This window comes from Nocardia sputorum (genome assembly GCF_027924405.1).
GTDB classification, from domain to species: Bacteria; Actinomycetota; Actinomycetes; order Mycobacteriales; family Mycobacteriaceae; genus Nocardia; species Nocardia sputorum.
On the sequence record NZ_AP026978.1, the window covers coordinates 2221712 to 2278648 of the forward strand.

Genomic DNA, 56937 nt, shown 5'->3' on the forward strand with positions numbered 1-56937 from the left:
ACGAGGGCGTACAGCACCGGATTTCCGTTGGCGTCCACAGCATCATGGTGTCACGCCTCCGCTTCGTGTCCAGGCGACTCGGCCCGCTCGGCGTTGGTCCGGGCCGGCGAGAGTGGCCGTGACGACTACGTCGCGCTGCCTCGACTACGAGTGCTCAGGTGGGGATCGCGCCGATGCGTTTGGCGAGGCGGCCGAGGTCGCCGGTGGTGAGGTTGCGGTGGGCGGTGCGCATCATGTGGGTGACGAGTTCGCGGACATGGGTCATGCCTCGGATTTGTTGGGGGGCGATGTGTTCAGCGTGCAGGAGGGCGTGCAGGCAGTTGCGGTGGTCGCGGCGGAGGGCGTGGGCGCGGCCGATTTCGACGAAGTATTGGGCTCGGCGGCCTTGGGCGGGGATGGTTCGGGGGTTGAGGGTGGAGGCGAGTTGGAGGACTTGGCCTGGTTCGCGTTGTTCCATCGCTGCGGACATGCGCCACAGGATCACGTTCGTGGCATCGAATGTCGGATTGCGTAGAGTCGCGGTTTCCGGAGGCACGTGATCGAGCCGAGTCACTTGCTGGCTCGCTTCGTTCAAGTGGTCGGCGGGGTCGCCGCCGAGTGCGGCGGTGACGAGCGCGGCTTGTAGATGCAGCATGCCGTGGGTTTCGATCTCGCCGCGACTTCGCACATCCGGGCCGAGGTGCTCGGCCGCGTTGGCAGCTCCGTCGAGCGCGGCAGTCAGAGAGCCTGGACGCGACAGAAGGATCTGGCTTCGAGTGAAGGCTGCGGTAGCCGGACCTGACGTGCCACCGATGTTCTCGGTGGCGCGTTCGATTTCCTGCGCCGCTGTCCATGCCAACGCCGAGTATCCCCGTGCCTTCAACGACGCGGCCGTCGTATATGCCGCAGCCGCAAGCACGTCCCACGCTGTATCTCGATCGGCTCCGGTCGACTCACGGGTGAGCCGATAACAGTCGGTGAGCAAGGAAGGCAACAGCGGTCCGAGCGCCGCATAGTCGCACGCACGCCGCAGATGGGCGGCATGACGTGCTGTCGCCGCGAGGTCCCCGAGGCTGCGGGGTGGCGCAGTCGGTGTGGTGTCGCCCCGGGTCCAGAGCGCGGTTTCGATGTCGGGCACCGCGGCGTGGAATCCGGCCGACGACGGGTCGAACCGGTCGTCTTGATCGCCGGTCAGATCACCGACCATGACGCCGAGTGCCTGGGCGAGGGTGTGCAGGGTCCGGCGGGAATCGATGGGCCGCTCGCCGTTCTCGTATTTGGCGATCGCGCCCCGGCTGACGCCGACCCGGTCGGCCAGCACCTGCTGGGAGATGCCACGGCGCGCGCGAATGGCGCGCACCTGCCGGCCGATGTACCGGCCCTCGTCTTTCCCCGGATCCTCGCTCATCGGCTCTCCCTCGCCGGATGCTGATCGAAACCTCATGCTAGACCTGTCGCCAGGTGTCCCGCAGCGGGACAGCGCCGGTCCGGCGGCCCGCCAAGCTGTTGCGAGCACTCGCCGTCGGGACGGGGCGCGACCATGCGTGCGACAGCCGGTCGTGCCCACCCCTCGGGTGCTCAGAATGCGATGAGCAGGGGAAGGCAAACATGATGCGGGGAAAGGCAATTGGTTTCGCGCGCCCAGATGCGGCCGGGACGCGCCGCGGTGCGGCGATCGCGGTGCGGGCGACTGGTGACCGATCTGCGTTCGGCGCGGTCCGCGTGCCGATAGTGCTCGGAATCGGTCAGCTGCTACCCCTGGCGAATCGATTGGCTCGCTACGGTTTTCGCGCGGAAATCGTGCGGTGTCCCGCTCGGCTCGGCGCGCTGGCGGAGCTACTGCCGTGCGGACGTAACTCGCGCAGACCGGCTTCGCGCCGGCATCCCGGCGCGGCAGCGGGGGAGACCACGCGGTGAGCGAACCATGCCTTCCGGCGGCCGACACCCCGGCGAGCCTGTGCCTCTTCTACCGGCAGTGCGGGCTCGCGGCGGCCGTGCAACCGGAACTCGGGCGCATCGTCGTGCCCGCCGGACGGGTGGGTGCGATCACCATGCCCGCTCGGCTGGGGCAGGAGGTGAAGGCGCTGATGCAGGTCCGGCGCCGCGCGCTCGGGCCGATCCTCTCGCATCCGCGCTCGGGACGCTGGACCTATCTGGTGCGGCCGGACCTGCCCGATGAAGTCGGCTTGTTCGCCGAACTGTTCCGCTTGAACGTGTCGGTGGCCCGCTACGGTGCGCAGATCGCGCTGCCGTCGCCCGCCGACCGGTCGCCGTGCTTCCGGGTGTGGGTAGAACCGCCCCGCGATACGTTCCGTCCGTCGGCTTCGGTCGTGGTCGCGGCGATTCGTCTCCGCGCGGGACACCGAGGGTGACCGGGCCGGAGCACCGGTCGCCGCGACCGGACGAGCGAGATGTGCATCTGTCCGTCCAATTCCACGATGTGCGATTGGATTTCGCGGCCTGCGCGACCGCCGCGAAATTGTTCGTCCAGGAGTGGCGCGCCCGTCACTACGAAGACGCGGTCACCGTGCTGCCGGACGATCCGACCGGACTACCCCGCCTGCCGAACGAGCGGTTGTTCCTCGACCCGTGAGCGGCGGTGGGGCGGATGCCCATGGCGTCCGCGCGCCGCGACTGGGCTCGCGGGAAGTCCGCCGGGTACGGCGCGTCGCCCGCCCGCGCTGCGAGCCTTGGTAGCGCTGTACTTCGGCGATCTGTTCGCCGCGATGGTCGCGTCATGGTGTGCGCGGCACTGCCGAAGTTCGACCTTGCGCGGACACCAGCGATCCTTCCTCGCGCACCGGCCCGGTGGCGGTAAGCGGTCGGCAGACGTGCACGGGCGATCGGACATCGCTGGAGCACGAGTCGGGTATCGGCCTGATATGACGAGATCAGCGAACTGGCGAACTGGCCGCAAAGCAACTGTCCTCTGCGTCTCGCGCCGATGCAGCACCGCGGGCTCCGAGGGCGATACCCTTGAACTGGGTAATTCGACGTCGAGGAGCTGATGTGGAAGACCTGCGAGACACGGTCGCATCGTGGGTAGCCGCCGTATGACCGGCCCGGGCTGATTCCGAGCTACCGATGCGTGAACCGATCGATCTTGCCGATTCCGCTGAACGAACCCGCGCGGCGCTCGCCGCCGCCGTGGCGCGATTCTCGGAGGCTTGGGCGTCCGGGTCCCCGCCCGATCTGGCCGCCTTCCTGCCCCGTGAGCAAGCCGAGCGGCGTACGACACTGATCGAATTGATCAAGGTCGATCTGGAATTCCGCTGGCTGCGCTTCGACTTCCCCAAGCGGCTGATCGACTACCGTGCGGAATTCCCCGAGCTACGCGACGGTCCGTTTCCGGCCGATCTCGTCTACGAGGAATTCCACGCCATGCGCCGCAGCGATCGCGGCAGCGACGCCACCGATATGGCCGGGACCGCCACCGCCACGGCGGCCGGTTCCGCGCCCGACCGGGTCACCAGCGACTACCGCAGCACGATGATCGCTCGCCCGAGCGCCCAAGTCGCGCTCGACGCCATCGATGTCGGCGATCGGGTCGATGATTTCGACCTGCTGATGCGGATCGGCGTCGGCGCCTTCGCCCAGGTGTACCTCGCGCGGCAGCAGTCGATGCAGCGATTGGTCGCGGTCAAGATCTCGCACAACCACGGCAACGAGCCGCAGACGCTGGCCCAGCTGGACCACGACTACATCGTGCGCATCTTCGATCAGCGGCTCATCGCCGACGGCGAGCTGAAACTGCTCTATATGCAGTACCTGCCCGGTGGGACACTGCTCGACGTGCTGCGCTTGTCGCGCCTGACGCCGCAGGAGCGGCGCGGTGGGCAACTGCTGCTCGACGCCATCGACCAGGTACTCGCCGACAAAGGAGAGGTCCGGCCGACGGAATCCGCCGTCCGGCTCCGGATCGCCGGACTGACCTGGCCGGAGACCGTCGTCTGGCTCGGGCGCCGGCTCGCGGAGGCGCTGCAGCACGCGTCCGAACGCGGGGTGCTGCACCGCGACATCAAACCCGCGAACGTGTTGCTGAGCGCCGAGGGGATTCCGAAACTGGCCGACTTCAACGTCAGCTTCAGCAACCGGGTGCGGGGCACCAGCCCGCTGGCGTACTTCGGCGGATCGCTGGCGTATATGTCGCCCGAGCAGCTCGAAGCCTGCCACCCCGACCTACCCGGGACCGCCGCGGAACTGGATACGCGAAGCGACATCTTCGCGCTTGCCGTCATGCTGTGGGAGCTGCTCACCGGGCGTCGTCCCTTCGCGGACGAGACATCCGCGGGCGATTCGCAGACGTCGCTGGCCCGGATGATCGAACTGCGGCGCAGACCCATCCATCCGGCGTTCCTGTCGGATCTCCCGCCGGACTGCCCCATGGCACTACGCCGGGTCCTGCTCGAGTGCCTGTCGCCCGACCGGGCCGACCGCTACTCCTCCGGTTCGGAATTGGCGCAGCAACTCGACCTGTGCCTGGAGCAGCGGGCCCGCGATCTCGTCTATCCGCCGCCGCGCAGCTGGCGCGCACGTCTCGCGCGCAGGCCCACGCCCATCCTGTGGTTGTCCTCGCTGGTCGGCGTCGGCCTGGCGACCATCTATATGGCCGTGCACGTCCAGGAACTGATCAGGGAACGCCTGTCCGATCACACGAATTGGCAGCTCAACATGGGGGTGTTCGTCTTCATCCTCATCGCCGGTCCGTTGTCGATCGTCATCTACGCATCCATGTCGCGTGAATTGCTCGCGGTTCCCCGCGGCTTGCGCGCGGGCAGACACTACGACGAGGCGCTGCTCGCGCGGGTGCGATCGCGCACCTTGTTCTGGGGCGACATGTGCGCGCTGAACACCTTTCAGACCGGTGTTTCGGCGACCGTGGTCGGGGTGATGCTGCTGCTCTGGCTCACCGACCTACCGGCGCGCCTGGTGGTCCACGCGGCGACGACCGTTTTGATGGCGGCCGTCATCTCCGTCGCGTACACGTTCTTCCTGTCGACGTTCTACATCGTCCGCTGCGTCTATCCGCTCTACTTCCGTTACAGCCGTACGACGGCGCACGACTCCGGCGTCATCCGCACGCTGCGCCGGAGAACCACGATCTACCTCGCGATCACCGCGTCCGTGCCGCTGGTCGGGGTGCTCGCCGGATTCAGCCTGCTCGAACCCGAGGAACTTCCGCTGGTGCGCGATTCGGTGCTGGGCTTGTGCGCCGTCGGCGGACTGGCGTTCGTCGCCGTGTACTGGCTGTACCGGACGCTCGACGCGGACCTGCGCGCGCTCCAGCGGGTGGTCCGGAGACCGGTGGAAACCACGCGCTGACGCACGACTCAGCTGTCGCGGATGGCGCCGATGCTCGCCTCCCCAGCACACCGGCCCAGGCGGGCGCCGCGTCCGGTGTCCTACCGCTCACGGCAGATGACCAGCGGGCACGGCGCGTGGTGCAGCAGACTCTGGCTCGTCGATCCGACGAGGAGGCCGGTGAGGCGGTTGTGTCCGCGACTGCCGGTCACCATCAGCTGTGCCTTCTCGCCGTGTTCGAGCAGCGCCTGTGCGGGCGTGGCCTTCTCGACCACTTTCGTGACCGTGATGTCCGGGTATTTCTCGCACCATCCGGCCATGCGTTCGGAGAGCAGTTCCTCCTCCTGCTGGGCAAGCGTGTCCCACGCGTCGGGCACCGGCGTCCATTGCAACAGGTCGGGGTCGTTCCACGCGTGCAGGGCGGTCACTTCGACACCCAGCGTGGACGCCAGCTCGAGCGCCGCGCCCACCGCGGCGGAACCGCCGGGGCTGCCGTCGACGCCGACCAGCACGGGCCGTTCGTCCGGCAGCGGCCGGTCGAGCCTGCCCCGCCAGACAGTCACCGGACATGTCGCCCTGTTCGCGACCGTGAGCGCGGTGGACCCCAGCAGCAGCGTGGAGAGCCGGTCCTGGGATTTCGCCGCGACGACGACCATGCGCGCGGCCGCGCTGTGCCGGATCAACTCCCGCGCGGGCGAGCCGTCCTCCACGACCCGCCGGATCTCCAAGTCCGGCTGTTCGGCGTGTAGGGCTTCGAACGCCTCCTGGACTTTTTGCTTCGCCGCCGCTCGTAGTTCGGGTAATAGGTTGGTCTCGGCCAAGGCCGAGGAGGTAATCGGGTGGTCGAGCGCGGGAACGACGCCGAGCAGCATCAGCGGGGCATGCTGCCGATTCGCGACGGCTCCGGCCCAGCGCGCTGCGGCCACAGCGGTCGGGCTGCCGTCGATTCCGACGATGATCGACCGACGATCTGCTGATGCGCTCATGTCGTCTCCGATGCGGCTGTGACAGGGTCGACTTCCACATTCGCAGCGACCGCGCCCTCCGCGCCGGGGGCGGTTGACCCCTGATGGTGGGGACCTAAGACCTTCACCGGGCGAGCTTCCCGGAACGAGTACGGAGCGGGCTACCGAGCGAACCGGGCGACCGCCCGCCGGACGGCGGCGCCCATGGCCGGGTTTCCGGTATGCCCGGCATCATCGATGACCTGCAACTCCGCTTCGGGCCATGCCTGGGCCAGCTGCCAGGCGGTGTACAGCGGGGCGCTCAGGTCGAGTCTGCCGTGGATCAGCACGCCGGGAATGCCCGTCAGCCGGTGCACGTCGCGCAGCAGCTGCCCGTCCTCCAGCCAGGCGGCGTTGGCGAAGTAATGCGTGCAGATCCGCACGAAGGCCAGCAGGGCGGCGTCCGGCTTCGCGCTGTACTGACCGGGGCTGCCCTGGTTCTCGTGCGCGATCACGGCGTCCTCCCACGCGCACCACCGCCGCGCCGCCGCCTCGCGGGTCGGCGCGTCGGGGCTTTCCATCAGCCTCCGGTAGGCGTCGACCAGATCGCCGTGGCGGTCGGCCAGCGGGACGCCGGTGCGGAAGGTCTCCCACTGCTCGGGCAGCAGCCGGGCGACGTCGCGGTAGAGCCAGTCGATCTCCTCCGGCCGGGTCATGGTCACCCCGGCCAGCACGATCTCGCTGACCCGCAACGGATAGCGCTGCGCGTAGGCGAGGATCAGCGTCGAGCCCCAGGAACCGCCGAAGAGCAACCAGCGGTCGATGCCGAGGTGTTCGCGCAGTCGTTCCATGTCCGCGATGAGGTGCTGGGTGGTGTTGTGCGCGAGGTCGACCGCCGGATCGGAGGCGTGCGGCAGACTCTCGCCGCACCCGCGCTGGTCGAACAGGACGATCAGGTAGGCCGCCGGATCGAAGGTTCGGCGCGATCGGCGGGTTCCGCCGCCGCCGGGCCCGCCGTGCACGACCAGCGCCGGTTTGCCGTACGGATTACCGCTGGTCTCCCAATAGATCCGCTGACCGTCGCCGACGTCGAGCAGCCCGTGGGCGTATGGCTCGATATCGGGAAAGGGCTGCGGCGCATCGGATTGCGAGTCGGGCGTGGACACGATCGACCAGGCTACCGTCGAGCGCGGCGCACCGCCCGGCTGGTCGGCGAGCGGGGCGCGTGCGTAGTTCAGGCGGCCTGCGCGGCGGGGTCCGGCTTCGGGGCGGCGACCCGTTCCCGGGTGCGCAGGGAAGCCCACAGCGCGGCGGTGGCGGCGGTGCACGCCGCGGCCCCGCCCACGTGCACGACGACCAGCGCCGCGGGGACGTCGGTGAAGTACTGCACGACGCCGACCAGCGCCTGGGCGCAGACCAGCCCCAGCAGCACGAAGAGGCGGGTGCGCACGGCGGGCGTGATGCCGACCGCGAACAGGCCGAACGCCAAGCCGATCAACAGCGCGAGGTAGCCGACCAGCAGCTGCGAGTGCAGATGCACCAGGGTGACGATCTCGACCTGCAAGCGCTCGACCGGACGTTCGATGCTCTTGTCGCCGGCGTGCGGACCGGCGGCGGTCACCAAGGTGCCCGCGACCAGGACCGCGGCCAGTGCGATCCCGACCAGCACGGTGAGCCAGCGCAGCGGCGCGGGAGCCTGCACGGCGTCGATGCCGTCGTCGGGTTCGCCGATCTTCGCGTACAGCACCACCGCGAGCCACACCATCACCATCGACGCGAGCAGGTGTGTCGAGACGGTCCACCACAGCAGCCCGGTGCGCACCGTGATGCCGCCGATGATCGCCTGCACGACGGTGCCGCCGGGCATCAGCCACGCGTACACCAGCACTTCGCGGCGGCGGCGCGCCTTGGTCACCGCCAGCACGATCGCCGCCGCGCACAGCGTGACCACGAAGGTGAGCAGCCGGTTGGAGAACTCGACCGCCTGATGAAGGGCGGGCACCTCCGACACCGCCACGGGGGTGAAGCTGCCGGGGAAGCACTGCGGCCAGGTGGGGCAGCCGAGCCCGGACGCCGTGACGCGCACGACCGCGCCGGTCACCGAGATCCCGGCTTGGGACAGGATGACCGCGAGCGCGATCAGGCGCTGCGCTCGCAGTGAGGGCAGCGGCAGCTTGTCGACGAGTCGCAAGAACGCGCGATACAGCACGTCGAAAATGGTAGCCGGGCCGGATCCGGCGACTTCACCCGGTCTACTACATTTCGTCGTTGTGCTTCAGTGGAAGCGGAACAGGCGGGTGGCCGCGACCCCCGACACCGCGCCCCATACCGCGAGTACGGCGATCCCGAACCAGTCGACGCCGGTGTGCATCGCGCTCTCCAGCGCTTCGGCCAGCGCCCCCGACGGCACCAGGCGGGCGAGCACGCTCACCACCGTGGGCAGGTCGTCGGCGGCGAACACGATGCTGGCGACGCCGAGCATGACGAACCACAGGATGTTCGCCAGCGCGAGCACCACCTCGGCCTTCAGGGTGCCGCCCAGCAGCAGGCCCATCGCCGCGAACGTGGCGGTGCCGAGCGCGATCACCGCCGCGCCCAGCAGCAGTCCGACGGGTTCCGGCCGCCAGCCCAGCGCGAAGCCGATCAGGCCGAGCAGGACGGCTTGCAGCACGACCACGATCAGCACGGCCGCGCTCTTGCCCGCGATGACGCCCCACCGCGGCAGCGCCGTCGCGCCGAGCCGCTTGAGCGCGCCGTAGCGCCGGTCGAAGCCGACCGCGATGGCCTGACCGGTGAAGGCGGTGGACATGACGGCCACCATCATCACCGCGGGCACGATCTTGTCCACCCGGTGCGTGCCGAGATCACCGAACGGCAGCAGGCTCAGGCCGACCAGCAGGGTGATCGGGATGAACATGGTCAGCAGCAGTTGTTCGCCGTTGCGCAGCAACAGGATCAGCTCGAGCCTGGTCTGCGCGAGCAGCATCGCGGCGCGGGTGCTCGGGCGCGGGCCGGGAGTGAAGGTGCCCGGCGCGAACCGGTTGGCGGTCCGGTCGTGCTCGCTCATCCGCGCAGGTCCCGTCCGGTCAGTTCGAGGAAGACGTCTTCGAGGCGGCGCTGGTCGATCCGGATGTCGGTGGCCAGCACGTTCATACGCGCGCACCACGCCGTGACGGTCGCGAGCACTTGCGGATTGATCTCGCCCTCCACCAGATACGTGCCCGGGGTGGTCTCCCGGGGTGCGAACCCCTCGGGCAGGGCGTTGGCCAGTAATTCCAGATTCAGTTTGGGCGGCGCGCAGAACCGCAGCTGCCCCGCCGCCCCGTGCGCGGTGACCTCGGCCGGGGTGCCGGAGGCGACGATGCGGCCGTGATCGATGATCACCAACTGGTCGGCGAGTTGCTCGGCCTCGTCCATCATGTGCGTGGTCAGCACGACGGTCACCCCGTCGCGGCGCAGGGCATCGATCAGCTCCCAGACGATCAACCTGGCCTGGGCGTCCAGTCCCGCGGTCGGTTCGTCGAGGAACACGATTTCCGGCCTGCCCACCAGCGCGCAGGCCAGCGCGAGGCGCTGCTGCTGGCCGCCGGAGAGGCGGCGATAGGGCGTGCGGCGGTTGTCCTGAAGACCCAGGGTGCGCAGCAACCAGTCGGGGTCGAGCGGATCCGCGGAGTAGGCGGCCACCAGGTCGAGCATCTCGCCCGCCCGCGCACCGGGATACGCGCCGCCGCCCTGGAGCATGACGCCGATGCGGGGGCGCAGCCGTTCGGAATCGGCGACCGGGTCCAAGCCGAGCACGCGCACAGAGCCCGCGTCCGGCGTCGCGAATCCCTCGCACATCTCGACCGTCGTGGTCTTGCCCGCGCCGTTCGGGCCGAGGAGCGCGAGCACCCGCGCCGGCTCCACCTCGAAGGTCAGGCCGTCCACCGCCGTGGTCTCGCCGTAACGCTTGACGACGCCGGCGACGCTGACGGCGGGTCCGGAGGGTGCGCTCACGATGTCACACCGTAGGAGGTGGGCGCCTGTGACGGAGCCGACACCCCCGTCTGCCCGCGCCAGGGCAGCGAATTGCGCGTGATCACGATGAACAGCACGCCGACGATCACGGTGGCGATCGCGGCGCCCACGATCTGGAACACTTCGAGATCGGCGCCGCGCGGCATCAGGATCACGCTGACGATCCCCGAGAACGCCACCGCGGGCACCCGGAACACCGGCCGGGTCGCCCAGGCCGCCATCGGCACGATCGCCCACAGCAGATACCAGGGCTGCACCACCGGGAACAGCAGCACGATCGCGCCGAGCGCCACGCCGAGCGCGCCGACCGGATGCAGCCGCCCGGTGCCGGTGGCGACCAGCATGCGCACGGTGAAGAAGGCCGCGACCACCGCCGCGATCGGGCGGGTGATGCTCAGCAGCGCGGTGGTGTGATCGCCGAGTCCGAGCAGCACACCGCCGAACCCGGTGATGATGCCGAGCGCGGTCGGCAGCGACATCCAGCTGCGCACCGCGTTCGCGGTGTTCAGCGTGTAGATCCAGCCGAATCCGAGTCCGCTCACCGAACTGATGAACAGCGTTGTGCCGATGGCGATCGCGCCGAGCATGGCGGCCGCGATGGCGACCGTGCGCAGCGAAGCGCCCCAGCGCCGCGCCAGCGCCATCCCGACGAACCCGAGCACGATGATCGAGGTGAACTTGATCGACGACGACAGCGTGATGATGATCGACCCGCCGATCAGCCACGCGTAGGCGCGGCCGTCGAACGGGTGGGTGTCCTCGATGGCGCGCAGGCAGAACTCCAGTCCGGCCAGCATCAGGCCGAGCATGAGCGCGTCGTTGTGCACGCCGCCCACCAGATGGAACAGCACCAGCGGGTTCGCCGCGCCGAGCCACAGCGCGCTCACCGCCGCGACGCCACAGCGCGCCGACAGCCGGGGCAGCGCCCAGACGATCAGCGCGACGCCACCCAGCGCGAGGATCCGGTGCACCCAGACGCCCGCGATGATGTTGTCCCCGGTCAGCTCGGCGATGCCCCGGCCGATCCAGAGAAACAGCGGACCGTAGGGCGCGGGGGTGTCACGCCAGATGGTCGGGACGTTGTTGGTGAGCACGTTGTCGATCCCCAGTCCCGCGACCGGCCCTTCTTCGTAGGGATCGATGCCGCGCGCGGCGATCTCGCTCTGCGCCAGATACGAGTAGACGTCGTTGCTGAACAGCGGGGGAGCGACGCTGAGCGGGATGAGCCACAGCAGCAGCGTGCGATCCATTTGCGAGCGGGTCAGCCGGTGGACGGGGGAGCCGCCGATCCCGCCGACCGCGAACCGGCCCAGCAGCAGCCAGGCCAGCACGACCACGACGGTGCCGGTCATGCACATCGCCAGCGAGCCGGTGTGGGCGCGGGCGAAGATGCCGAGCACGCGGACGCCGGAGGTGGGGTTCTGGTGCACCGGCTGCGCGCCGATGCCCAGTGCGCTGATCGCCATCAGCACCGTGCCGGTCGCGCCCATCAGGCGGATCCGGTCGAGCTGCGCCAGCTCCTTGCGATCGAGACCGGGCACCTCGGACTCGTCGCGGTGCAGCACCGCGATCGTGTGATCGGCCGCGGGCACGTCGAGTCCGAGTGCCCGGCGCCCGAAAGCCAGTGTCCTGCGCCGCGCGCCCTCCAGTACCGCCACGCAACGCAGCCTAGTGGGTGCGCGCATCCCGGTCTGTCGTGTCGATGTCAGCGGGGATGACGCGGGTCGGCGGTGCTGATGGAGTCCTCCTCGGGGCGTCGCAGCCATTCCGCTAGCAAGGCGCGTTCGGCGTCGGTGAGCATCGGCAATTCGGGTGCGCCGCACAGCGCGGCCGCGGTGGTGTCGCGCGTGGCGGGGGAGGGGTCTTCGGTCAGTATTACGTGGGTCACCGCCTCGTACATCGCCTCGGCAAGCCCCAGGTCACGCTCTTGTGGCGGGACGGATAACAGGGCCAGCGCGGCGCCGGTCCCGGCGGCGTGGACGAGCTCGACGGCGCGGCGTTCGCCGACCCGGAGCCGACCGGCCGCCGCCACGCGGCGCACGCGATCGCGGAGCACCCGCAGCCCGGCGGCCGCCGCCGGTGAGGCGCTCCCGCGTTGCGGGTCGGCGAGCATCGCGAAGACCGCCGGGTTGGTCAGGGCGAAGTCGATGTGCATGTCCCATCCGGCGCGAAGATCGACCACCGGGTCGTCCTCCTGCTCGACGAGCGTCTTGCCGGCCACGTATGTGGCGAAAACGTGTTCGGCGACGGCATCGAGCAAGGCGTCCTTGTCCTCGAAGAACCGGTAGATGGTCGGCGCCTGCATGCCGGCCGCGTGGGCGACCGCGCGGGTGGTGACAGCGTGCGGACCCTGTTCCCGCAACAGCCGCGCCGCCACCTCCACGATGCGTTCCCGCGTCTCCTGCCTGCTCGCGCCGCTCGATCTCGACTCCGCCATGCGGCAAGTCTAACCGCTGCTACTATCGGTGTTGCTAACAACGATAATAACGTTGATAAGGAGAAGTGATGATCATCGTTACCGGAGCCACCGGACTCCTCGGCTCCCAGATCGTCGAGCGGCTGCTGGAACGGGTACCGGCCGATCGAGTGGGCGTCAGCGTCCGCGACACCGACCGGGCCGGTGACCTGGCCGCCCGCGGAGTGCGGGTGCGGCGCGGCGACTTCACCGACCCGCGATCCCTGGCCGAGGCATTCGAAGGCGCGACCCGAGTGCTGATCGTCTCGGCCGACCTCACCGGGGAGGCGGCCGTCGCAGCGCACGTCGCGGCGATCGACGCCGCATGCGCCGCGGGCGCCCGGCGCATCCTGTACACCAGCCACCAGGCCGCCGCCGCCGATTCGCTGTTCGCCCCCATGCCGGACCACGCCGCGACCGAGCGGTATCTGGCAACGACCGGCACACCGTTCACCGCGCTGCGCAACGGGTTCTACGCCGCCACCGTCCCGCTCCTGCTGGGCACCGCGCTGGACACCGGTGAACTCCGTGCCCCGGCCGATGGCCCCGTCTCCTGGACCACCCATGCCGACCTCGCCGAAGCGGCGGCGATCATCCTCGCCGACGAGAGCCGCTTCGACGGGCCGACTCCGCCCCTGACCGCCCCGGACGCCCTCGACCTCGACGACATCGCCGCCCTCCTCGGCGAACGGACCGGACGAACGATCCGCCGCGTCGTCGTCGAGGACGCCGAATGGGCCGCCTCCCTGGTCGCTCACGGTGTCCCCGAGGACCGGGCGGCCATGCTGCTCGGCATGTTCCGAGCCGCGCGCCGCGGGGAATTCGCCGCTACCGCAAGCGAGCTGGAAACCCTGCTCCAGCGCCCCGCCGAACCAGTTGCTTCGGTCCTGCAGGCATCCGCCGCCCACTGAGCGCGACCTCGTCGACAGCGCGTAAACGGCTGCGCGGCAGGCAATATTCAGGTCTCGTCGGATTACCCGAACGGAGATGCCATCCACCTGGCGACTCATGCCATGGGTCTGCGGTTGTTCGCCGACAGTGAGAACGGCACCGGGCTGACGTTGTGCGATCCGCAAGGGCGGCCGCGAATACGGTTGCGCGTAGCTATGGACGGCACACCATCCATCGCCATCCTCGACGAACAAGGCGCCGTCGTAAAGCAGTTGTAGGCGGCTCGGCTCTTCCACCGCGAACGGACCCCGCTCGTTCCGCCCGGACCCGTCCCGCGCACGCGGCACAATCGACGCATGGTTTCGGAGTCCAGGCGGCGGATCGAGGTGGCCGCGTCCGGGCTGCTGGCGCGGCACGGGTATCACGGGTTCGGTTTGAAGGCGTTGAGCGAGGCGGCCGAACTGCCGTACGGCTCGATCTACCACCACTTCCCGGGTGGCAAGGAGGAGATCGCGGTCGCGGCGATCACCGGGACGGGCGTGCTCACCGGCCGGATGATCCGGCAGGCGCCGACCGACGTGTTCGCCACGTTGGCCACGCTGTTCGAATTCATGGCGGGCAAGCTCGCGGACTCGGAATGGACCGACGGGTGCCCGATCGGGACGCCCGCGCTGGACGGCGGCAGTGACGTGGAAGCGGTGCGCTCGGCGTGCGTGCGCGCCTTCGACACCATGGAGCAGGCGTTCGCCGGACTGCTCGCCGAACTCGGACTCCGCGGGGAGGAGGCGGCGGAGCTGGCCGCCACGGTGGTCGCCGCCTACGAGGGCGCGACGATCCTGGCTCGCATCCGGCAGTCGGACGCTCCGCTGCGCACGGTGGCGAAGTCGATGGAGCGGCTCATCAGGTCGACGTTCGCGGCGGCGGGGATCGGCGGCGCCGTCGCGGCGGGGGATGGTTCGGTCGAAAGTGAGCCCGGCAGGGCGACCTCATCCGGAAATTTTCCGGAAATGGCCGCACAGCGGGGCGATGCGGGTGAAACCGTTGACTAGAAAGAACGTTCTAGCGACACTCGGACGATGAAGCGTCTGATGCTGACCGGTCCCGGCGCGATGCGCTGGGAAGAACATCCGGAACCTGTGCTGAGCGGACCCGGCCAGGCGCTGGTGCGGCCGGTCGCGCTGGCCACCTGTGACCTGGACCCGGCCGTCCTGCGCGGCGCGTTCCCGCTGCCCGGGCCGTATCCGTTCGGGCACGAAGGGGTGGCCGAAGTGGTCGAGGCCGGGCCGGAAGTCCGCGGCGTCGCGGTGGGCGACCTGGTGGTGGTGCCGTTCCAGATCTCCTGCGGCGCGTGCCGGTCCTGTGCGCGCGGGCGGACCGGGAACTGCGCGAGCCATCCGCGCCTGTCCAGTTTCGGTCTCGGCCCCATGGGCGGGCTGGACTGGGGCGGGCTGTGGGCGGACCTGGCGCTGGTGCCGCACGCCGACGCCATGCTGGTGCGGCTGCCTTCCGGCGTCGACCCGGCCGCGGTGGCGAGTGCCAGCGACAACATTCCCGACGCCTACCGCTCGGTCGGACCGCAATTGGCGGCGGATCCCGCCGCCGAAGTGCTGGTGATCGGCGGCCCAGCCGCGCCGTCCATCGGTCTGTACGCCGCCGGGCTCGCGGTGGCGCTCGGCTCCGCCCGCGTCGTCTATCTCGACGACTCCGTCGAGCGGTTGAATATCGCGAAATCCTTCGGGGCCGACGCGATCGAAGGCCCACCCGCCGCGCGGGTCGGGCGTTTCCCGATCGTGGTGGAGGCGGCGGGCGGGGCCAAGGCGCTGCGCGCGGCGATCGATGCCACGGCTTACGACGGCTGGTGCACGAGCGTCAGCGTCCAGTTGCAGGACGTGGCCCTGCCGATCCTGGACATGTACACCCGCTGCTGCACCTTCCACACCGGCCGCGCGCACGTGCGCCCGGTCATTCCCGAGGTGCTCGAACTCGTCGCGGCCGGTCGCTTCGATCCGTCGCTGGTCACCACCGCGACGGCGGCGTGGGACGAGGCGGTGGACGCGCTGCTGGAGACGCCGATGAAACTGGTCGCGGTGCGCTGAGCGCCTGTGACGAACAGCACTGCGGGCCGCCGCCGCCCTACGTCGACCACGCCGCGGCTGCGGTGCCGGAAGCCGGGGCTTCCCGCGCCCGCCCCCCGCTCGGTTCCGCTCGGCATTTTCTCTGCGCAGGTCAGCCGGGGGAGAGGGGTGCGGAGCCGGTGTTTCGAGGGTGGACACTTGTCCGGGCTGTCCGCGCGCGACTGTCCACGGCGCCGGAATACCCGCAGGTCGATCGGGCCGCTGACTCAGGGCACCCTTATTAGATTTCGGGAACGAATTCCGCCACACTGATGTTGTGAAAACCGTGGGTTTGCGGAGGAACGACGAAGGGGCTGGTCGCCGGACCGGCGCCGGGTCGGCTGCTGCCCCCGCGACGGTCGGCGGCGAAGGGCACACCCGAGCGGCCATCGTCCAGCTGCTGCTGGAGGAAGGACCGATCACCGCCACCGCGATCGGGAACAGGCTCGGCCTGGCACCGGCGGGTGTGCGCAGGCATTTGGACGCCTTGATCGAGTCCGGTCAGGCGCGAGCAGGTCGATCGGCACCGTGGCAGCAGAAAGGCCGGGGCCGTCCGGCCAAGCAGTACCAGCTCACCGCCGCCGGACGAGGCCAGCTCGGTCACGCCTACGACGATCTGGCGGGGGCCGCGATCCGGCAGCTCGGGGAGATCGGCGGCGAACAGGCCATCACCGAGTTCGCCCGCAAACGAGCACGCACTATCGTGGCCGGGATCGAACCGGTCGGCGAGCACACCACGGAACAGACCGAGGCCAAGGCCGAGGAGATCGCCGAGGCGTTCACCGACGCGGGGTTCGCCGCCACCACCCGCAAGGTGGGCGCGGGCGTGCAGATCTGCCAGCACCACTGCCCCGTGGCGCACGTCGCCGAGGAGTTCCCGCAGCTGTGCGCGGCGGAGCTCGAGGCGTTCCGCGAGCTGCTCGGCACCCACGTGCAGCGGCTGGCCACGATCGCCAACGGCGACTGCGCGTGCACCACGCATGTGCCGCTGCTCGTGCTGCCCGCCGACCGCACCAGAACGTCAGCACCAACCGCTGCACAGCCCGCAGCGGTACGAACGAACGACTCCGGAAGGAGTGCCGAATGACGACGACCACCGACCAGGTGCAACCGCTCACCCAGGAAGAGGCCATCGCCTCGCTGGGTAAATACGGTTACGGCTGGGCCGATTCGGATGTGGCCGGCGCCAGCGCGCAACGAGGTCTGTCCGAGGCGGTTGTCCGCGACATCTCGGCGAAGAAGAACGAGCCGGAATGGATGCTCGAACAGCGGCTGAAGGCCCTGCGCATCTTCGATCGCAAGCCGATGCCGCTGTGGGGCTCCAACCTCGATGGCATCGACTTCGACAACATCAAGTACTTCGTCCGCTCCACCGAGAAGCAGGCCGCTTCCTGGGACGAGCTGCCGGAGGACATCAAGAACACCTACGACAAGCTGGGCATCCCCGAGGCGGAGAAGCAGCGGCTGGTCGCCGGTGTCGCCGCGCAGTACGAGTCCGAGGTCGTGTACCACCAGATCCGCGAGGACCTGGAGGCCCAAGGCGTGATCTTCCTGGACACCGACACCGGGCTCAAAGAGCACCCGGAGATCTTCCAGCAGTACTTCGGCTCGGTCATCCCCGCGGGCGACAACAAGTTCTCCGCGCTGAACACCGCGGTGTGGTCGGGCGGGTCGTTCATCTACGTGCCGCCGGGCGTGCACGTCGACATCCCGCTGCAGGCCTACTTCCGGATCAACACCGAGAACATGGGCCAGTTCGAGCGGACCCTGATCATCGTCGACGAGGGCGCGTACGTGCACTACGTCGAGGGCTGCACCGCGCCGATCTACAAGTCCGACTCGCTGCACTCCGCGGTGGTGGAGATCATCGTGAAGAAGGGCGGCCGCTGCCGCTACACCACCATCCAGAACTGGTCGAACAACGTCTACAACCTGGTCACCAAGCGGGCCAAGGCCGAGGCGGGCGCGACCATGGAGTGGATCGACGGCAACATCGGCTCCAAGGTCACCATGAAGTACCCCGCGGTCTGGATGACCGGCGAGTACGCCAAGGGCGAGGTGCTCTCGGTGGCGTTCGCCGGTGAGGGCCAGCACCAGGACACCGGCGCCAAGATGCTGCACCTCGCGCCGCACACCTCCTCGACCATCGTGTCGAAGTCGGTGGCGCGCGGCGGCGGCCGGGCCTCCTACCGCGGCCTGGTCCAGGTGAACAAGGGCGCGCACGGCTCGAAGTCGACGGTGAAGTGCGACGCGCTGCTGGTCGACACGATCAGCCGCTCGGACACCTACCCCTACGTCGACATCCGCGAGGACGACGTGACCATGGGTCACGAGGCGACCGTCTCCAAGGTCTCCGAGGACCAGCTGTTCTACCTGATGAGCCGCGGCCTCACCGAGGACGAGGCGATGGCGATGGTGGTGCGCGGCTTCGTCGAGCCGATCGCCAAGGAACTGCCGATGGAGTACGCGCTCGAACTGAACCGCCTGATCGAACTGCAGATGGAAGGAGCCGTCGGCTGATGGCCGTCGAGAACGTCGCCGAAGCCGCCGAGGCTCGTACCCCCGCGATCAACAAGGGCGAGGTCTTCACCTCGTTCGACGTCAACGCCTTCGAGGTGCCTTCCGCCAAGGACGAGGCGTGGCGGTTCACCCCGCTGCGCCGCCTGCGCGGACTGCAGGACGGCAGCGCGGTCCGCGACGGCCGCGCGACCGTCGAGGTCGCCGCGTCCGAGGGCGTGACGGTCGAGACGGTCGACCGCGCCGACACCCGGCTCGGCGAAGGCGGCGTGCCGTCCGATCGCGTTGCCGCGCAGGCGTATTCGGGCTTCGAGCAAGCCACCGTCGTGTCGGTCGGCAAGGAGGTCGAGGTCGCCGAACCGGTGACCGTCACGATCACCGGCCCCGGCGAGGGCAAGACCGCCTACGGCCACCTGCAGATCCGGCTGGACCGCTTCGCCAAGGCCACCGTGGTCATCGACCAGCGCGGCAGCGGAACCTACGCCGAGAACGTCGAATTCGTGCTCGGTGATTCGGCTTCGCTGACCGTCGTCGCCGTGCAGGACTGGGCAGACGACGCCGTGCACGCCACCGCCCACCACGCCAAGCTGGGCCGCGACGCCACGCTGCGGCACACCTCGGTCACCCTCGGCGGCGACCTGGTGCGCCTGACCGGAAACGTCCGCTACGACGGACCCGGCGGCGACGCCGAACTGCTCGGCCTCTACTTCGCCGACGCGGGCCAGCACTTCGAACAGCGCCTGCTGGTCGATCACGCGGTGCCGAACTGCAAGTCGAACGTGCTGTACAAGGGTGCGCTGCAAGGCGATCCGCACTCGCCGAAGGGCGACGCTCGCACCGTGTGGGTCGGCGACGTGCTCATCCGCGCCGCCGCCGAGGGCACCGACACCTTCGAGGTGAACCGCAACCTGGTGCTCACCGACGGCGCGCGGGCGGACTCGGTGCCGAACCTGGAGATCGAGACCGGCGAGATCGTCGGCGCCGGGCACGCGTCCGCGACCGGCAGGTTCGACGACGAGCAGCTGTTCTACCTGCGCGCCCGCGGCATCCCGGAGGACGCCGCCCGCCGCCTGGTGGTGCGCGGTTTCTTCCACGAGATCATCCAGAAGATCGCGGTGCCCGAGGTCCGGCAGCGGCTGGAGGCGGCCATCGAGGCCGAACTCGCCGCCATCGGCGCCTGATCAACGACCCCCATACCTGGCAAAGGAATCCGAATTCGATGACCACCCTGGAAATCAAGGACCTGCACGTCGAGGTCGCCAACCCCGACGAGTCCGGCGAGCCCATCAAGATCCTCAAGGGCGTGAACCTCACGGTGAAATCCGGTGAGACGCACGCCATCATGGGCCCCAACGGCTCGGGCAAGTCGACGCTGTCCTACGCGATCGCCGGTCACCCGAAGTACACGGTGACCTCCGGCTCGATCACCCTCGACGGCGAGGACGTGCTGGCGATGTCGGTGGACGAGCGCGCGCGTGCGGGCCTGTTCCTCGCCATGCAGTACCCGGTCGAGGTTCCCGGCGTCTCGATGTCGAACTTCCTGCGCACCGCCGCCACCGCCGTGCGCGGCGAGGCCCCCAAGCTGCGGCACTGGGTCAAGGAGGTGAAGGAGTCGATGAGCGAACTGGAGATCGACGCCGCCTTCGCCGAGCGCAGCGTGAACGAGGGCTTCTCCGGCGGCGAGAAGAAGCGCCACGAGATCCTCCAGCTGGGGCTGCTCAAGCCGAAGATCGCCATCCTGGACGAGACCGACTCCGGCTTGGACGTCGACGCGCTGCGCATCGTCTCCGAAGGGGTCAACCGCTACAAGGAGCGGGAGAACGGCGGCGTTCTGCTGATCACGCACTACACCCGCATTCTGCGCTACATCCAGCCGCAGTTCGTGCACGTCTTCGTCGGCGGCCGCATCGTCGCCGAGGGCGGCCCCGAGCTCGCCGAGGAACTCGACGCCAACGGCTACGTCCGCTTCACTCAGACCGCTACCGCTGGAGCCTGATATGACCGCTACGGTCCGCACCCTCGACGTCGCCCGCATCCGGGCCGACTTCCCGATCCTGAACCGCACGGTCCGGGACGGGAAACCGTTGGTGTATCTGGACTCCGGCGCGACCGCACAGCGGCCGATCGAGGTGCTCGAAGCCGAACGCGACTTCCTGATCACCAGCAACTCGGCGGTGCACCGCGGCGCGCACCAGCTGGCCGAGGAAGCGACCGACGCCTACGAGGGCGCCCGGGCCGATATCGCGCGGTTCGTCGGCGTCGACGCGGGCGAGATCGTGTTCACCAAGAACGCCACCGAGTCGCTGAACCTGGTGACCTACGCGTTCGCCGACGACAGGTTCCCGCACCACGTGGGACCGGGCGACGAGATCGTCGTCACCGAGCTGGAACACCACGCGAATCTGGTGCCCTGGCAGGAGCTGGCCCGTCGCACCGGCGCCACGCTCAAGTGGTACGGCGTGACCGACGACGGCCGGATCGACCTGGAATCGCTGGAATTGTCGCCCGCCACCAAGGTGATCGCGTTCACCCACCAGTCCAACGTCACCGGCGCCGTGGCTCCGGTCGAGGAGCTGGTCCGCCGGGCGAAGGCGGTGGGCGCGCTGGTCGTGCTCGACGCCTGCCAGTCGGTGCCGCACATGCCGGTCGACTTCCGTTCCCTCGGTGTGGATTTCGCCGCGTTCTCCGGTCACAAGATGCTCGGTCCCTCCGGCGTCGGCGTGCTCTTCGGCCGCCGCGCGCTGCTGGAGGACATGCCGCCGTTCATCACCGGCGGTTCCATGATCGAGACGGTCTTCATGGACCACAGCACCTACGCGCCGCCGCCGCAGCGTTTCGAGGCCGGTGTGCCGATGACCTCGCAGGTGGTCGGATTGGGCGCGGCTGTGCGGTATCTCGAAGAGATCGGCATGGACGCGGTCGCGGCGCACGAGCACACGCTGGTGGGCGCGGCGCTGGAAGGACTGGCCGGGATCGACGGCGTGCGGGTGATCGGGCCCGCCGAGAACGTCGATCGCGGCGGTGCGGTCGCGTTCGTCGTCGACGGCATCCACGCCCACGACGTCGGGCAGATCCTGGACGACGAGGGCGTCGCCATCCGCGTGGGCCACCACTGCGCGTGGCCGCTGCACCGGCGTTTCGGCGTCGCCGCCACCGCGCGTGCCTCCTTCGCGGTCTACAACACCGTGGCCGAGGTGGACGCGCTGGTCGCCGCCGTGCGGAAGGCACAGAGCTTCTTCGGAGTTGCATAAGACATGCGCATGGAGCAGATGTACCAGGAAGTGATCCTGGATCACTACAAGCACCCGCATCACCGGGGGCTGCGCGAGCCGTTCGGGGCCGAGGTGCACCACGTGAACCCGACCTGCGGCGACGAGGTGACCTTGCGCGTGCGGTTGGACGACGACGGTGACATCGCCGACGTCTCCTACGACGGGCAGGGCTGCTCGATCAGCCAGGCCGCCACCTCGATCCTCACCGACCAGGTCATCGGGCTGCCGGTGCAACAGGCGCTGAAGGTGGTCGACTCCTACAGTGAGATGATCTCCAGCCGCGGCACCATCGAGGGCGACGAGGACGTGATCGGCGACGGCATCGCCTTGGCGGGTGTCTCGAAGTACCCCGCGCGGGTGAAATGCGCGCTGCTCGGGTGGATGGCGTTCAAGGACGCCGTCCTCAGGATCGGCCCCGAGCAGCCCGCCGGCGCCGCGGAAGAGAACTGACACCGTCCGATGGGAAACGGGGAAGCGTCATGAGTGACACACCGGCCACCGACACGACCGAACCGGCCGCGCCGGCCGCCGAACCGGCCGAGCTGTCCGCGGAGGACATCAAGCTGCTCGAGGACATCGAAGAGGCGATGCGCGACGTCGTCGACCCGGAACTGGGCATCAACGTCGTCGACCTGGGTCTGGTCTATGGATTGCGCGTCGAGGAGGAGAACATCGCGGTCCTCGACATGACGCTGACCTCGGCGGCCTGCCCGCTGACCGACGTCATCGAGGACCAGTCCCGCAACGCGCTGGTGCGCAGCGGGCTGGTGGAAGACCTGAAGATCAACTGGGTCTGGATGCCGCCGTGGGGGCCGGACAAGATCACCGAGGACGGCCGCGAGCAGTTGCGCGCCCTCGGGTTCACGGTGTAATCGCCAGAGCTGGTAGCAGCCGCCGGGCAGTGCCTGAACAAGGTGCTGCCCGGCGGCTGCGTCATATGCCGCGTGCAGTGGTAGTGGTCCGGTCACCGGCGACCCTTACCGGTCACTACCCATCCGCACGGCCGCACCGACCGCTGCTCGGCGCGAAGGGCTTTCGTCAGACGAGCGCCTACCGCGCCGGTATCACGGACCTGCCCACGGTGGGAAGCCTGTTTTTGGACAAAGCGTACGAGTCCGGCGATGATCTGACCCCACAGACGAGAGACGGGGAGGATCCTCACATGTCGGTGCCGCACAAGGCTGCCCTCGGGCTCGCGGCGGTGTCGGCCGCCACCTGCGCCGTGGTCGGCGCTCCTGCGGGTGAAGCGCGTGCGGCGACCTACTATGGCGCGCTGGCGTTTTCCTCCAGCACAGGCGCCGTCACTTCGGCGGTGGACTATGCGAGCGCCGCCGCCGCGGACAGCGCGGCTCGCGCTCAATGCGGTGTCGCCGACTGTCGGACGGTGGTGCAGTTCTGGAACGCCTGTGGGTCCGTGGTGCGCGGCGCCGACGGCAGACACGGATGGGCGTGGGGCGCCACCCGTGCCGAAGCCGAACGCCGGGCCATCGAGGTCCTCGGTCCGAGCGCACCGCCGTTCCCCGATCTCGGCAGCGCCATCCCCCGGCCGGGAACGGTCCGTTTGACAGCCTGCACGTCGACTGCCGGGTAGCCTCAGCGCCGCATGGACCGGCCGAGCGAAACCCTGCACGCGAACTAGTCGAACGTCTAGTTCACTGACAATGCGCCCGAGTCTCCGGCCGTTGCTGATCCCGCTCCGAAGGGCGGCGAGATCACGCTGAGCAACAACCCGGCCAGCCGGTCAGGACGGGGGTGCGGTCGGCGGGTAGTGGGAGCGCCTGCCGCTGATCAGGTCGCGGATCTTGTCCACGACCGCGGACACCATGCCCATGGTCTTCAGATAGCCGGGGCTCGACGGCGCGCCTGGATGCGGCCGGGTCGGTGCCATGGCCTTCGCCGCGGCCATCTTGCGCCCGAGTTCGTTGGACGTCTCCGGTGGTATCGCGTCCGCGAACACCGGCCATACCTCGGACTGCTCGAACTCGATGTGGGCGCGCGCGGCGGGAATGAACTCGGTCAGCGCCTGCTCGAACTCGGAGCTGCCCGCCTGCGAGTTCTTCAGCTGCTGGAGCAATTTCTTGGCCCGGTCCTCTTGGCCGATCGCCCGATCGGCGAGTTCGTCGCCGTCCGGGACCGTCCGCCGGACTTCCGGCCAGAAGAACTGCTCTTCGATCGCCTCGTGCTGCGATTCCGCGATCACCAGGGTGGTCACCAGATCACCACGAGCGCGGACCTCTGCGTCGCCGCTGCCCCGGCCACGTTCCAGGGACTCGAGAATCCCGAGTACGCCTTCGTGGTCGGTGCGCAGAAATGTCAATGCGTCCACTGCGTTCTCCTTCCGAGTGCCTGGCCATGCGGGTCCGCTGCCCGGTTGCAGCGTGCGGGGCTCAGGGGGTGGCGCGAGCGACCGCGGATCCGGTCCGGCCGTAGCCGCCGGGATCCGTGGTCGCGGGCGTTCACGACACGGCTTGGCTGACCGCGTTCGGGCCGTCGTAAGTCCGGTCGGGGATCGCCTCGAGGGCGTTGAGGATGTCTTTGTCCGCACCGTTGTCCCGGGCTGCCGAGACAATGCCCTCGCGGTCGCACGGATAGTCGAGACCGGAGAGGTACTTCTGCACCTGGATCGGATTGACCTGGCCCATGCTGTGCTCCTTTCGCGCAATCGCCGATTCGAGCAGCTGACACCGACGCACTACCACCCTCCCGGCACGCCAAACCACCGATGAATGCCGGTTCGGCGGAGTTCGCCGAGTCACGAGCGGCCGGTAGCGCGGTTTCGGGACGGTCTGGGCGGGAATCGCGTCGGAGAGCTGACGTCGAGGAGGTCTCCGTGTCGGATGGGAACACCGCGAGCCCGCAGCGGGTCGTGATCGTGGGGAGTGGATTCGCCGGGTTCACCTGCGCCCAGAAGCTCTGCCGCATCGTGGCGAAGGCGAAACGGGACGTCGAAATCGTCCTCGTCACCCCGAACGACTACATGCTCTACACCCCGCTGCTGCCGGATGTGGCGGGCGGACTGATCGACCCCCGATTCGTCGCCATCTCCCTGGCCGATTCGCTGCCGCGGGTCCGGCTCGTGGTCGCGAACGTCCGGTCGGTGGACCTGCAGAACAAGACGATCACGGTGGCCGGTGAGCAGTACCCGCCCCGGGAGTTGTCCTGGGATCGGCTGGTGCTGACGCCCGGATCGGTCACCCGGCTGTTCGACATACCCGGCTTGGCGGAGCACGCGCGCGGGCTCAAGACCGTCGCCGAGGCGCTGTACCTGCGTGAGCAGTTGTTGCGCCAGCTCGAACTCGCCGACGACGAAGAGGACGCCGAAGTACGGCGGGCCCGCCGCACCGTGGTCGTCGTGGGGGCGTCGTACGCGGGTACCGAGCTGATCGCGCAGTTGCGCGCCCTCGCCGACGCGTACGCCGCCCGGCGCGGATTCGACCCCGCCGAAGTGCGTTTCCTTCTGCTGGACATGGCCCCCAGGGTGATGCCCGAAGTCGGCGAGCGGCTCAGCGACAAGGTGCTGAAGGTGCTGCGGAAACGGGGTATCGAGATCCGGTTGGAGACCTCGTTGAAGAAACTCGACGAGAACTCGGTCGTGCTCACCGACGGCACGGTGGTTCCGACGCACACCGTCGCCTGGGTGACGGGCGTGACCGGCGCGCCGGTGCTCGGCACGCTCGGCCTGCCGTTGGAGAAGGGGCGCTTGGTCGTCGACGCGAAACTGGCCGTGCCCGGCCATCCGGACGTCTTCGCGGGCGGGGACGCGGCGGCCGTGCCCGACCTCACCAAGCCGGGCCGGATCACGCCGCCCACGGCGCAGCACGCCTCGCGGCAGGGCAAGACGCTGGCCAGGAACGTCGCCGCCAGTCTCGGCATCGGCACTGCCGTGGACTACAAGCATCGCGACCTCGGTCTGGTCGTCGACCTCGGGCCGGGCTTCGCCGTCGCCAACCCGATGGGCATCCGCCTCTCCGGTCTGCCCGCCAAGGCGGTGACGCGCGCCTATCACACCTTCGCCGTGCCGAGAGCCGTGAACCGCTGGGCGATCACGGTCTCCTACCTGACCATCGCGGTGACACCGCGGCCGCTGGCGCTGCTCGGACTCGTCAGCCACGAGGAAGCCAGCTTCGGCGGCAGCGAGGGCATCACCCGGCCTTCCTGACCATCAGGACGCCTTCACGCCGGCTTCCGCGCCCGCGTTGCCGACGAGACATCTCTGTGGCCGGGAGCCCGTGATGCCGATCCGCCGGGCGGCTACCACAGCCCGCGCGCGACCATTGCGCAACAAGAGGTTGCGGATCGTCGGGTGCGTCGGTTACGGTTATGCGCAACCAATGGTTGCGTATTGGTATTCGTGGTGCGGCTGCAGAACTCCGGAGGACACACATGAGTGGATTGCTGCTCGAGGACAAGAACGCTGTGATCTATGGCGGCGGGGGCGCAATCGGCGGCGCTATCGCACGGGTATTCGCCCGAGAAGGCGCGCGGGTCTTCCTCGCCGGGCGAACGCAGGCGAAGCTCGACGCCGTGGCGGAGGATATCGCCGCCACGGGCGGGACCGTCGAGACCGCGCGAGTCGACGTTCTCGATCAACAGGCGGTCGAAAACCACGCCAACGCGATCGCGGCGGCGGGCGGGAGCATCGACATCGCCCTCAATGCCGTGAGCGTGATGCACGACCAGGGGACGGTGCTGGCGAACCTCTCGCTGGCGGAGTTCATGCGGCCGATCGACGGCTTTCTGCGGACGCTGTTCATCACAAGCAAGGCTGTGGCACCGCACATGGGTCGCGAGCGTCCTGGCGTCATTCTGACCTTGTCCGAGCCCGGCGCCAAACTGGCCGTGGGCGGCATCCTCGGGCACGCCGTGAGCGCGGCCGGCAAGGAAGCATTCGCGCGGGGTCTGGCCGCGGAGCTGGCACCCCGCAACATCCGGGTCATCGACATCCGTCCACACGCTGTCGTCGACGCCCCGGCGGCGGGTTCCTACACCAAGGATCTCTTCGTCCAGACCGCGGCAGCGGCGGGGGAATCGGTCCAGGAATTGCTCGAAGGCGGGGCGATGGCGCAGGGGACGCTCCTGAAAAGGCTGCCCACGCTCTCCGAAGTCGCAGAGACTGCCGCTTTCCTTGCTTCAGATCGCGCTGGAGTCATGACCGGAACCGTTGTCAATCTGTCGGGCGGTGCACTTGTCGACTGAGACCACCCGATCAAGCCGACAAGGCCGAATTGCTTCGTTCGTCGCACATCCCGGGCGCTCCGCTGGTGCTGCCGAACGCCTTCGCCTCTGGCTGAGAATCGCAAGCGTGCCGGCATCCGAGAGTGAATGGGCGAAGCCGGGCGCCACCCGTCGGAAACCCCTGCGCGAGGTATGGGACAGCGGAGATGATGCGGTGGTGGACGAGGTGACGTATCGGCGATCGCGCGCCGGGTTGCACGCGGTCGCGGAGTTGTTGATCGCTGGGCCGCAATTCCGGGAGTTCGGCACCATCCGGTTGGGCGTCGTGCGGGGAGGCTTCGGGGGTGTGCGGTGGCCGGTCTCGGTTGTCGGAGCGGAATTGGTCTGGCCGGAAGGGCGGGTCCTGCTGGAGGGAACCTATCGAGAACTCGCCCGGGCTGCGGGTTTCGAACCTGGGCCGCCGGAGGGTGTGTACGCGGACACCACGGGCGTAGACCCCGATGCGACGATCGAGGTGGATCCCTCGGCGGCCGGGTTGATCGAAGACTGGCTCGCGGTAGGGGACAAGGCGTTGCGCTGCCTGGCTTCCGGCGTGACGCCGGTGCTGTGGCCGGAGCATTTCGATCTGTCGAGCACGCTCGACGAGGTGAACTACGGGGTCTCGCCGGGAGACGACGCCCATCCCGGCCCGTACGCCTACATCGGACCATGGACGCCACGGACCGGCGATTTCTGGAACGCGCCGTTCGGCGCGCGCAGGCCGCGCGGCGCGGTGAATACCGTCGCGGCATTGCTGGAGTTCTTCGAAGAGGGCAGGCAGCTCGCGGCGGAGGGCTGACGCGCCGCCATGCGGTTCCGCTCCGCGGTCGTCAGGCGCCTTTGCGCGTCGGGGCCTTTTTGGCCGCCTTCTTCGCAGGCGTCTTCTTCGCCGTGCTCTTGGTGGCCGCGCTCTTCGAGGCGCCGCTCTTGGACGCGGTGCTCTTGGCTCCGGCGCTCTTGGCCGCGGCCTTCTTCGCGGTCTTCTTCGGCTCCGCGCCCTCGCCACCCGCGGTCCTGCGCCCGCTCGCCTCCAGGCTGCGCTGCAGGGCGGCGACCAGGTCGACCACCTCGGCGTCCATCCCGCTCGGCGCGAGCTCCGGCTGCTCGGGCACCTTGCCGGTGCCGCTGGCGATCGCCTCGTCGAGCAAGCGCTTCAATTCGATCTGGTACTCGTCGGTGAACTGCTCCGGATCGAAGTCGTCGGACATGGCCTCGACGAGCGTCTCGGCCATCTTGATCTCCTGCGGCCTGGGGTCGGCGACACCGTCGAGGGATTCGAAGTCGACGGAGCGGACCTCGTCCGGCCACAGCAGCGTCTGGACCACCAGAACGCCCTCACGCACGCGCAGCGCGGCCAGCCGCGTCTTCTGCCGCAGCGTGAAATACACCAGGGCGGTGCGCTCGATCTTCTCCAGCGTCCGCGCCAGCAGGACGTAGGCCTTCGGCGTGCTGGAATCCGGTTCCAGGTAGTAGCTCTTCTCGAACAGGATCGGGTCGATCTGCTCGGACGGCACGAACTGGAGCACCGGGATCTCGTGCTTCTCGGCCACCGGCAGTTTCGCGAAGTCCTCGTCACTGAGGACGATCTTGTCGCCGTCCGGGGACTCGTAGGCCTTGTCGATCTCGGTGTACTGGACGGATTCACCGCACACGGTGCAGACGCGCTCGTATTTGATCCGGCCTCCATCCTTGGCGTGCACCTGATGGAACCGGATGTCGTGGTCCTCGGTGGCGGTGTACACCTTCACCGGAACGTTCACCAGCCCGAATGCGATCGAGCCCTTCCAGATCGATCTCATACACCCATCATGGCCGAAGCCCCTCGACCTCGCGCGGGAACCGGAACCCCGAGTGTCGCGGCCGCGACACGCCGCCGTAGCCGCCCCGGCAACGCCACGAAGAGCGCACTCATCGCCTTGGCCGTGCCCGCGAGGTCGGTGCGGCCCGACAGATACGCGCGTTGGGTCGCCGGGGGCAGCGCGAAGAAGGTGTCGAAGAACAGCGGGAGATCATCGGGCGGCAGCGCGAGCAGGGCGCGCAGCCCGGCACCGCGCAGCCGGTGGACGACGCGTGCCGCGGCAGGCCACACGTCCTGTCCCGCCGCCACCGCGTCGGCGGAAGCCAGCGTGGCGCCGACGCTGTACCCGGTCGCAGGGTGCAGGAATCCGCCCGCCGCCCCGAATCTCCGACGCCCGACGCGGCCGCCCTGCACCGGAAATCGGACGTGTTCCACGGGCTCCTCGCCGGTGTATCGAATGCCCCTGGCATCGAGCCGGTGCCGCAAGCGCGCGCGCAGTTGCGCACCGGTCAACGCGGGACGACCGGCCAGGCAGGTTTCCTCGAGCAGCATTCGCTCGGCGTCCAACGGGACGGCGTAGAGGAACGAGCGCGGCGCGCCGGGCGCGGCGCCGTTGTCCGGCCGCCAGTCCATGAACAGCGGGTCGAGTCCGCCGCAGCGTTCCGCGTCCACGATGACGCCGTAGGCGGTCTGCTCGGCCCGGGCGGGTGAGCGGGCCAGGCCGCGCGCGTCGATCACCCTCGCGCCGGTGATCGTCGCACCGGAGACCAAGGTCACCCGTTCGGGAGCGATGTGGGCCGCGCGGTCGGTGACGACGTTCGCGTCGGCTAGCCCCAGCGCGGTCTGCAATCTACCGGTGTCCAGCACGACGTAGGGGCGGTCCAGCCGGTGCGCGCGCGTTCCCCAGGCCAGCGGCCGGGGCACCGTCGCCGCGACGACATCCGGCGCCAGCCACTCCGGCAGTTCGTCGGCCCACACCGCGTAGGTGGCGGTCCACCTGCGCTCCGGCGCGGGATCCACCACGGTGACCGTGAGCCCGCGCGCCACGGCGCGGTGCGCGAGGGCGCGACCGGCCGGGCCGAGACCGCAGACGACCAAGTCGGGTGTCACGTCACGGGCCTGAGGTTCGCGGTGATGCGATGCGAGGCATGGTGGCAGCCTCTCATCTGCGCACTCGACGCGGGTACCGCCCACACGGGAAGGCGCGGAGGATCCGGCTTCGCGGTGCTCCGGAGTGCCAAGCCCGCGTGCCGAAACGTGACCGGCGCGGATCGGTGTCCAGACCGCAGTCGGTGACCACGAAGAGGGGGCGACTTCGACGCGCACCCGCGCGGCCGGTCGGTGCGGGCCGAGCGTCCCCGGCGGTGCGGCCGCGCCTCGGCAGGACCGGTCGTGGCCGGGCCGTGTGCCGATGGAATGTGTTCGCGCTCACCGTAGTTTGTCGCGCGTTGCTAGGATGCCGGGGCGCTGGCGCACGCATCCGGCTCCGGTGCCGAGTGTCAGGTGTCGGCGCACCGGTGCGCCGCGGATGGCGCGCCGGGCAGGTTGCCGACCGGCGACCGCTGGCGTCCGAGAGCGAAAGCGGCACGACCGGAACGAGTTAGGGGTAGACGCAGTGTTCGAACTGACCAGGCGGCGCAGCCGGTGGATCCTCGCCGTGTTCGTGGTGCTCGCACTGGCGATGGGCACGCTGAGCGCGACGCTGTTCGACAAAGTGCAGGGCGGCGGGTACATCGACCCCGACAGCGAATCGAGCCGGGCGACCGCCGTGCTGCGCGACACCTTCGGCGAGGCCACCCCGAATTTCGTGCTGCTGGTGCAAACTCGCCGATCGGTCGACGACGACGCCGCGGCCACCGCGGCGACGAACCTGGCCACCGAGCTGAAGTCGGAGCCCGGCGTCGCGGGCGTCACGTCCTACTGGACCGACAAATCGCCCGCGCTGCGCAGCACCGACGGCACCAAGGGCCTGATCGTGGCCAGCATCCTCGGCGAGGAGGCCGAGGTCGACAAGCGGGTGGGCGACCTCGCCGACCGGTTCGGCGGCACGCGCGGCCCGCTCGAGGTGCGGGTCGGCGGCTACGCGATGCTGCTGCACGAGACGGTGCAGCAGAGCGAGAAGGACGTCGTGCTGGGCGAATCCATCGCCTTCCCGATCACGCTGGTCGCCCTGCTGCTCGTGTTCGGCGGCCTGGTCGCGGCCAGCCTGCCGCTGGTGGTCGCGATGATCACGGTGATGATCACGATGGGCGCGCTGTGGCTGATCGCGAGCGTCACCGATCTCGCCGCCACCGCGACCAACGTCGCCACCCTGCTCGGGCTCGGCCTGGCGATCGACTACAGCCTGCTGATCATCAGCCGCTACCGCGACGAACTGGTCGCCGGTCAGCAGCCCGGCGCCGCGGTGGCGGCGACCATGCGCTCGGCGGGCCGGACCGTCCTGTTCTCCGCCGTCACCGTCGCGGTCGCACTGTCGGGCCTGCTGTTCTTCCCGCTGCTGGCCGTGCGGTCGATGGGTTACGCGGGTCTGGCCGTCGCGGTGATCGCCGCGACGGTGTCGCTGACCGTGCTGCCGGCGATCCTGTTCCTGCTCGGCACCAAGATCGACAACGGCCAGTTGTGGTGGTTCCTGCGCGCCGCTCGCCCCGCGCCCGGCGAGGGCGCCTGGCACCGCCTGGCGCGGTTCGTGATGATGCGGCCGGTGCCCATCGGCCTGGCGGTGACCGCCCTGCTGCTCGTGCTGGGCGCGCCGTTCCTCGGCGTGCAGCTCGGCTTCCCCGACGAACGGTCGCTGCCGGAGTCGATGAACAATCGCCAGGTCACCGAGACCATCCAGCGCGACTTCTCCGCCACCGAGCAGAACGGTCTGTTCGCGGTACTGCCCGAAAGCGCCTACAGCGCCGCCGGATTGGACGCCTACGCCCGGGAACTGTCGGAGATCGAGAACGTCCGCCGGGTCGACACCGCCACCGGCAGTTACAGCCACGGCGGGCTGCTCGCCGCGCCCACCGAGGCCAACGGCCGCTTCCGCGCCGCGAACGCCGCCTATCTCACGGTGGTCCCGGACACCACCGATCCCACGGTGCTGGACCGGATCGCCGATGACGTGCGCGCGACGCCCGCCGCCTCGCCGGTGCTGGTCGGCGGCGTGGCCGCGGCCAACGCGGACGCCATCGGCTCGGTGATCTCGGCGCTGCCCTACGCGCTGGCCTTCGTCGTGCTGATCATGGTGGTGGTCCTGTTCCTGCTCACCGGCAGCGTCGTGCTCCCGCTGCTGGCGGTCGTGCTCAGCTTCCTGAGCCTCACCGCGACCTTCGGTGCGCTGGTCTGGATCTTCCAGGACGGGCACCTGTCCGGGCTGCTCGGTTTCACCGTCACCGGCGACCTGCCGCCGACGGTTCCGGTCATGCTGTTCGGCGTCGCGTTCGGTCTCGCCATGGACTACCAGGTCTTCCTGCTGGCGCGCATTCGGGAGGAGTACCAGCGCACCCGATCGAACGCGCTGGCCGTCACCTCCGGGCTGGAGCGCATCGGCCGGATCGTCACGGCCGCGGCGGTCCTGATCTCGCTGGTCTTCCTCGGTTTCCTGGCCTCCGACATCACCTTCATGAAGGCGTTCGGTATCGGGCTTCCGCTCGCCGTCCTGGTGGACGCGACCCTGGTGCGCGGCTTCCTGCTGCCCGCGGCGATGGAATTGCTCGGCCACTGGAACTGGTACGCGCCCGGCCCGTTGCGCGCACTGCACCGGCGCTTCGGCATCGACGAGGAGCCTGCCGCTCCCGCGGTCGCGGGACGGGAGGACTGGCTCCAGCCCGCGCGGCTCTGAGCCGCGACGATCGGACGAGCCCGATCCGGTAGGGTCGGTCCGGCAGCTCCGGGGAGGCCCACACGGGGTGGGACGGCTGCCGGGAATGTGGAGGGCGACCGCGATGACCTACCCGTCCGGTTCCGGATTCGGCGGCGGCCGAGCGGATTACGGGAAATCGGACGAGGCGCGGCACGCGCCGGACTGGGGAAGCATGTCCCCGCCGAGCGCGTACCCGATGCAGGCGTGGGAGGCGCCGCCCCTGCCTCCGCCGCCCAGGCGCGGAACCGGCGTGATCGTCGCGCTGGCGGTCGGCGTGGTCGCCGTGCTGGTGGCGGTCGGGATCGGCGTCTCGGCGCATTCGCGGGTGCCGGGGCACGCACAGGCCGCGGCCACGTCCGCCGAGGCGACCACCCGCGCGGGCGGCGTCACCAGCACTCGACCCGCGCGGCCCACGCCGGGCGGTACGCGCCCTTCGTCGGGCAGGCTGAGCTACACGGAATACGCGAAAGACTGGGACTTCCGGTTCGATCGCGTCGAGTTGCACGCCGACTGGGTCGACGGCCGTGATCACGCCGATTGCCATCCGATCGAAGCGGCGGGCAAGCTCACCGGCCTCGGCTGCGTCTACGCGGCGGAGCTGGTGTATCGCGCCGAGGGCGGCGCGCTCATGCTCACCCAGTTCGTCCTCGGCATGGCCGACCAGGACAAGGCGGCCGCGGCGAAAGACCGGTTCACCGACGCGGACCTCACCCTGCGTCCCGGCACGTACATCAAGGGCTATGCGACCGGCAAGTGGAAGGACGGCACCGAGAAGGAATTCGTGGTGGTGACGCTGGCGACCGCCACCGGCGCGGTCGACGCCCCAACCGTGGAGAAATACCTGCGCTACCGGCACGCCGACACGCTCGGCGCGCTGGCGTTCCGGTAGCGGCGCTGTCGCCGGTCAGATACCGCCGGTGGAGAGCAATCCGCCGTCCACGCGCACCGTCTCGCCGGTGATCCACGCAGCCTCGTCCGAAACCAGGAATCCGATCAAGCGCGCCACATCCTCCGGGCTGCCCAACCGCTTCATCGGGTACACGCTCGCGGCGCGTTCCTCGTCGGCCGAGTACAGCGCGTCGGCGAACTTGGTCTTGATCACGCCGGGGGCGACGGCGTTCACCCGGATCTTCGGCCCCAGCTGCCAGGCGAGTTCGCCGGTGAGATGGATCAGCGCGGACTTGGACGCGCCGTAGGCGGCGATCACGCCGGTCGAGCGGATGCCCGCCACGCTGGCCACGTTGACCACGGCGCCGCCGTGGTCGCGCATCCACGCCCGGTACGCCTCCTGGATGTAGCCGAGAGCCGCGACCACGTTCACGTCGAAGATCTTGCGCACGGCGTCCAGGTCGGCGTCCATCAGGGAGCCGTAGACCGGGTTGATTCCGGTGTTGTTGATCAGCACGTCCAGCGAACCGAACTCCGTGACCGCGCGCTCGACCGCGGCCGCCCGATCCGCGGCGACACCCGAGTTGCCGGCCAGGGCGACGACCTGGCCCTGGTGACCCAGTTCGCGCAGCTCCGCGGCGGCCTCCTCCAGCGGATCCTTCTTCCGCGCGGTGATCAGCACGTTCGCGCCGCGGCCGAGCAGTTCCGCCGCGACCGCCTTGCCGATGCCACGGCTGGCCCCCGTGACCAGAGCGCTCTTGCCCAATAGATCGGTACTCATGGCATCGCACGCTAGCGCAGGCGATCGTACGGGCCGTTACCGCCGTCACATGCGGGGTGCTGGGATGGGGCACCACCACTGGTCCCAGGTAAAATTGGTGGTTCTTGTGCGCGTCGGGTCGCACAATCGAGCACGCGTCCAGCACCACGATCCGCGAGGAGAAGTTTGTGATCACCGCGACCGACCTGGAGGTCCGGGCCGGAGTCCGCACCCTGCTGTCCGCTCCGGGACCGGCGCTGCGGGTGCAGGCGGGCGACCGGATCGGGCTGGTCGGGCGCAACGGCGCGGGGAAGACCACCACGCTGCGCATCCTGGCCGGTGAGGGTGAGCCGTACGCCGGGAAGATCCTTCGCTCCAGCGACATCGGTTACCTGCCGCAGGATCCGCGCGAGGGCAATCTGGACGTGCTGGCTCGCGACCGGGTGCTGTCCGCCCGCGGCTTGGACACGCTGATCCGGGAGATGGAGAAGCAGCAGGCGCTGATGGCCGAGGTGGCCGACGACAAGGAGCGCGAGAAGGCCGTCCGCAAGTACGGCAGGCTCGAGGAGCGCTTCTCGGCACTCGGCGGCTACGTCGCCGAGAGCGAGGCCGCGCGCATCTGCCACAGTCTCGGCCTGCCCGACCGGGTCCTCGGCCAGCCGTTGCGCACCCTCTCCGGTGGCCAGCGGCGCCGAATCGAATTGGCGCGCATCCTGTTCGCCGCTTCCGACGGCAGCGGCGGGCGCTCCGACACCATCCTGTTGCTGGACGAGCCGACCAACCATCTCGACGCCGACTCGATCACCTGGCTGCGCGGCTTCCTGCAGAACCACGACGGCGGACTGATCGTCATCAGCCACGACGTCGACCTGCTCGCCGACGTGGTGAACAAGGTGTGGTTCCTGGACGCGGTGCGCGGCGAGGCCGACGTCTACAACATGGGCTGGAAGAAGTACCTCGACGCGCGCGCGACCGATGAGCAGCGCAGGCGCCGCGAACGCGCGAACGCCGAGAAGAAGGCCAGTGCGCTGCGCGCCCAAGCGGCCAAGCTCGGCGCGAAGGCCACCAAAGCGACTGCGGCGCAGAACATGGCCAAGCGCGCCGATCGCCTGCTGGCGGAGCTCGACGACGTGCGCGTGGCCGACAAAGTCGCCCGGATCAAGTTCCCCGAGCCCGCTGCCTGCGGCAAGAGCCCCCTGATGGCCGAGAACCTGACCAAGGTCTACGGCTCGCTGGAGATCTTCACCGGCGTCGACCTCGCGATCGATCGCGGCAGCCGGGTGGTCGTCCTCGGACTCAACGGTGCGGGCAAGACGACGCTGCTGCGCCTGCTGGCCGGCGTCGAGCAGCCGACGGCGGGCGGGCTGGTGCCGGGGCACGGCCTGAAGATCGGCTACTTCGCCCAGGAGCACGACACCCTGGACGACAACGCCACCGTGTGGGAGAACATCCGCCACGCCGCGCCGGACGCGGGCGAGCAGGATCTGCGCGGCCTGCTCGGCGCTTTCATGTTCTCCGGTCCGCAACTCGAGCAGCCGGCGGGCACCCTGTCGGGTGGTGAGAAGACCAGGCTCGCACTCGCCGGATTGGTCTCCTCGGCGGCGAACGTGCTGCTGCTCGACGAGCCGACGAACAACCTCGACCCGGTGTCGCGGGAGCAGGTGCTCGACGCCCTGCGCACCTACGCGGGCGCGGTGGTGCTGGTAACCCACGACCCCGGCGCAGCGGAGGCGCTGTCTCCGGAACGCGTGATCCTGCTTCCGGACGGGACAGAAGACCATTGGTCGGCCGAATACCTGGAACTTATTCAGCTCGCGTGAGTTTCATCACAGGAACCCGTTGATCACGGCCTGCTGAGTGCTTAGCCTGGAAAGACGCTGCTCGGCGACTCGGAGGAAGCCATGAGCGACAGGCCACAAAGCAAGGCCACATTGGGTAAGGGCACACGCGTCACCGGGAAGTCACGCGACCGCCTACAGACCCAGCTGAAGAAACAATACGAGGCGGGTGCGAGCATCCGGTCATTGGCGCGGTCCACCGGCCGCTCCTACGGCTTCATCCACAACGTGCTCGTGGAGTCGCATGTGCAGCTCCGCAGCCGGGGCGGAGCCAATCGCCGCAAGGGTCAATAGCACCGCCACGGCGCGCGGAATTCGCGCCGCGAGGAACCCGTCGCACGGTGCCGTACACGTGGCCGGCGGAAGGGGCCTCGCGGTGCGGAGCCCGCTGTCGCGGATGATGGTTCCGCCGTCCGTTCCCCTAGGAACCGCCGAGGCAGCCGCCCGGCGGGTCGGCGCGGACTTGCCGTCGGCGTTGTTCGCCTGAAGGGCAACCGGGTAAGCCGGTGACCGTGTCGGCGCGTGCCGGGGCAGCGCGGGAGTCCTGCCTCGACGCGATGAATGAATCTCGCCTACCGGGGTTTCCGCTGCCGACGGCGCGGGATGGCGGTTGTGCTCAGTAGCCCGCCACCATGCCGTCACCGTCCACCAGCAGGTTGGCCAGGCTGCGAAAGATCGGCAGTCCGGTTTTGATCTCCAGGTAGGCGAACTGGCCCTGCGGGTTGACCTCCAAGAAGTAGTACTCGCCGTCGCGGCCGAGCCGAATGTCGAGGACGCCGAAGGACAATCCGAGCGCGCCCATCAGGGTGGCCAGCGACTTGCTCACCGAGGCGGGCAGCTGGCCGGGCACGAAATCGACCGACGTGTCCAGGCGGGAGTCGACCTTCCCGACGCCCGCCTGCGAGTCGATGCGCACGGTCCATTCGACGCCGTCGACCCAGACCACGCGTAGATCGCAGGTGGCGTCGACGTAGTCCTGGAAGGTGGTCGGCGCCGAACGGATCGCGGCCAGCCTGCCGAAATCGTCCCTGGAGATGATCCTGGTCTCGGCGAACTCCGCTCGGCTGGTGCCGGTGCGCTTGTAAACGACCGGGCCGGGACGGGATTCGACGAAGCTGCGCGCCTCGTCCGGATCATTGGTGATCAGAGTCTCCGGCACCGCGAACCCGGCCCGCAACGCCGTCTCCAGTTGCACGATCTTGCGTCCCGCGGTGCGGTCGGCGCCCGGGTCGTTGACCCAGTAAGCCGGGATGGACCAGAGCAGGCCCTGGATGAATCCGTCGCACTCGGCTTGGCGAAAATCGTTGTCCGAGGAGCGGACACTCGCGGGTACCCGCGCGGGGTGCGGGCGCCGCCACCACACCGACCGGACGTCGTCGAGGCCGATCAGGTGCGACAGCGACCGCGTGGTGCCGAGCCGGTCCAGCCGGAAGCTGCCGGACTCCCGGGGGAAATCACGCAGGTCGAGGTGGATCGGGCCGAGCCCGTGGTGTTCTCGCAGGGTCGCCGCCATCGCGGTGGCGTGTAGATCATCGGATTCGGACACGATCAGGACCGAACCGCGCCGGCGTGCGGCCATCGGCCTGCCGCTCAGTCGAGGCTGTCGCAGTTGATGCCGTCGTCGCTGCCGTTGATCGTCTTGGTCTGGCAGTAGGTGAACGTCGCCCCGCCCGCGCCCGGAGAATCGACGAGTTGCAGCCGGTCGGCCCAGGTTTCGGTGAGCTGACGCAGCTGCTCGTCGCCGAGCGCCTCCGACGGTGACTCCGGGATGGTCATCGGCCGATCGACCAGATCGATGCGCAGCCTGCGGGTGAAATCGGCGGTGGCGCCCGCCCGGATGTCCACCAGCACCGGGCGGCCGTCCTGATCGGCGTGCGGCGCCGCGGAATCGATCACGCGCAGGACATCGGACCGACTGAAGGTCCACGTTCCCTCGGCGACGCGCACGCTGATCTGCCGGTCGGATTCCGCGACCAGCAAGCCCTGGAGCGGAGGAACGCGGTCAGCCTTCGGCGTCGTACCGGGAGGGTGGATTGCGTCGGTCATAGCCGTTTCTCCGATCTGCTCACGATTTGCCACGACCCCCAAGCGTGTGAGCGATCATATCGCGGCGAGGGGCGCTACCGGCTCGGATCGCGAGATTTCCCGGCCCGTGGCAAACCGAATTCCGATCCAAAAGCGGCGAGGGCCGAAAGATTTCCGGTAGGCTGGAAATACCTCCAGCGCAATCAAGGAGCTATTCGCACGCGGTGCACGGACGGTGTCCATAGCCCGATATTGGCGGCTGTGCATCTGTACATTCGCGCAGCTCGGTGGGGTCATGGCGGCCGGGTGCGCACGGCATCGTATATCCTCCGCCCCGATCTGCGTCGCGTCTGATCGGCTTGCCCGAATCCGGTTGTGTGTCCGCGGTTCCGAGCTTCGCTGGAAGTCAGCCCCGGTTCGCGTTGCGCTCCGCCCACCAGGCGGGAGCGTCGATGAAGTGGTTGTCGAACTCTTCCTGCGCGGCGGCGAGTTCGGTCATCGTGGATTCTCCCGCGGCGATCCGCTCCAGCAGCCGGAAGTACTCGAATCGCTGCACGCCCGGGGTGAGCGCGATGAGGATGCGCGCCGTGCTGTCGGGCGCGGCGCCGAAGGCATGCGGCATGAATTTCGGGACAACGATCGACCCGCCCGCGCCGACGGTGACGATGCGGTCACCGGCCAGCAGTTGCAGTTCCCCCTCGGCGACGTAGAAAAGCTCGTCGGAACGCGTGTGGTAATGCGGCGCCGCCCCGTCCGCGCCGCGATCCATGCTGACCTCGAGTGTGCTCAGGCCGCCGCCCGCCTCCTCGGCGTCGATCAGCAGGCGCAGGGTGACCGATGTGGTGCGCAGGGTCTCCGCGTCCTGCGGCTGGCGGATCGCGACGTCCTTGCGAGCAGTGGGGGTGTGCATCGAGGTCTCCATTAGTTCGTCCGCTGATAATTCGATACCGAACTATATCTCACCGAATAGAATCTTGTCCATGACCGAGCGGAAGACGGACGCCGTGGACGCGATCGTGGCGCAGTGGGAACGGGAACGCCCCGATCTCGATCTCGAGGCGATGGCCGTGGTCGGACGGCTGGGCCGGCTGCTGGTGGTGGCCCAGCGGGAGATCGAGGCGGTGTTCGGCAAGCACGGCCTGCAACGCGGCGAGTTCGATGTGCTTGCCGCGCTGCGCCGTTCGGGCGAGCCGTTCGAACTCAACCCCTCGGCCCTCGCCGACACGTTGATGCTGTCACGTGCGGGCATGACCGGACGGCTGGATCGCCTGGAGTCGGCGGGGCTGGTGCGGCGCGTGGCCGACGCGCACGACCGCCGGGCGGTGCGCGTCGCCCTGACCGAACCGGGGCGCGAACTGGTCGACACCGTGGTCACCGAGCACACCGCGAACGAGACCCGGCTGCTGTCGGTGCTCACCGCGAGCGAACGCCGGGAACTGGACCGAATCGCGCGAATCCTGCTCAGCAGCATGGAACCGGGCGCGTAATCGCGATAGCTCACGCACCCGTCTCCGCACTGAATCGCGCTCTACATGGGAGAACTCGTGCCTCGATGAGGTAGCCCGATACTCGTGTCAACGCGCCGCGGGGGGTCTACCTTGGGATTCCGTGCCGAAGGGGTCGGCGCGGTTGTGCAAGGAGGACACGATGATCGACATCATCACGCTCCGCGGCACCGGCGAGCCGCGCAACTCCGGCGGAACGCCCGCGGGCATGCTGCACGACGTCACGAAACTGCTCGACACCAGCAGATTCAGCTGCTTCGAACCGGATTGGCCCGCTTCTGTCGGCCCCGTCCCGGAGGCGTGGGGACCTTCGCTGGAGACCTCGGTACGGCTCGGAGTCGCCGCCGGGGTGAAGGCGATCCAGGACTCGCCGAACGTCTGCGGCCTGCTGAGCTATTCGCTCGGCGGCATCTGCGCCAGCCGCATCCTGGAGGGTGTCCAGTCCGGGAAGTACAAGAACACCGACGGCACGCCGCTGGAAATCGCCTTCGTGGTGAACATCGCCAACCCCCTGCGCCGCGCCGGGCAGTCGGTGGCGAATCTCTGCCCGGCGAATACGTTCGGCCTGCACGGGCAGCGCGGCGCGTGGCCCGCCTCGGTCGCGGTGCGCGAGTACGCCAATCCGGGCGACATCATCACCGCGTCACCGGGCAATTCGCCGTTGCGCGTCATCGACGTGGGCATCTCGCCGTTCTCCTTCGTGGAGGGCGCCCGCATCGGCGACATCGCGCCGCTGATCTTCGCCGAACTGCTGGAGATCCTGCTGCGCGACCCGATCGGCAACCTCGACCGCTACACCGCGGCGGTCCGCGGCGTCGTCGGCTACCTCACCCCGTGGCCCTACGGCCAGCACGTCCTCTACAACCATCAGCACATGCCCGGGACGAACGTCCCGTGGACCACGCACGCCGCCGAGTACATCAATACGACGTACTGAGCACCTTCCGCCACCCGAGGACCCGCGGCGGCGGGGCAGCGCTCATTGCTTGCGACGGACCGACGCCTCGACCAAATCCAGCACCGCCGAGAGGTTCTCGTTGGTGTGCCCGGAGGCGATCCGGGCGATGAGTCCGTCGAGGACCAGGTCCAGGTAACCGAGCAGAACGTCGGTGGGCACGTCGTCGCGCAGCGCGCCCGCGGCCTTGCGGCGTTCCAGGCGGGCCAGGGTGGCGGCGGTGAGTTCGGCCGAACGCTGGGTCCAGCCCGCGCGGAACTCGGGGTCGGTGCGCAGCCGTCGCGCGATCTCCAAACGCGTACCGAGCCAGTTGAACTGCTCCGGGTGGGCGAGCATGTCGCGCATCACCTGCACGATGCCCTGGTTGGCCGCGACGTCGGCCATGCGTTCGGCGTCCTCCTGAGCGAGGGCGAAGAACAGCGCGTCCTTGTCGCGGAAGTGGTGGAAAATGGCGCCCCTGGATAGCCCGATCTCCTCCTCGAGGCGGCGCACGGTTGCGCCGTCGTAGCCGTACTCGGCGAAGCAACGGCGTGCTCCATCGAGAATCTGGCTGCGCCGGGCGGCGAGGTGATCGTCACTGACCTTGGGCACGGAATCCTCCAGCGGGGAAACACGGACCCCCGCATCGGCGGTCCACCGATGCGGGGGTTCTCGCGAACACTAGACCTCGGAGGCGCGGACCCGCGCCGCCGAAGTGGCGCGATCAAGCACCGATCATGTTGCGCAGCACGTACTGCAGGATGCCGCCGTTGCGGTAGTAGTCGGCCTCACCGGGGGTGTCGATCCGCACCACCGCGTCGAAGGTGATCTTGTCACCGTTCTCCTTGGTGGCGGTGACCTTCAGCGTCTTCGGGGTGACACCCTCGTTCAGCTGGGTGATGCCCTCGATGTCGAAGGTCTCGGTGCCGTCCAGCTTCAGCGACGCGGCCGACTCGCCCGCCGGGAACTGCAGCGGGATGACGCCCATGCCGATGAGGTTGGAGCGGTGGATGCGCTCGAACGACTCGGTGATGACGGCCTTCACGCCCAGCAGGCTGGTGCCCTTGGCGGCCCAGTCGCGCGAGGAGCCCGAGCCGTACTCCTTGCCACCGAGCACGACCAGCGGAATCCCCGCGGCCTGGTAGTTCTGCGAGGCGTCGTAGATGAACGCCTGCGGGCCACCGGGCTGGGTGAAGTCGCGGGTGTAACCACCCGAGACGTCGTCGAGCAGCTGGTTGCGCAGCCGGATGTTGGCGAAGGTGCCGCGGATCATCACCTCGTGGTTGCCGCGGCGCGAGCCGTAGGAGTTGTAGTCCTTGCGCTCTACGCCGTTGGCCTCCAGGTACTGGGCGGCCGGGGTGCCGGGCTTGATGTTGCCCGCCGGGGAGATGTGGTCGGTGGTGACCGAGTCGCCGAGCAGCGCGAGCACCCGGGCGCCCTTGATGTCGGTGACCGGCTCCGGGGTCTGCGGCATGCCCTCGAAGTACGGAGGCTTGCGCACGTAGGTCGACTCGGCGTCCCACTCGAAGGTCTTGCCCTCCGGCGTGGGCAGGCTGCGCCAGCGCTCGTCGCCCCGGAACACGTCCTTGTAGTCCTCGAGGAACATGTCGCGGCTGATGACCCGGTCGATGGTGTCCTGGATCTCCTGCGGCGAGGGCCAGATGTCCTTCAGGAAGACGTCGTTGCCCTCGGTGTCCTTGCCCAGCGGGTCGTTCTCGAAGTCGAAGTCCATGGTTCCCGCGAGCGCGTAGGCGATGACCAGCGGCGGGGAGGCCAGGTAGTTCATCTTCACGTCGGGGGAGATACGGCCTTCGAAGTTACGGTTGCCCGACAGCACCGCGGTGACGGTGAGGTCGTTGTCGTTGACCGCCTTGGAGATCTCCTCCGGCAGCGGGCCGGTGTTGCCGATGCAGGTGGCGCAACCGAACGCGACCAGGTTGAAGCCCAGCTTGTCCAGGTACGGCCACAGGCCGGCCTTCTCGTAGTAGCCGTTGACGACCTGCGAACCCGGCGCCATGGACGTCTTCACCCACGGCTTGCGGGCCAAGCCCTTCTCCACCGCGTTGCGGGCGAGCAGGGCCGCGCCGATCATGACCGACGGGTTGGAGGTGTTGGTGCAGGAAGTGATCGAGGCGACCACGACGGCGCCGTGGTCGAGCACGAAGTCGCCGTACTCCTCGCTGCGCACCGTCACCGGCTTGGACGGACGGCCCTCGGCGCCGTTGGCGGCCGACACCAGCGGCTCGGCGCCGTCGTCGGCGAACGACAGCACCGCCGGGTCGCTCGCCGGGAAGGATTCCTCGACGGCCTCGTCCAGCTTGCTGTGCGGGGTGTCGGCGGCGGGGCCGCTCTCCGCGTCGTTGGTGTAGTTGTGGATGTCCTTGCGGAACGCGATCTTCGACTCAGACAACAGGATCCGGTCCTGCGGGCGCTTCGGGCCCGCGATGGACGGCACCACGGTGCTCAGGTCCAGCTCGAGGTACTCGGAGTAGGCGGGCTCGGTGTCGGGATCGTGCCAGAGGCCCTGCTCCTTGGCGTACGCCTCGACCAGCGCGACCTGCTCGTCGGAGCGGCCGGTCAGGCGCAGGTAGTCGACGGTCACGTCGTCGATGGGGAAAATCGCCGCGGTGGAACCGAATTCGGGGCTCATGTTGCCCAGGGTGGCGCGGTTGGCCAGCGGCACCTCGGCCACGCCCTTGCCGTAGAACTCGACGAACTTGCCGACCACGCCGTGCTTGCGCAGCATGTCGGTGACGGTGAGCACCACGTCGGTCGCGGTCACGCCCGGCTGGATCTCGCCGGTCAGCTTGAAGCCGACGACGCGCGGGATCAGCATCGAGACGGGCTGGCCCAGCATGGCCGCCTCGGCCTCGATGCCGCCCACGCCCCAGCCGAGGACGCCGAGGCCGTTGACCATGGTGGTGTGCGAGTCGGTGCCGACGCAGGTGTCGGGGTAGGCCTGGCCGTTGCGGACCATGACGACGCGGGCCAGGTGCTCGATGTTGACCTGGTGCACGATGCCGGTGCTCGGCGGGACGACCTTGAAGTCGTCGAACGCGGTCTGGCCCCAGCGCAGGAACTGGTAACGCTCGCCGTTGCGCTGGTACTCGATGTCGACGTTGCGCTCGAAGGCGTCGGCGCGGCCGAAGACGTCGATGATGACGGAGTGGTCGATGACCATCTCGGCGGGAGCGAGCGGGTTCACCTTGTCCGGGTCGCCGCCCAGGGTGGCCACGGCCTCGCGCATCGTGGCCAGGTCGACGATGCACGGCACGCCGGTGAAGTCCTGCATGATGACGCGGGCGGGCGTGAACTGGATCTCGGTGTTCGGCTGCGCCGAGGGATCCCAGCTCGCGATGGCGCGAATGTGATCGGCGGTGATGTTGGCGCCGTCCTCGGTGCGGAGGAGGTTCTCCGCGAGGACCTTCAGTGCGTACGGGAGTTTCTCGGTGCCGGGCACGGCGTTGAGGCGGAAGATCTCGTAGGAGTTGCTTCCCACCTCGAGGGTGCCCTTGGCGCCGAAAGTATCGATACTTGTCGTCACGTCAGCTCCACTCGTCTGTGAGGGCGGCCACCGGCGGGGCTGTGCCGGCGGCCGAGTCTTCGGAGGTGCTCCGGCGCCGCTCGAGCGCCGGTTCCTCGCGCCTACGACCTTAACAGTACGCTTGTCCTGTGAAACGCCAGGGGGCCGGTTCGGCGTGCCGTGCGCGCGGGATGCGACACTCCGTCGCGTACTGTGCTTTCGAGCCAGCAAGGGGGGTCTTGCTCGCCCTGCAGTGTTGGATGCCCGTCGCTTCGGTTGCCGATGCGGCTCGACAGACCGGATGGAAGATGACCGCCCCGCTCAACTCGGTTTTCACCCCCATGGCCGCCGAATTGCCACCGAATGTCACCACCGACACCGTGCGCTCGCTCAACGCCGATCTGGCCGACGATCACGTCGCGACGCTGACCGGGAAGAACAAAGCGGAACTGGCGGCCATCGCCGCGGAGGCGCGCTCGCAGGGAATTCCGTTGAGCATCGTGGTCGTCCCCGGCAATCCAGGACACGACTCGAGCCTACGGGACCTGGCCACCGAGGTGGGCAAGACGCAGCACGGCACCGTGGTCGTCTTCAGCGACGACTGGGTCGGCACCTACAGCGACTCGATCAGCCGCGTGCGGCTGGAATGGGCGGAGGACGCCGCCAAGGGCACACAGGGCCGGAGCGGAGAGGCCGCGAGCATCTTCGCGGCCCGCTTGGAGACGCCGGAGACGATGTCCTGGACCGCGATCACCTGCGCGCTGCTGGGCGGGACCGTGGCGGTCATCGCCGGGTTGTACTGGGTCAAAACCCGGCGGGCGGGGGACGGCACGGGTGCGTTGCGTACGGGGAGTGATCGGCGTGCCCCGGACGGCGAATCGTCCGACGCCCGCACTCTCTGAGATCGCGCGACGCCACTTCTGTACGTCGCTCCCGGCCGATTCGATTCTCGAGGCAGCGCGGTTGCCGTAGCGGCGCCGCGTACCCGGCGCTGGTGGGACGGGAACGCGCCTTCGCTGGATGCGAAGACGCACGGGACCCCACCTGGGGGGTGAACGGGCCGATGGTATCTACGTAGCTAACTTCCGGGGCGGTTGGTCTCTTATGCGGCCGGGAAGCCGGTGCTCAATGTAGCAAATTTCAAGCAAACGAAGAATTGCGCGCGTCCACCTGCTTGATGCCGTTTCGTCGGTGACGTAAGTGTCATACGGTTCGAATGGTTCCTGATGGGGAATATGTGTTTCCAGAGGCCATCTGTCGACCACAGTGCGTGATGGTTCGCCTGATGCCGTAGAGGATTGCCGGAATCCGGTCCCTTGGAGGTGTGATGCGCAACATCGGCGGGCTGACCCATCGGCGCCGACTATCGATCGCTGTGGGATTGCTGAGCTTGGTCGCCGTAGTGGTCACGACCGGGCCGGTCGCTGCTGTGCCCCCTCCTCCGCCGAATCCCAGCGACGCGCAGATCGCGCAGGCGGGCGCGCAGGTCGACGCCGGGGTCGCCGAGATCGGCACCCTGATCAACCAGGTCGCCGTGGCCGACCATGAGCTGGGGCGGCTCGACGAGGCCGTCGCGCAGCGCCGGGAAGACGTCAACAAGGCGCTGGTGGACCTGCAGACCGCGCGCGACGCCGCCGACGCGGCCGCTGTCGTGGTGGTCGACACCCAGCTGGCCCTGGCCGACGCCGCGGTCCGGGTGGGCCAGGCGCGCCGCGATTTCGACGAGTTCGCCACCCAGGTCTACACCCGCCCTGGCTCCGACTCCATGGTCACCTACCTCGCGGCGGCCACCCCTGCGGTCGCGCTGGATCGGGCCCAGCTGCTCGATCTGGTCTCCAAGAACCGTCAGCAGGTGCTGGACGGCCTGCGGCGCGCCCAGATCGATCAGGGCAACAAGAACTCCACCGCCCGGCGGGCGAAGGCGGACGCCGACGCGGCCGCCGCCACGGCCGCCGCGCGCAAGACCGACGCCGAGCATGCCGTCGCCGCGGCCAAGGCCGAACTCGACCGGCAGGCCGCCCAGCGCGACGACCTGCTGCGACGACGCCAGGACGCGCAGGGCCGGCTCGATCAGGCGCGGCAGAACGTGGCGGGTCTGCAGGGCCAGCGCGACGCGTTCCTGGCCTGGGACGCGATGCGCAAGGCGGAGGAGGCCGCGGTGCGGGCCGCTGCCGCCGCGGCCGCTGCCCGCGCGGCCGCCGACCGCGCCGCGCTCGACCGCGCCGCCGAACTGGGCACCGGCAAACGCCCGCACACCCAGCTGGAGGACGCGCCGCCGCCGCGCCGCAGCGCGCCGCGACCGAAATCGCCCCCGGTCGGGGGCTCGTCGGCAATCGAGATCGTGGTCGATCGGGCCATGTCACAGCTGGGCGTCACCTATGCCTGGGGCGGCGGCGACGAAGACGGTCCGACCCTCGGCATCCGCGACGGCGGCGTCGCCGACAGCCACGGCGACTACAGCAAAGTCGGCTTCGACTGCTCCGGCCTGATGGTCTACGCGTTCGCGGGCATCGGAGTCGCGCTGCCGCACTACAGCGGCTACCAGTACAACGCGGGCACGCGCGTGCCGGTCGGCGACCGTGAGCGCGGCGACATGCTGTTCTGGGGACCGAACGGCAGCCAGCACGTGGCGTTGTATCTGGGCGACGGGCAGATGGTCGAGGCGCCGGAAAGCGGCGACGTGGTCAAGGTGTCCCCGGTCCGTGAGGGCGGCATCATGCCGTTCGCGGTGCGCATCGTCGACTGATCGGCGGACATTCCGGGTGTCGAGCCGGGGGCTCCGGACCGTCGAATTCCCATTCTGTCGGGTCCGGTTGCGGCATCGGCCGTGATTACCTGGAATAGTTGTGGCAGCACGCACAGGACCAAGGCGAAAGCGGGGATGTTGGTGACTTCGACGGACGGTGTGAGCGGAGCGAACTCGGCGAAGGATACGCCGGTCTCGACGCCCAGCACCCTCGAGCGTGACGTCCAGACCCTGGAGAAGGCGATCTACGAGGTCAAGCGGGTGATCGTGGGCCAGGATCGCCTGGTCGAACGACTGCTCGTCGGCGTGCTCGCGCGTGGTCACGTCCTGCTGGAAGGCGTTCCCGGCATCGCGAAGACCCTCGCCGTGGAGACCTTCGCCAAGGTGGTCGGCGGCTCGTTCGCCCGCGTGCAGTTCACGCCCGACCTGGTGCCCACCGACCTGATCGGTACCCGCATCTACCGGCAGGGCCGCGAGGAGTTCGACACCGAGCTCGGTCCGGTCGTCGCGAACTTCGTGCTCGCCGACGAGATCAACCGCGCGCCCGCCAAGGTGCAGTCGGCGCTGCTCGAGGTGATGGCCGAACGGCACGTGTCGATCGGCGGCAAGACCTACCCGATGCCGGACCCGTTCCTGGTGATGGCGACGCAGAACCCGATCGAGAGCGAGGGCGTGTACCCGCTGCCCGAGGCGCAGCGCGACCGCTTCCTGTTCAAGGTCGTCGTCGACTACCCCTCGGTGGAGGAGGAGCGCGAGATCATCTACCGGATGGGCGTCACCCCGCCGGAGGCGAGCCGTATCCTGCAGCCGGAGGATCTGATCCGCCTGCAGAAGGTCGCGGCCAACACCTTCGTGCACCACGCCCTCGTCGACTACGTGGTCCGGGTGATCGCGGCGACCCGCAAACCGGCCGAGTTCGGGATGCAGGACGTGGCCAGCTGGATCTCCTACGGCGCCTCGCCGCGCGCCAGCCTGGGCATCATCGCCGCGGCCCGTGCGGTCGCGCTGATCCGCGGCCGCGACTACGTGGTGCCGCAGGACGTCGTCGAGGTGATCCCGGACGTGCTGCGCCACCGTCTGGTGCTGTCCTACGACGCGCTCGCCGACGAGATCAGCCCGGAGGACGTCATCAAGCGCGTTCTGCAGACCGTCGGGCTGCCCCAGGTCGCCCCGCAGGCCGTCGCGCCCGGCGTGCCCGCCGCCCCGGCGCAGGGCGCGCCGCAGCAGGTTCCGCAGCCGCCGCAACAGCAGGCCGTTCCCCAGCCGCCTAACGGGCAGCAGTCGCAGCCCGCGGGCACCCTCCCGCCGAAGTGACCTCGGCCTCGGATCCGGTCGCACCAGTGTCGATGTCGCCGTCCCACGCACCGCCGTCCTTCCACGCGGGGGAGCTGACCGACCCCAGGCTCACCGTCGCGCTCAAGACCCTCGAACTCACCGTGCGCCGCAGGCTCGACGGCGTGCTGCACGGCGATCACCTCGGTCTCATCCCCGGACCCGGCTCCGAGCCGGGCGAGGCGCGCGCCTATCAGCCCGGCGACGACGTGCGCCAGATGGATTGGTCGGTCACCGCCCGCACCACCCATCCGCACGTGCGGCAGATGATCGCCGACCGGGAACTGGAAACCTGGATGGTGGTCGATCTGTCGGCCAGCCTCGACTTCGGCACCGCGGCCTGCCAGAAGCGGGATCTCGCCATCGCCGCCGCGGCCGCGATCACCCACCTGACCAGCGGCGGCGGCAACCGGATCGGCGCGGTCGTCGCCACCGGCGAACGGTTGACCCGCATCCCCGCGCGCGGCGGGCGCGTCCACGCCCAGTCGCTGCTGCGCAGCATCGCGACCACCCCGCACGCGCGCGACGGTGTGCGCGGCGACCTGCGTGGCGGCATCGAATCGCTGCGCCGCCCGCAGCGCAAGCGCGGACTCGCGGTGATCATCAGCGATTTCCTGGGTGACATCGATTGGCAGCGTTCGCTGCGCGCGATCTCGGCCAGGCACGACCTGCTCGCGGTCGAGGTGCTCGACCCGCGCGACCTGTCGCTGCCCGACATGGGCGACGTCGTGCTGCACGACCCGGAGACCGGGCGCACCCGCGAGTTCAGCGTGACCGCCACGCTGCGCGCCGATTTCGCGGCCGCCGCGCAGCGCCACCGTGAGCAGGTCGAGCAGGCCCTGCGCAGTTGCGGCGCTCCGGTGCTCACCTTGCGAACCGATCGGGACTGGATCGCCGACGTGGTCCGGTTCGTGTCCACCCGGCGCCACAGCTTCGGCGCCCCGACCGGGCGGGTGCCACGTCAGTGAGTATTTCGCATTTCACCGCACAGATCTGGCTCGGATTCCTCGCCGTCATCGCGCTGATCGCGCTCGGCTATGTGCTGGTGCAGCGCAACCGGCGCAAGCACATGTTGAAGTTCACCAACATGGAGCTGCTGGAGAAGGTGGCTCCGTCGCGTCCGAGCCCGTTCCGCCACGTGGCGGTCGCGCTCCTGCTGGTCGGCCTGGTGTTCCTCACCGTCGCCGCCGCGGGACCGACCGCGGTCAAGAAGGTGCCGCGCAACCGCGCGACCGTCATGCTGGTGATGGACGTGTCGCTGTCGATGGAGGCGACCGACGTCGCCCCGAGCCGCATCCAGGTCGCCAAGAAGGCGGCCAAGGAGTTCGTCGACGGACTGCCCGAAGGCGTGAACATCGGTTTCGTCACCTTCGCAGGCACCGCCTCGGTGATGGTGTCGCCGACGACCAATCACGAGGGCGTGAAGGCCTCGATCGACAACGTCCGGCTGGCCGAACGCACGGCGACGGGTGAAGGCATCCTCACCGCGCTGCAGGCGATCGAGACGCTCGCGACGGTGCTGGGCGGTGCGCAGGAGCCGCCGCCTGCGCGCATCGTGCTGATGTCGGATGGGAAGCAGACGGTCCCGGCGTTCGAGGACGTGGACAATCCGCGCCACGAGTACGTCGCGGCCCGGCTGGCAAAGACCAAGAACGTCCCCATCTCGACGATCTCGTTCGGCACCAGCTGGGGCGAAGTCGAGATCCCGCGGGAAGACGGCAGCAAGGACCGGGTGCGCGTCGCGGTGGACGACGACGCCATGCGCGAGCTCGCACGGCTGTCCGGCGGGGAGTTCTATACCGCCTCGTCGTTGCAGGAGCTGACCAAGGTCTACGACACCTTGGAGCAGCAGATCGGGTACGAGCTGACCAGAGGCGACGCCAGCCGCCCGTGGCTGCTGCTCGGACTGCTGGTGATCGCGACGGGCGTGATCACCGGCCTGCTGTATCGCCAGCGGCTGCCGTAGCGGCGCGGATCGCGCAGGACCATCGTCCGGCCGGTGGCCTCCCTTCGTGGGTGGTCCCGGCCGGTCGGCGTTCATGGCGTCGAGTCGTGGTGTCGTTGTGGCGTTTCACCAATGCTCCGGCACCTCGGTGTCGGTTCGACAGAGGGGGCAGCCCGCTCGTGAGCGATCGATCCGACCAGGTAGGTTGAACCCCATGTCGAACCTCACATCCCGGTCGGTCCTGGTGACCGGCGGTAACCGCGGCATCGGACTCGCGGTCGCGCAGCGTCTGCTTGCCGACGGTCACAAGGTGGCCGTCACGCATCGTGGGTCGGGGGTGCCGGACGGCTTGTTCGGTGTGAAATGCGATGTAACCGACAGTGAGTCGGTGGACGGTGCCTTCGCCGAGGTGGAGGCGCACCAGGGTCCGGTGGAGGTGCTGGTGGCCAATGCGGGCATCACCGACGACACGTTGCTCATGCGGATGACCGAGGAGCAGTTCACCAAGGTGCTCGACGCCAATCTGACCGGCGCGTTCCGGTGCGCCAAGCGGGCGAACCGCGCCATGTTGCGTGCGCGCTGGGGCCGGATGATCTTCCTCGGCTCGGTGGTCGGCATGAGCGGGCAAGCGGGCCAGATCAACTACGCTTCCTCGAAGGCCGGTGTGATCGGTCTGGCCCGCTCGATCACCCGCGAACTCGGCTCGCGCTCGATCACCGCGAATGTCGTCGCGCCGGGCTTCATCGAGACCGACATGACCGCCGACCTGCCCGACGAGATGCGCGACATGGCCAAGAAGTTCATCCCCCTGCAGCGGCTCGGACAGCCGGAAGACATCGCGGCCGTCGTCAGTTTCCTCGCCTCCGAGGATTCCGCCTATGTCTCCGGCGCGGTGATCCCCGTGGACGGCGGCATGGGCATGGGCCACTGACCATTCCGAACGCGTAGCGCGGCGGCCGCTCCCGGCCGCCCGCGGCCAACCCCACATTCGAATTTCAGGAGAACCGAGAACTCATGGGCGGACTGCTCGAAGGCAAGACCATCCTGGTCACGGGCATCATCACCGATGCGTCGATCGCGTTCCGCGCGGCGGCCGTCGCGCAGGAGCAGGGCGCGAAGGTGATCATCACCGGCATCCCGGAGCGGCTGCGGCTGATCGACCGGATCGCCAAGCGCCTGCCCCAGGAGGTCCCGCCGGCCATCGGGCTCGACGTCACCAGCGAAGAGGACCTCGCCGGTCTCGCCGACAAGCTGCGGGAACTGGCTCCCGAGGGGATCGACGGAGTGCTGCACTCGATCGCGTTCGCGCCCCGCACCCTGATGGGTCCGGAGGCCCGGCCGTTCCTCGAGGGACCGGGCCCCGACGCGGCCAAGGCGTTCGAGATCTCGGCGTGGAGCTACGCGTCGCTGTCGCGCGCGGTGCTGCCGGTGATGAACGAGGGCGGCTCGATCGTCGGCATGGACTTCGATCCGCGCACCGCGATGCCCTACTACAACTGGATGGGTGTGGCGAAGGCGGCGCTCGAATCGGTGAACCGGTACGTCGCGCGGGAAGTGGGCACCGCCAAGAAGATTCGCTCCAACCTCATCGCGGCAGGCCCGATCAAGACGCTGGCCGCCAAAGCGATCGCGGGCACCGCGACGGACGACGCGGCCAAGCTCAACCAGCTCAACACCTACTGGGACGGCGCCTCGCCGATCGGCTGGGATGTCGACGACCCCACGGTGGTGGCGAAGTCGATCGTGGCGCTGCTGTCGGACTGGCTGCCGGGCACCACCGGCTCGATCATCTACGTCGACGGCGGAGCCAGCCACAACACCTGGTTCCCGGAGAACATGGCGATCAACTGAGCCGATCGGATGGGAGATACCGTGGTCCGGACCGCCGACGCGCTGCTGCTGCTGTCCTTCGGCGGTCCGGAGCGTCCCGACGATGTGATGCCCTTCCTGGAGAACGTCACCCGGGGTAGGGGAGTGCCGCGCGAGCGTCTCGAAGCGGTCGCCGAGCACTATCTGCACTTCGGCGGTGTCTCACCGATCAACGCGCTCAATCGCGCCATCATCGCGGCGGTCGAGACCGAATTGGCCTCCGCGTGCCTGGAACTGCCGGTGTACTTCGGCAACCGCAACTGGCATCCGATGGTGGAGGACACCGTGGCGCGGATGGCCGCCGACGGCGTCGAGTCCGCCTTGGTCTTCCCGACGTCGGCGTGGGGCGGATACTCGGGATGCCTGCAGTACCACGAGGACATCGCCAGGGCGCGTGCGGCATTCGGCGCGGGCGCGCCGGAGCTGCTGAAGCTGCGCCAGTACTTCGACCATCCGCTGCTGATCGAGGCGTTCGCCGACGCCATACGCGCTGCGCTGGAGCGGCTCTCGGCCGGGCAGCGCGCCGCCGCACGACTGGTGTTCACCGCCCATTCCGTCCCGCTGTCGGCCGACGCCGCCGCGGGACCGCCCGCCGACGGCGGCAGGCTCTACAGCCGCCAGGTCGCCGAGGCTGCCCGATTGTGCGCCGCGGCAACCGGTTTCACCGACTACGACGTCGTCTGGCAGTCTCGTTCCGGGCCGCCGCAGGTTCCGTGGCTGGTGCCGGACATCGTCGACCACCTGGACGATCTCGCCGCGAAGGGTGTGCAGGCCGTGGTCGTCTGCCCGGTGGGCTTCGTCTCCGATCATCTCGAGGTCATCTGGGACCTGGACAACGAGGCCGCACAGAAGGCCGCGGAACTCGGTATGGGCTTCGCGCGGGCCGCGACGCCGGGAAGTGACCCACGTTTCGCGAAGCTGGTCGTCGAACTGGTCTCCGAGCAGTTGCGCGGCGCCGAACCGCGGCGCCTCGGAGCGGTCCCCGGTTACGGCTGCACGCGCGACGGAGCCCCGTGCGTCGTCGGCTGTTGCGCGGTGCCGCGCCGTCCCAGCACTGGGAATTGAGCGGAAGCAGGCCCGGTAGCATCGCCTGCGACCTTTAGCCGAATCGACTTCTCCGGGGGGAGAATCTCTATGACTTATGCCGACGTGCTGACCAACGCCGCCGTGCTCGATCCGCATGCCTGGTCCGACGCGAACGTATGGACCGTGGCTCTCGACACCACCGAGGCCAGGCGCCGCAGCCGCAGCAGAGGCGGTGGCGGCTTCTCCATCGGTGGTCTGCTGTTGTGCGTCGGGGTGGTTGCCGTCGTCATCGGCCTGATCGTCTGGCTGAGCAAGCGAGGCAAGAACCAGTCCCAGCAACAGCAGCACCAGCAGTATCCGCAGGCGCAACAGTATCCGCAGCCCTATCCTCCACAGCAGGGTCTTCCAGGGCAGCCGCAGTACCCTGCCCCGCCGCAATATCAGCAGCCTTACCAGCCGCAGCAGCACCCGCAGTATCAGCAGTACCCGCAACAGCAGCAGTATCCTCCGCAGCAGCAGTACCAACCGCCGCAGCATTGAGTCCCGCCGTGCCGGCCACTCAGAAATTCGTGGCGGTCACCCGGGTGTAAACCGTGGGGAACCCGGGGCGCGCCGCGCCGACGCCCCAAGACGTGAGACCGGCGAGCCGCCCGTCGACGAGAAGCGGTCCGCCGCTGTCGTACTGGGCGGTGTCGGCGGCCGGAGTGCCCGCGCAGAGCATGGTGTGCGGGTCGAAGGCCGGACCATAGGCGGCGGCGCACTCGCCGTCGGTGGCCAGTGGGACGTTCGCGGCGCGCAACCGGGTGTTGGCTTCGTCGGTTTCCGAGGTCGCGCCCCAGCCCAGGATCGTTCCGGTGCCCGAAGCGGCGGCCGCGACGGGGATCGTGGGACCGGGCTGCGGCTCGTCCAGAACGAGGATCGCCATATCGTTCTGATAGGCGGTCGTCACGTCGAGTACGGTCGCCCGGAAATCCGGATGGATGCGAATGTCCTTGACGTGCACCGTATTTCCCTCGCGCCCGCGCAGGTCGTCGCGGCCGAAGGTGGCGGTGAGCGTCTGCGCCAGCGGCTGCGCGAGGGCCACGCAGTGTGCCGTGGTGATCACCTGATCCGGCGCGATGAGCGCGCCGCCGCAGAACTGGCCGGAAGCGCGGGTGAGGAACAACGGCGTGCCGATGGCCGCCAGCCACGGATACTCCGCGGTCGTCGCGTCGGCGCCGCCCACGATCGCCGACGCCGGGGCGTGCAGCGTCAGCCCGAGCAGAACAGCGAGGGCGGCCGTGCGGCGACGACGGGAAAAGCGCATGTCACACCGCCCGAGACATCGGTCAGCCCCTTCCGCGCGCGGAGGCGTGCACGGCGACCAGACGCGCGGCGCGGATCGCGTCCCACAGCGGCCGCAGCAGCGATTCCTGCGCGCCGATCGCGCTGGCGGAGGTGGGTGCGGACGCGGGCTCTCGCTGCGCCACCGTGAGGATGGCCGCGACATGATCGGCGGTGTCCAGGATGCGCCTGGCCCGCAGCGGGATCGATTCGGGATAGTCGTGCCGCGAGTAGTCGGCGAGTTCGGCTTCGATGAGCTCGCGCGGATCGGAATCGATCGTGCCGAGCGAGGTCGTGTGCAGTTTCATCAACGCGTCGGCGGCGTCGCGGACCGCTTCGCGCATCGCGTATTCGGCCTCGCCGAGCGACATGTCGGGCCCGGGCTCCGCCGGGATGGGCGTGCTGTAGACGGTCCACTGCAGGGTGTCGTCGTCGGTCCACCGGGGGATGAGTCCGGTGCCGTCGGCGCCCGGCACGCCGATCAGGATGCCCTCCTCCGCCTCGATCGCGTCGGCGGCGAACGCCGTGCCCGCGGGAACTCCACGCACGTCTCCGGGGACGGGGAGCACCAACCGCAACTGTGCCCCCGGCTGGGCCATCGTCTCGCGAATCACCTTGAGCAACGCCATGACTCCGCTGCCCGGCAGGTTACCGTGCGCGGACCAGGGTAGGTCGGTGCGTCCGCCGGTGAGCGGGTCGCCCGCCGCGATCGTGTGCTTCGGCGCCCATGCGTGCAAGGCGGCCAAAACGTCGTCGGGCGCACTGCGGCCGGCCAGCCAGGAGCTCGCCCACACCGTCAGCGTCGCACTTGGAGAGCACATAATTATCGAGCATAAGGGGTGGGCGCTACCGGTGGGCATCCATGCGCAAGGGCATTGGTGAGCAGCGCGGAAACCGCGGGCGCCGCGCCGTCGGCGACGAGCGGGTCCGCGCGGATACCGCCCGGCGGCTAACCGTGCCTGCCGCGCTGGTCCGGCTCGGTGACGAAATCGATGAGGCGCTCGACCGCGCCGATGAGCGGAGCCTCCAGATCGCGGAAGGAGGTCACCGCGCCGTACACCCGCCGCCAGCCGTCCTGCGGGGTGCCCCAGCCCAGACGGGCGCAGACGCCGGTCTTCCAGTCCTCGTCCCGGGGCACCTGCGGCCACCGGGCGATGCCGAGGGTATCCGGGCGCACCGCCTGCCAGACGTCGACGAACGGGTGACCGGTCACCAGGACGTGCGGGCCGAGGCCGGTGGTCAGCTGGGTTTCCTTCGATCCGGTCACCAGGTGGTCGACCAGGACGCCGACCCGCCTGCCCGGGCCCGGCTCGAACTCCGTGAGGCGCGCGGCCAGGTTGTCCAGACCTTCCAATTGCTCCACGACCACCCCCTCGACGCGCAGATCGTGGCCCCACACCCGCTCGACGAGCGCGGCGTCGTGGACGCCCTCCACCCAGATCCGGCTGCCGCGGGCGACCCGGGCGCGCAAGCCCTCGACCCGGGTGGACCCGGAGGCGGAGCGGGTGGGCGCCTTCGGCGGGGCGGCCGCCGGCCGCACCAGCGTCACCGGCTCGCCGTCGATGAGGAACGCGGCCTCGCGCAGTGCGAACAGGCGCACCGCGCCGCGGGCGTCCTCCAGTTTCACGAACTCGCCGTCGTAGCTGCGATCGAATCCGACCACCGCGCCGCAGAATCCGGTCGCGGCGTCTTCGACGACCAGGTCGCGTTCCGCGGTGACCGTGGGCACCGCCCTTTTCTTCGATCGAGGATGTCCGGAGAAGATGTCGCCATACCTGTCACGCCCGCTCACCTGCCTGAAGCTAGCACCGCCGCTATGGCTTTCGCCGCACCCGGGTGACCGCGCGTCCGCTCGCGGAATTCCTCCGGAGTACTCGCCGAGGTCGCGCCCGATATCATGATCGGCGCACTACAGTGGTCGTGTGGCCGCAATTTTTTGGCTGGTCGCGGGCGTTCTGCTCGCGGCGGCGGAGATGCTCACCGGCGATTTCACGCTGCTGATGCTCGGTGTCGCCGCGCTGGGCACCGCGGGCGTCAGCGCGGCGGCGGACACCTCGCTGGTGGTGGACGCCATCGTCTTCGCAGTGGTCTCGGCGGTGCTGTTCCTCGGCGTGCGCCCGATCATCCGGCGTCGCTTCGGAACTCCGCCGCCGACGCCGACGAACGTGGACGCCCTGCCGGGGAAGACCGCCCTGGTGCTCGAACGGGTCGCGGAGCACTCCGGTCAGGTGAAGCTGGGCGGGGAGGTCTGGACCGCGCGGCCGATGGATACGAGCGAAGTCTATGAACCGGGTACGACCGTGTATGTCATGAAGATCGACGGCGCTACCGCCGTCGTCTGGAAGGGGCCTTGATGGCTGTACTGATCGTTGCCGCCGTCCTCGTCTTGCTGGTCGTGGTGGTGGTCTTCAAGTCGATCGCGCTGGTGCCGCAGGCCGAGGCGGCGGTGATCGAGCGGCTGGGCCGGTATTCGCGGACCGTGTCCGGCCAGCTGACATTCCTGGTGCCGTTCGCCGACCGGGTCCGCGCCAAGGTGGATCTGCGGGAGCGGGTGGTGTCGTTCCCGCCGCAGCCGGTGATCACCGAGGACAACCTGACCCTGCACATCGACACCGTGGTCTATTTCCAGGTGACCAGCCCGCAGGCGGCGGTGTACGAGATCAGCAACTACATCGCCGCCGTCGAGCAGCTGACGGTCACCACGCTGCGCAACGTGGTCGGCGGCATGACGCTCGAGCAGACCCTGACCTCCCGCGACGCGATCAACGGCCAGCTGCGCGGCGTGCTGGACGAGGCGACCGGGCGCTGGGGTCTGCGCGTCGCGCGGGTCGAGCTGAAGAGCATCGATCCGCCTCCCTCGATCCAGGAATCGAT

The 56937-nt window shown here is 69.1% G+C and carries 56 protein-coding genes (2 of these 56 only partly in view); 34 read left to right on the forward strand and 22 right to left on the reverse strand.

Annotation, left to right across the window (positions count from 1 at the left end):
* Nucleotides 1–38, reverse strand: partial view of a flavoprotein gene (locus QMG86_RS10340; protein WP_281879132.1) — the 5' portion only. The gene continues 535 nt to the left of window position 1, outside the view; 38 of the gene's 573 nt are visible here — the first part of the coding sequence; it begins with the start codon at nt 36–38; its stop codon lies off the left edge, out of view.
* Nucleotides 39–154: 116 nt separating this feature from the next.
* Nucleotides 155–1495, reverse strand: coding sequence for a helix-turn-helix domain-containing protein (locus QMG86_RS10345; protein ID WP_281879133.1), 1341 nt, complete (start codon nt 1493–1495; stop codon nt 155–157).
* 397 nt (nt 1496–1892) lie between these two features.
* Here QMG86_RS10345 and QMG86_RS10350 point away from each other — a divergent pair, with 397 nt between their 5' ends.
* The 3 genes from QMG86_RS10350 (at nt 1893) to QMG86_RS10360 (ending at nt 5301) form a co-directional block, all read left to right on the forward strand.
* Nucleotides 1893–2351 (forward strand): DNA-directed RNA polymerase subunit beta, encoded by a 459-nt coding sequence (locus QMG86_RS10350; RefSeq protein ID WP_281879134.1) that lies wholly within the window; start codon nt 1893–1895, stop codon nt 2349–2351.
* 41 nt (nt 2352–2392) lie between these two features.
* Complete coding sequence (locus QMG86_RS10355) at nt 2393–2572, forward strand: hypothetical protein (RefSeq protein WP_281879136.1); 180 nt, start codon at nt 2393–2395, stop codon at nt 2570–2572.
* A 491-nt stretch (nt 2573–3063) separates the two neighbouring features.
* Complete coding sequence (locus QMG86_RS10360) at nt 3064–5301, forward strand: serine/threonine-protein kinase (protein WP_281879138.1); 2238 nt, start codon at nt 3064–3066, stop codon at nt 5299–5301.
* 80 nt (nt 5302–5381) lie between these two features.
* Here QMG86_RS10360 and QMG86_RS10365 read toward each other — a convergent pair whose 3' ends face one another.
* The 7 genes from QMG86_RS10365 to QMG86_RS10395 all read right to left on the reverse strand — a co-directional run bounded on the left by QMG86_RS10365 (nt 5382) and on the right by QMG86_RS10395 (nt 12678).
* Nucleotides 5382–6266, reverse strand: coding sequence for a universal stress protein (locus tag QMG86_RS10365; protein ID WP_281879140.1), 885 nt, complete (start codon nt 6264–6266; stop codon nt 5382–5384).
* Between the two features lie 140 nt (nt 6267–6406).
* Nucleotides 6407–7390 carry a prolyl aminopeptidase gene (gene pip / locus QMG86_RS10370; protein ID WP_281879142.1) on the reverse strand — a complete coding sequence of 328 codons (984 nt, stop codon included), beginning with the start codon at nt 7388–7390 and terminating at the stop codon, nt 6407–6409.
* A gap of 68 nt (nt 7391–7458) precedes the next feature.
* Nucleotides 7459–8433, reverse strand: a complete 975-nt coding sequence (locus tag QMG86_RS10375; RefSeq protein WP_281879143.1) for a COX15/CtaA family protein — start codon at nt 8431–8433, stop codon at nt 7459–7461.
* Nucleotides 8434–8499: 66 nt separating this feature from the next.
* Entirely contained in the window at nt 8500–9291 is a 792-nt protein-coding gene (locus QMG86_RS10380) for an ABC transporter permease (RefSeq protein ID WP_281879145.1), read from the reverse strand.
* Nucleotides 9288–10220 (reverse strand): ABC transporter ATP-binding protein, encoded by a 933-nt coding sequence (locus tag QMG86_RS10385; protein ID WP_281879146.1) that lies wholly within the window; start codon nt 10218–10220, stop codon nt 9288–9290. Before QMG86_RS10385 ends, QMG86_RS10380 begins: the two co-directional genes overlap by 4 nt.
* Nucleotides 10217–11926 carry a polyprenol phosphomannose-dependent alpha 1,6 mannosyltransferase MptB gene (mptB, locus tag QMG86_RS10390; RefSeq protein WP_434085570.1) on the reverse strand — a complete coding sequence of 570 codons (1710 nt, stop codon included), beginning with the start codon at nt 11924–11926 and terminating at the stop codon, nt 10217–10219. Before mptB ends, QMG86_RS10385 begins: the two co-directional genes overlap by 4 nt.
* Before the next feature lie 20 nt (nt 11927–11946).
* Nucleotides 11947–12678, reverse strand: coding sequence for a TetR/AcrR family transcriptional regulator (locus QMG86_RS10395; RefSeq protein ID WP_281879148.1), 732 nt, complete (start codon nt 12676–12678; stop codon nt 11947–11949).
* A 68-nt stretch (nt 12679–12746) separates the two neighbouring features.
* Between QMG86_RS10395 and QMG86_RS10400 the strand changes: the two genes are divergently transcribed.
* The 11 genes from QMG86_RS10400 to QMG86_RS10450 all read left to right on the forward strand — a co-directional run bounded on the left by QMG86_RS10400 (nt 12747) and on the right by QMG86_RS10450 (nt 23081).
* Nucleotides 12747–13607, forward strand: a complete 861-nt coding sequence (locus tag QMG86_RS10400) for an NmrA family NAD(P)-binding protein (protein ID WP_281879150.1) — start codon at nt 12747–12749, stop codon at nt 13605–13607.
* 336 nt (nt 13608–13943) lie between these two features.
* On the forward strand, nt 13944–14636 hold the full coding sequence (locus QMG86_RS10405; RefSeq protein WP_281879151.1) for a TetR/AcrR family transcriptional regulator: 693 nt from the start codon (nt 13944–13946) through the stop codon (nt 14634–14636).
* A gap of 27 nt (nt 14637–14663) precedes the next feature.
* The gene (locus QMG86_RS10410) at nt 14664–15683 is read left to right on the forward strand and encodes a zinc-dependent alcohol dehydrogenase (RefSeq protein ID WP_281879153.1); all 1020 of its coding nucleotides are present in this window, start codon (nt 14664–14666) and stop codon (nt 15681–15683) included.
* Nucleotides 15684–15987: 304 nt separating this feature from the next.
* Complete coding sequence (locus QMG86_RS10415) at nt 15988–16788, forward strand: helix-turn-helix transcriptional regulator (protein WP_281880897.1); 801 nt, start codon at nt 15988–15990, stop codon at nt 16786–16788.
* Complete coding sequence (gene sufB / locus QMG86_RS10420; RefSeq protein WP_043727016.1) at nt 16785–18221, forward strand: Fe-S cluster assembly protein SufB; 1437 nt, start codon at nt 16785–16787, stop codon at nt 18219–18221. Before QMG86_RS10415 ends, sufB begins: the two co-directional genes overlap by 4 nt.
* The gene (sufD, locus tag QMG86_RS10425; RefSeq protein WP_281879154.1) at nt 18221–19399 is read left to right on the forward strand and encodes a Fe-S cluster assembly protein SufD; all 1179 of its coding nucleotides are present in this window, start codon (nt 18221–18223) and stop codon (nt 19397–19399) included. Before sufB ends, sufD begins: the two co-directional genes overlap by 1 nt.
* A 38-nt stretch (nt 19400–19437) precedes the next feature.
* Nucleotides 19438–20214 carry a Fe-S cluster assembly ATPase SufC gene (sufC, locus tag QMG86_RS10430; protein WP_281879155.1) on the forward strand — a complete coding sequence of 259 codons (777 nt, stop codon included), beginning with the start codon at nt 19438–19440 and terminating at the stop codon, nt 20212–20214.
* Nucleotide 20215: 1 nt separating this feature from the next.
* Nucleotides 20216–21469 (forward strand): cysteine desulfurase, encoded by a 1254-nt coding sequence (locus QMG86_RS10435; protein ID WP_281879157.1) that lies wholly within the window; start codon nt 20216–20218, stop codon nt 21467–21469.
* A 3-nt stretch (nt 21470–21472) separates the two neighbouring features.
* A complete protein-coding gene (sufU, locus tag QMG86_RS10440) occupies nt 21473–21940 on the forward strand; it encodes a Fe-S cluster assembly sulfur transfer protein SufU (protein ID WP_281879158.1) in 468 nt (155 codons plus the stop codon).
* A 29-nt stretch (nt 21941–21969) separates the two neighbouring features.
* Entirely contained in the window at nt 21970–22362 is a 393-nt protein-coding gene (locus QMG86_RS10445; protein ID WP_159837593.1) for a metal-sulfur cluster assembly factor, read from the forward strand.
* A 290-nt stretch (nt 22363–22652) separates the two neighbouring features.
* The gene (locus QMG86_RS10450) at nt 22653–23081 is read left to right on the forward strand and encodes a DUF4189 domain-containing protein (RefSeq protein ID WP_281879159.1); all 429 of its coding nucleotides are present in this window, start codon (nt 22653–22655) and stop codon (nt 23079–23081) included.
* Nucleotides 23082–23231: 150 nt separating this feature from the next.
* Here QMG86_RS10450 and QMG86_RS10455 read toward each other — a convergent pair whose 3' ends face one another.
* Both QMG86_RS10455 and QMG86_RS10460 read right to left on the reverse strand, forming a co-directional pair.
* A complete protein-coding gene (locus QMG86_RS10455) occupies nt 23232–23816 on the reverse strand; it encodes a hemerythrin domain-containing protein (RefSeq protein WP_281879160.1) in 585 nt (194 codons plus the stop codon).
* Nucleotides 23817–23946: 130 nt separating this feature from the next.
* Nucleotides 23947–24132: a DUF2795 domain-containing protein gene (locus QMG86_RS10460; RefSeq protein WP_281879161.1), complete on the reverse strand. Its 186-nt coding sequence runs from the start codon at nt 24130–24132 to the stop codon at nt 23947–23949.
* Between the two features lie 188 nt (nt 24133–24320).
* Between QMG86_RS10460 and QMG86_RS10465 the strand changes: the two genes are divergently transcribed.
* The 3 genes from QMG86_RS10465 (at nt 24321) to QMG86_RS10475 (ending at nt 27503) form a co-directional block, all read left to right on the forward strand.
* The gene (locus QMG86_RS10465; protein ID WP_281879162.1) at nt 24321–25649 is read left to right on the forward strand and encodes an NAD(P)/FAD-dependent oxidoreductase; all 1329 of its coding nucleotides are present in this window, start codon (nt 24321–24323) and stop codon (nt 25647–25649) included.
* Between the two features lie 224 nt (nt 25650–25873).
* Nucleotides 25874–26686 carry an SDR family NAD(P)-dependent oxidoreductase gene (locus QMG86_RS10470; protein ID WP_281879163.1) on the forward strand — a complete coding sequence of 271 codons (813 nt, stop codon included), beginning with the start codon at nt 25874–25876 and terminating at the stop codon, nt 26684–26686.
* 106 nt (nt 26687–26792) lie between these two features.
* Nucleotides 26793–27503 carry a hypothetical protein gene (locus QMG86_RS10475; RefSeq protein ID WP_281879165.1) on the forward strand — a complete coding sequence of 237 codons (711 nt, stop codon included), beginning with the start codon at nt 26793–26795 and terminating at the stop codon, nt 27501–27503.
* 31 nt (nt 27504–27534) lie between these two features.
* Here the strand turns inward: QMG86_RS10475 and ku are convergent, their stop codons facing one another.
* Nucleotides 27535–28503 carry a non-homologous end joining protein Ku gene (gene ku / locus QMG86_RS10480; RefSeq protein ID WP_281879166.1) on the reverse strand — a complete coding sequence of 323 codons (969 nt, stop codon included), beginning with the start codon at nt 28501–28503 and terminating at the stop codon, nt 27535–27537.
* Nucleotides 28500–29612, reverse strand: a complete 1113-nt coding sequence (locus QMG86_RS10485) for a lycopene cyclase family protein (protein ID WP_281879168.1) — start codon at nt 29610–29612, stop codon at nt 28500–28502. The genes ku and QMG86_RS10485 overlap by 4 nt, the downstream gene beginning before the upstream one ends.
* A gap of 505 nt (nt 29613–30117) precedes the next feature.
* Here QMG86_RS10485 and QMG86_RS10490 point away from each other — a divergent pair.
* Nucleotides 30118–32328, forward strand: coding sequence for an MMPL family transporter (locus QMG86_RS10490; RefSeq protein ID WP_281879169.1), 2211 nt, complete (start codon nt 30118–30120; stop codon nt 32326–32328).
* Nucleotides 32329–32431: 103 nt separating this feature from the next.
* The gene (locus QMG86_RS10495; protein ID WP_281879171.1) at nt 32432–33238 is read left to right on the forward strand and encodes a hypothetical protein; all 807 of its coding nucleotides are present in this window, start codon (nt 32432–32434) and stop codon (nt 33236–33238) included.
* Nucleotides 33239–33253: 15 nt separating this feature from the next.
* On the opposite strand, the gene QMG86_RS10500 is transcribed toward QMG86_RS10495, so the two are convergent.
* Nucleotides 33254–34018 (reverse strand): SDR family oxidoreductase, encoded by a 765-nt coding sequence (locus QMG86_RS10500; RefSeq protein ID WP_281879172.1) that lies wholly within the window; start codon nt 34016–34018, stop codon nt 33254–33256.
* A gap of 167 nt (nt 34019–34185) precedes the next feature.
* Here QMG86_RS10500 and QMG86_RS10505 point away from each other — a divergent pair, with 167 nt between their 5' ends.
* Together QMG86_RS10505 and QMG86_RS10510 are read left to right on the forward strand one after the other, a co-directional pair.
* Nucleotides 34186–35817 carry an ABC-F family ATP-binding cassette domain-containing protein gene (locus QMG86_RS10505; RefSeq protein WP_281879173.1) on the forward strand — a complete coding sequence of 544 codons (1632 nt, stop codon included), beginning with the start codon at nt 34186–34188 and terminating at the stop codon, nt 35815–35817.
* A gap of 81 nt (nt 35818–35898) precedes the next feature.
* Entirely contained in the window at nt 35899–36129 is a 231-nt protein-coding gene (locus QMG86_RS10510) for a helix-turn-helix domain-containing protein (RefSeq protein WP_040867425.1), read from the forward strand.
* Nucleotides 36130–36451: 322 nt separating this feature from the next.
* Here QMG86_RS10510 and QMG86_RS10515 read toward each other — a convergent pair whose 3' ends face one another.
* The 3 genes from QMG86_RS10515 to QMG86_RS10525 all read right to left on the reverse strand — a co-directional run bounded on the left by QMG86_RS10515 (nt 36452) and on the right by QMG86_RS10525 (nt 38770).
* The gene (locus QMG86_RS10515) at nt 36452–37381 is read right to left on the reverse strand and encodes an MvdC/MvdD family ATP grasp protein (RefSeq protein ID WP_281879174.1); all 930 of its coding nucleotides are present in this window, start codon (nt 37379–37381) and stop codon (nt 36452–36454) included.
* A gap of 44 nt (nt 37382–37425) precedes the next feature.
* The gene (locus QMG86_RS10520) at nt 37426–37881 is read right to left on the reverse strand and encodes a hypothetical protein (protein WP_281879175.1); all 456 of its coding nucleotides are present in this window, start codon (nt 37879–37881) and stop codon (nt 37426–37428) included.
* 385 nt (nt 37882–38266) lie between these two features.
* Nucleotides 38267–38770 carry a cupin domain-containing protein gene (locus QMG86_RS10525; RefSeq protein WP_434085571.1) on the reverse strand — a complete coding sequence of 168 codons (504 nt, stop codon included), beginning with the start codon at nt 38768–38770 and terminating at the stop codon, nt 38267–38269.
* 70 nt (nt 38771–38840) lie between these two features.
* Between QMG86_RS10525 and QMG86_RS10530 the strand changes: the two genes are divergently transcribed.
* Nucleotides 38841–39347, forward strand: coding sequence for a MarR family winged helix-turn-helix transcriptional regulator (locus QMG86_RS10530; RefSeq protein ID WP_281879177.1), 507 nt, complete (start codon nt 38841–38843; stop codon nt 39345–39347).
* 160 nt (nt 39348–39507) lie between these two features.
* Complete coding sequence (locus QMG86_RS10535; protein WP_281879178.1) at nt 39508–40302, forward strand: hypothetical protein; 795 nt, start codon at nt 39508–39510, stop codon at nt 40300–40302.
* A 42-nt stretch (nt 40303–40344) separates the two neighbouring features.
* Here the strand turns inward: QMG86_RS10535 and QMG86_RS10540 are convergent, their stop codons facing one another.
* Both QMG86_RS10540 and QMG86_RS10545 read right to left on the reverse strand, forming a co-directional pair.
* Nucleotides 40345–40911 carry a TetR/AcrR family transcriptional regulator gene (locus tag QMG86_RS10540; protein WP_067801764.1) on the reverse strand — a complete coding sequence of 189 codons (567 nt, stop codon included), beginning with the start codon at nt 40909–40911 and terminating at the stop codon, nt 40345–40347.
* Nucleotides 40912–41023: 112 nt separating this feature from the next.
* Nucleotides 41024–43843, reverse strand: a complete 2820-nt coding sequence (locus QMG86_RS10545; protein WP_281879179.1) for an aconitate hydratase — start codon at nt 43841–43843, stop codon at nt 41024–41026.
* Nucleotides 43844–44130: 287 nt separating this feature from the next.
* Between QMG86_RS10545 and QMG86_RS10550 the strand changes: the two genes are divergently transcribed.
* From QMG86_RS10550 to QMG86_RS10590, 9 genes are all read left to right on the forward strand, one after another.
* Nucleotides 44131–44724: an Rv1476 family membrane protein gene (locus QMG86_RS10550; RefSeq protein ID WP_281879180.1), complete on the forward strand. Its 594-nt coding sequence runs from the start codon at nt 44131–44133 to the stop codon at nt 44722–44724.
* 425 nt (nt 44725–45149) lie between these two features.
* On the forward strand, nt 45150–46568 hold the full coding sequence (locus tag QMG86_RS10555; RefSeq protein WP_281879181.1) for an NlpC/P60 family protein: 1419 nt from the start codon (nt 45150–45152) through the stop codon (nt 46566–46568).
* 135 nt (nt 46569–46703) lie between these two features.
* A complete protein-coding gene (moxR1, locus tag QMG86_RS10560; RefSeq protein WP_281879182.1) occupies nt 46704–47882 on the forward strand; it encodes a chaperone MoxR1 in 1179 nt (392 codons plus the stop codon).
* Nucleotides 47883–47914: 32 nt separating this feature from the next.
* On the forward strand, nt 47915–48868 hold the full coding sequence (locus QMG86_RS10565; protein WP_281879184.1) for a DUF58 domain-containing protein: 954 nt from the start codon (nt 47915–47917) through the stop codon (nt 48866–48868).
* Nucleotides 48865–49866, forward strand: a complete 1002-nt coding sequence (locus QMG86_RS10570) for a VWA domain-containing protein (protein ID WP_159837553.1) — start codon at nt 48865–48867, stop codon at nt 49864–49866. The genes QMG86_RS10565 and QMG86_RS10570 overlap by 4 nt, the downstream gene beginning before the upstream one ends.
* A 193-nt stretch (nt 49867–50059) precedes the next feature.
* Entirely contained in the window at nt 50060–50776 is a 717-nt protein-coding gene (fabG1, locus tag QMG86_RS10575; protein ID WP_281879186.1) for a 3-oxoacyl-ACP reductase FabG1, read from the forward strand.
* Between the two features lie 83 nt (nt 50777–50859).
* On the forward strand, nt 50860–51696 hold the full coding sequence (inhA, locus tag QMG86_RS10580) for an NADH-dependent enoyl-ACP reductase InhA (protein WP_281879188.1): 837 nt from the start codon (nt 50860–50862) through the stop codon (nt 51694–51696).
* A 9-nt stretch (nt 51697–51705) separates the two neighbouring features.
* Nucleotides 51706–52779, forward strand: a complete 1074-nt coding sequence (locus QMG86_RS10585) for a ferrochelatase (RefSeq protein WP_281879190.1) — start codon at nt 51706–51708, stop codon at nt 52777–52779.
* Between the two features lie 69 nt (nt 52780–52848).
* Nucleotides 52849–53280 (forward strand): hypothetical protein, encoded by a 432-nt coding sequence (locus tag QMG86_RS10590; RefSeq protein ID WP_281879192.1) that lies wholly within the window; start codon nt 52849–52851, stop codon nt 53278–53280.
* A gap of 19 nt (nt 53281–53299) precedes the next feature.
* Here the strand turns inward: QMG86_RS10590 and QMG86_RS10595 are convergent, their stop codons facing one another.
* From QMG86_RS10595 to QMG86_RS10605, 3 genes are all read right to left on the reverse strand, one after another.
* Nucleotides 53300–54046: a S1 family peptidase gene (locus tag QMG86_RS10595; RefSeq protein ID WP_281879194.1), complete on the reverse strand. Its 747-nt coding sequence runs from the start codon at nt 54044–54046 to the stop codon at nt 53300–53302.
* A gap of 22 nt (nt 54047–54068) precedes the next feature.
* A complete protein-coding gene (locus QMG86_RS10600; RefSeq protein WP_281879196.1) occupies nt 54069–54884 on the reverse strand; it encodes an Rv1486c family protein in 816 nt (271 codons plus the stop codon).
* Nucleotides 54885–55012: 128 nt separating this feature from the next.
* Nucleotides 55013–55855: a DUF3097 domain-containing protein gene (locus QMG86_RS10605; protein WP_281879197.1), complete on the reverse strand. Its 843-nt coding sequence runs from the start codon at nt 55853–55855 to the stop codon at nt 55013–55015.
* Between the two features lie 130 nt (nt 55856–55985).
* On the opposite strand from QMG86_RS10605, the gene QMG86_RS10610 reads away from it, so the two are divergent.
* Together QMG86_RS10610 and QMG86_RS10615 are read left to right on the forward strand one after the other, a co-directional pair.
* The gene (locus tag QMG86_RS10610) at nt 55986–56417 is read left to right on the forward strand and encodes an NfeD family protein (protein WP_281879198.1); all 432 of its coding nucleotides are present in this window, start codon (nt 55986–55988) and stop codon (nt 56415–56417) included.
* On the forward strand, nt 56417–56937 hold the beginning of the coding sequence (locus QMG86_RS10615) for an SPFH domain-containing protein (RefSeq protein WP_281879199.1). The gene runs 757 nt beyond the window's last position; the window shows 521 of its 1278 coding nt (coding positions 1–521); it begins with the start codon at nt 56417–56419; its stop codon lies off the right edge, out of view. Before QMG86_RS10610 ends, QMG86_RS10615 begins: the two co-directional genes overlap by 1 nt.

Coding starts and splice junctions, on each gene's coding strand:
- QMG86_RS10535 (WP_281879178.1), top strand. CDS start 39,508: ATGATCGACATCATCACGCTCCGCGGCACCGGCGAGCCGCGCAACTCC.
- QMG86_RS10365 (WP_281879140.1), bottom strand. CDS start 6,266: ATGAGCGCATCAGCAGATCGTCGGTCGATCATCGTCGGAATCGACGGC.
- sufC (WP_281879155.1), top strand. CDS start 19,438: ATGACCACCCTGGAAATCAAGGACCTGCACGTCGAGGTCGCCAACCCC.
- QMG86_RS10585 (WP_281879190.1), top strand. CDS start 51,706: ATGGGAGATACCGTGGTCCGGACCGCCGACGCGCTGCTGCTGCTGTCC.
- sufU (WP_281879158.1), top strand. CDS start 21,473: ATGCGCATGGAGCAGATGTACCAGGAAGTGATCCTGGATCACTACAAG.
- QMG86_RS10590 (WP_281879192.1), top strand. CDS start 52,849: ATGACTTATGCCGACGTGCTGACCAACGCCGCCGTGCTCGATCCGCAT.
- QMG86_RS10600 (WP_281879196.1), bottom strand. CDS start 54,884: ATGTGCTCTCCAAGTGCGACGCTGACGGTGTGGGCGAGCTCCTGGCTG.
- QMG86_RS10520 (WP_281879175.1), bottom strand. CDS start 37,881: ATGACCGACGCAATCCACCCTCCCGGTACGACGCCGAAGGCTGACCGC.
- QMG86_RS10525 (WP_434085571.1), bottom strand. CDS start 38,770: ATGCACACCCCCACTGCTCGCAAGGACGTCGCGATCCGCCAGCCGCAG.
- QMG86_RS10380 (WP_281879145.1), bottom strand. CDS start 9,291: ATGAGCGAGCACGACCGGACCGCCAACCGGTTCGCGCCGGGCACCTTC.
- QMG86_RS10360 (WP_281879138.1), top strand. CDS start 3,064: ATGCGTGAACCGATCGATCTTGCCGATTCCGCTGAACGAACCCGCGCG.
- moxR1 (WP_281879182.1), top strand. CDS start 46,704: ATGTTGGTGACTTCGACGGACGGTGTGAGCGGAGCGAACTCGGCGAAG.
- QMG86_RS10530 (WP_281879177.1), top strand. CDS start 38,841: ATGACCGAGCGGAAGACGGACGCCGTGGACGCGATCGTGGCGCAGTGG.
- QMG86_RS10595 (WP_281879194.1), bottom strand. CDS start 54,046: ATGCGCTTTTCCCGTCGTCGCCGCACGGCCGCCCTCGCTGTTCTGCTC.
- QMG86_RS10400 (WP_281879150.1), top strand. CDS start 12,747: ATGATCATCGTTACCGGAGCCACCGGACTCCTCGGCTCCCAGATCGTC.
- QMG86_RS10435 (WP_281879157.1), top strand. CDS start 20,216: ATGACCGCTACGGTCCGCACCCTCGACGTCGCCCGCATCCGGGCCGAC.
- QMG86_RS10410 (WP_281879153.1), top strand. CDS start 14,664: ATGAAGCGTCTGATGCTGACCGGTCCCGGCGCGATGCGCTGGGAAGAA.
- QMG86_RS10450 (WP_281879159.1), top strand. CDS start 22,653: ATGTCGGTGCCGCACAAGGCTGCCCTCGGGCTCGCGGCGGTGTCGGCC.
- QMG86_RS10510 (WP_040867425.1), top strand. CDS start 35,899: ATGAGCGACAGGCCACAAAGCAAGGCCACATTGGGTAAGGGCACACGC.
- sufD (WP_281879154.1), top strand. CDS start 18,221: ATGGCCGTCGAGAACGTCGCCGAAGCCGCCGAGGCTCGTACCCCCGCG.
- QMG86_RS10495 (WP_281879171.1), top strand. CDS start 32,432: ATGACCTACCCGTCCGGTTCCGGATTCGGCGGCGGCCGAGCGGATTAC.
- QMG86_RS10395 (WP_281879148.1), bottom strand. CDS start 12,678: ATGGCGGAGTCGAGATCGAGCGGCGCGAGCAGGCAGGAGACGCGGGAA.
- ku (WP_281879166.1), bottom strand. CDS start 28,503: ATGAGATCGATCTGGAAGGGCTCGATCGCATTCGGGCTGGTGAACGTT.
- QMG86_RS10405 (WP_281879151.1), top strand. CDS start 13,944: ATGGTTTCGGAGTCCAGGCGGCGGATCGAGGTGGCCGCGTCCGGGCTG.
- fabG1 (WP_281879186.1), top strand. CDS start 50,060: ATGTCGAACCTCACATCCCGGTCGGTCCTGGTGACCGGCGGTAACCGC.
- QMG86_RS10500 (WP_281879172.1), bottom strand. CDS start 34,018: ATGAGTACCGATCTATTGGGCAAGAGCGCTCTGGTCACGGGGGCCAGC.
- QMG86_RS10445 (WP_159837593.1), top strand. CDS start 21,970: ATGAGTGACACACCGGCCACCGACACGACCGAACCGGCCGCGCCGGCC.
- QMG86_RS10565 (WP_281879184.1), top strand. CDS start 47,915: ATGTCGCCGTCCCACGCACCGCCGTCCTTCCACGCGGGGGAGCTGACC.
- sufB (WP_043727016.1), top strand. CDS start 16,785: ATGACGACGACCACCGACCAGGTGCAACCGCTCACCCAGGAAGAGGCC.
- QMG86_RS10460 (WP_281879161.1), bottom strand. CDS start 24,132: ATGGGCCAGGTCAATCCGATCCAGGTGCAGAAGTACCTCTCCGGTCTC.
- QMG86_RS10470 (WP_281879163.1), top strand. CDS start 25,874: ATGAGTGGATTGCTGCTCGAGGACAAGAACGCTGTGATCTATGGCGGC.
- QMG86_RS10550 (WP_281879180.1), top strand. CDS start 44,131: ATGACCGCCCCGCTCAACTCGGTTTTCACCCCCATGGCCGCCGAATTG.
- QMG86_RS10555 (WP_281879181.1), top strand. CDS start 45,150: ATGCGCAACATCGGCGGGCTGACCCATCGGCGCCGACTATCGATCGCT.
- mptB (WP_434085570.1), bottom strand. CDS start 11,926: ATGCGCGCACCCACTAGGCTGCGTTGCGTGGCGGTACTGGAGGGCGCG.
- inhA (WP_281879188.1), top strand. CDS start 50,860: ATGGGCGGACTGCTCGAAGGCAAGACCATCCTGGTCACGGGCATCATC.